Origin of the sequence: Pseudomonas khorasanensis, from assembly GCF_014268505.2 — a bacterium.
In the GTDB taxonomy this organism is placed as follows: domain Bacteria; phylum Pseudomonadota; class Gammaproteobacteria; order Pseudomonadales; family Pseudomonadaceae; genus Aquipseudomonas; species Aquipseudomonas khorasanensis.
Genome location: NZ_JABWQP020000009.1, coordinates 115,044 through 170,990 on the forward strand (window position 1 = coordinate 115,044; position 55,947 = coordinate 170,990).

Below are 55,947 nucleotides of genomic sequence, written 5' to 3' on the forward strand. Positions count from 1 at the left end.
GTGTCGCCTTCACGTTGCGACAGGTTGATCCGCGCGCCGAAGCGGTTGTCTTCACCGAAACGCTGGCCGATGTCGAAGTGCTGACCGACGCGGCCCTCACTGTTGATGTCTGTGGTGAAGCGGCGCAGCGGCACATCGCCGGCGCGCTTGGGCTGCAGGTTGACGCCGCCGCCGATGCCGGAACCGGTTGGCGTCACGCCGTTGATAAAGGCGTTCGGGCCCTTGAACACTTCCACGCGCTCAAGCGCATCGGTGGAAATGATCTGCCGTGGCAGCACGCCGTACAGGCCGTTATAGGAAATGTCATCGCCGTTCAACGGCAGACCGCGAATCATGAAGACCTGCGCCTGGTTGGAGAAGCCTGACGCCTGACGCACCGAAGCGTCGTTGAGCAGCACATCGGCGACATTTTCGGCCTGCTGATCCTGAATCAGCTGCTCGGTGTAGGACGCGGCGCTGAACGGTACGTCCATCATGTCCTGATTGCCCAGTACGCCCAATTGGCCGCCGCGTGCAACCTGACCGCCGGCATAAACCGGGGGCAGGGCGTTCGGTGCCGGCGCCTGGGCGTTGATGTTGACGTCGTCGAGTACCAACTCTTTGCCGTTTTCTTCAGCAGCGTGAGCGGTGACGGTCAGGGAGCACAGCAGGGCAAGCAAAGTCGGGCGAAAAGGGGCGCCGAGTCGAGCTGAAGCGGGCATGTCGGTTACCTGGAGGCGAGCGGCCAATGAAAAAATAAAGAACGGCGCGCAACTCCTTGCGCCAATGCGACTCCAGGCGCGAATGATAGGTTTTCGCAGTAACGCTTTGCAATCGGTTTGTCATTTCCGGATCCACGCCGTTGCAGGCGCTACCGAAGGCTGTGAACGTTTGATTTTTTCTTTAAAAACAAGATCAAAAGATCGCAGCCTGCGGCAGCTCCGACAGGGATTGTGTAAGGTGGCCTCGGGTTCACGGATTGGAAAAAAGTGCATGCACACCTCAAGATTACTCATCGCCCTGGGCGCAATGCTGGTACTTGCCGGCTGCGCCAGCCAGCGCAGCAACGAGCCGGCACCGCGCCCGCCGGCTGAAGTGAAGGCTGAAATCGTTCGCCTGCTGCCAGCAAAAACGCCTGATCGGCAAGGCTGGGCCACGGATATCTATGCCGCGTTCGCCGCGCAGGGCATCAACACGACCACGCAAAACTTGTGCTCGGTGTTGGCTGTTGCAGAGCAGGAGTCGACCTTTCAGGCTGACCCGACGGTACCCGGTCTGGGCAAAATCGCGCGCGACGAAATCAACCGTCGTGCCGCCAAGGTGCACATCCCCAACTTGTTGGTCAGCGGCGCGTTGCAGGTGCGCTCGCCCAACGGCAAGACCTACAGCGAACGCTTGAATTCGGCGCGCAGTGAAAAAGAGCTGAGCGCGATTTTCGACGATTTCATCGGCATGGTGCCGATGGGCCGCACGCTGTTCGGCGGCTTCAACCCGGTGCACACCGGCGGGCCGATGCAGGTCAGCATCGAGTTCGCCGAAGACCACGCCAGCGATTACCCTTACCCGGTGGACGGCACGATTCGCCGCGAAGTCTTCAGCCGTCGCGGCGGCATGTACTTCGGCATCGCCCATTTGCTGGGCTACCCGGTGAATTATCGCGAGCCGCTGTATCGCTTCGCCGATTTCAATGCCGGTTGGTACGCCAGTCGCAATGCCGCATTCCAGAACGCGGTCAGCCGTGCTTCCGGCATACCGCTGACGCTGGACGGCGATCTGATTCGCTACGATTCGATCATGCCCGGCAGCACTGAACTGGCGGTGCGCACCCTCGGCAAATCGCTGGGCATGCGCAACCCGACTATTCGCGACCAACTGGAGAAGGGCAAAACTCTGGCGTTCGAAGAGACCGAACTCTATCAACGGGTATTCGAATTGGCTGAGAAAGCCGAAGGCAAGTCACTGCCGCGCGCGGTGTTGCCGGGGATCGTGTTGCAAAGCCCGAAAATCACCCGAAAACTGACGACAGCCTGGTTCGCCAAACGTGTGGACGAGCGCTACAAGCGCTGCATGGCCAAGGCTGGATAATTAAAAGGACATAAAAAACCCGGCTGAGGGAGCCGGGTTTCTCTGAGTTGTTGCACTTGCAGTCATGCATCAGGCAACGCGACGTTCGATCAGACGATCCGAACCACCTTCGGCAACGCGACGTTCGATCAGACGATCCGAACCACCTTCGGCAACGCGACGTTCGATCAGACGATCCGAACCACCTTCGGCAACGCGGCGTTCGATCAGACGATCCGAGCCACCTTCGGCAACGCGGCGTTCGATCAGACGATCCGAGCCACCTTCGGCAACGCGGCGTTCGATCAGACGATCCGAGCCACCTTCGGCCACGCGGCGTTCGATCAGACGATCCGAGCCACCTTCAGCAACGCGACGTTCGATCAGACGATCCGAACCACCTTCGGCGACGCGACGTTCGATCAGACGATCCGAGCCACCTTCAGCCAGACGGCTTTCGATCAGTTTGTCCGAGCCGCCTTCGGCGATCAGAGTGTGCGCCGGGGTAGCGGCAAAAGCGTTTACTGCGAAAACCGAGAAGGCGATACCGAGAAGAGTCTGGCGTTTCATGATGGTGTGCTCCGGGGTGTTGTTGGTTGGTATGGAACCGATCTTACGCCCGGATTTTTTTATGAGAACTTCATTGCCGTGATGGTGAACATCGACGCCGATGATGGTTGGCCAATGGCAAAAGATCGCCCGAACGCGGCGCGAGCCTTCGGGCGATCTTTTGATCTTTTCAAAGGAAAACGTCAGAGCACCTTCACCGCACGGCCGATGGCCTGGATCGGCCCGGTCGGTTTGCCGATCGGCGAGCCATTGGCGCCTTCCAGCGTCAGTTCGAACAGCTGATTGGGTTGCAGCGGCGGCAGCTTGTCCAGCGGCACCGACAAGGCCTGGCCCGGCTTGACCAGCCCCAGCGAAACCGGCCCTTGCCAGCCGTCGGCCTTGGTCCAGAATTCCAGCGCCTTGTCGGCCGGCACCTCGACCACACCCAGCGGAATCAACTGGATCTCATGCGAATTGCTCGCCTGTATCACCCAGCCCGGCGCCTTGTCCTGCGGTGCGACCAGCACCACCAGATAACTCGGTTTCGGCGTGGTCTGGGTCATCAGGATTGTGCCCAGTATCAACGTCGCGGCCAGGCCGGCAGCACTCAAACCGCGCCAGAGCGGCAGCCGGTTCCACCATGAAGTCAGCGGCTCTTTGACCGCCAGTCGTTCGAGGCTGCGCTCGATGCGTGGCCATAGCTGCGCCGACGGTTGCTGTGACGCGGCCAGGTCTGTCAATTCCAGCAGACGCCGTTCCCAGGCATCCACTGCAGCACGCAGCTCAGGGTCATGCGGCAAGCGGCGCTGCACCTCGATGCGCTGCTCGAAGGGCAGCGTGCCGAGCACATATTCGCCGGCCAGGTCATCCTGTTCCTGCGCTGATTCACTGGTCATCCCATGCACTCCCGCAAGGCGTTGAGGCTGCGCTTGATCCACGCTTTGACCGTGCCCAGCGGCGTGTCGAGGCGGGCGGAAATCTGCGCATGGCTGTAACCGTCGACATACGCGTGGAGGATGCAGGTGCGCCGCTGTGGTTCCAGCTGTTCCAGACAGCGATGGATGCGCGCGGAATGGGCATCGAAGGCCTCATCAGGCGCCGCAGCTTCATGTTCCTCGTTGAACGGCAACTCCCGACTCTGATTGCGCAGCACATTCAGGGCTAAATGCCGGGTCACGGTGAACATCCAGCCCCGGGCCGAGCCGCGCGCCGGGTCGAACCCGGCGGCGCCCTTCCAGATCTTGATAAAGGCTTCATGGACAATGTCCTCCGCGAGCGCCGTGTCATGCACCAGGCGCTTGGCCACGCCGAGCAGGCGCGGGCCTTCCTGCACATACAAATCGCGCAGTGCTGCCTGCTCGCCCCGGGCACAGGCGGCGAGGCGGGCTTCGTAATCGAACGTGGGATCGGATAAAGGCATGCCGTGCAATCTAGCTCACATTCCACAAACATCCAGACGCATAGTTTCCCTGTGGGAGCGAGCCTGCTCGCGAAGGCGCATGGTCAGTCAACGCATTCCTGTCTGACTTGGCGAATTCGCGAGCAGGCTCGCTCCTACAGGGGATTTGAGCTGCGATCGAGACTCAACTTGCCGCCCAGAAAATATAATCCGCCTGGTATTTCACCATTTCCTGCTTGCCCTTGTTCGCCGCCGTGCATTCGCTGGCCGGGGCCACGCCGCCCTTGAGCGCGACGCGCTGAATGTAGCTGACACCCGTCATCGCGCCTTTGCCCTCGGCAGGATTGGCTTTGACCAGTTGATAGGGCAGATTACCCGCGCTCGACGGTGCCACGGCCAATTGCGTGCCGGTGACTTTCGAACCGTCCTTGGCCTGCCAGGTGGCGGGCGGGCCGAAATAGGTGCCCACTTGCTTGCCGCTGCGATCATTGAGCACCGCTTTGGGGCCGACAAAAGTCCACTCGGTCTGCCCGGCGGCGTTGGGCTTGTCGCGGCATTCGTAGGTGATCTCACCGACGCCTGTGGTTTCCAGCGCGATTTTGTGCCCGTCCGGCACCTTGATCGCGTCGGGATAACTGCTTTGGGCAAACGAGGTCGAGGTGAAGGCGAGCAAACCGGTGAGGCCAATCAGCTGGGTGATGTTCATCCGATGATTCTCCGAAAGGGTAGAGCGCTGACAGCACCAGAGTGGGCTGTTACTGGGACTACCCGTGGCGGAGTGAATTGGATGCAGTGCCGGAAAAATAAATTCTCAGTCACCACGGATCAAACCTGTGGGAGCGAGCAGGCTCGCTCCGGCAAGGCTTTACGTCTGAGGCTTTTACACCCGGCCCTGAGCCATCTACCCTGTTGCAAAGGCCTAATCGGGGGGAACGGACATGTACCAGCTCTACGGGCACAAGAATTCTGGCGCAGCCGCCGTCGAAGCGGCGCTGGAGTTGTGTCAAATCGCCTACCGCTTCATCGACACCGAAGCCAGCGCGGAAGCTGCCGAGGCGCTGGCCAAGCTCAATCCGCTGAAACAGATCCCGACCTTGCAACTGCCCGATGGCGGCGCGATGACCGAAAGTGCGGCGATCCTGATTCATCTGGGTCTGACGTTCCCCAAGTCCGGTCTGCTGCCGACCGAGGCGGCAGATCGCGATCAGGCGATTCGCGGCCTGGCGTACATCGTCAGTAATTGCTACGCGGCGATCGGCATCATCGATTATCCCGAGCGCTGGCTGATCACGCCTGACGAGAGCGCACGGCAGAACCTGATCGCCGGCACGCGCCAGCGACTGCATTTCAGCTGGGAGGTGTTTGCCGACCAGTTTTCCGGCGAGTTGTACCTGGATGACGAAACGCCTGGCGCACTGGACGTACTGGCGGCGGTGGTGAGCCGCTGGGCCGGCAGCCGCGAGCACTTGCGCCAGACGCGCCCGGGTTTTTATGCGTGGCTGCAAAGGATTGACCGGCACCCGGTTTTGGCGCCGGTGTTTGAGCGGCATTGGCCGTCTCAAGGCTGACAAACTATCCCGTGTGGGAGCGAGCCTGCTCGCGAAAGCGGTGGGTCAGTTGAAACATCTCTGGCTGACACACCGCTTTCGCGAGCAGGCTCGCTCCCACAGGATTATTCCCCGCGAATGTACTGCTCCAGCTGTTTGATCAGCTCCGCCTGTTCGGCAATCGCTTCTTTCACCAGGTCACCGATTGACAACAAACCGATCAATTGGCCGTCCTCGACCACGGGCAGGTGGCGCAGGCGCTTGTCCGACATGATGCCCAGACACGTGTCGACGGTCTGTTTGGTATCAACGGTGATCACGTCCTTGACCATGATGTCACGCACCGGCGTGCCCACTGACGAGCGGCCGTGCAGCACCAGTTTGCGGGCGTAATCGCGCTCGCTGATGATGCCGACCACTTTGTCGTCTTCCACCACCAGCAAGGCGCCGACGTTTTTCTCGGCCATCTTCATCAGCGCTTCGAGCACCATGTGATCGGGTTTGATCTGGTGCACTTCCTGATTTTTTGCATCTTTGAGCTTGAGCAGTTGGGCGACGGTCTTCATGGCGGTTACTCAGGTGTTGTCGTTGTTATCCAAGCATCGTAGACGCAGCCGCGCAGGGCAAGGTGTCAAAGCGGCGGATAGCGTGCAAAAAACGCCATTTAGATGTTTTTTTTCACCTGATGCTTCCTCGGTACGCATCCACGTCTTGAAACAGAAGGGCGCGATGGCGTTTCTGGGGCTTCGATACACTCAGCATCCGAATTTCATGGATGAAAACTCTCGATGCCTCGCTTGAATTTGAGCAACAGAAATATCTTGCCCTCGCTGCCGGAACCTCTGGCTCGCAATACCACGTTCAGTTTCATTGCGGGCAATGTTCCAGACTGGCTATTGAACAGCTCCGCACCGCACAGAGGCGCTTTAAAACAGGCGACAGTGCCAGATCAGCCTTGGTTTCACCTTGCATCGACAACGCAACGCGAGGAGATGAAAAGCACACTTGCAGCGAGTTGGACTGCCCGGCTGGCAGTGGACAGGGTCTTTGGCCGGCTGACCGAGGTCGAAGCGTTTGCCCATGAATTACTCACCGCAGCGCTGAAAAATCGCTATGACCTCACCGTAGACGTTCGCTCGACCTGTCTGAGGTTATACCGCTCGGTGGGGCTGACAGGTGGCTTTGAGGTGCGAACGCTGTCCCTGCTGGAAAGCTGTCTGCACAATTTCGAACTGAAGGAAACCCGCCCAGAGTATTACGACCCGACGAGCGAATTCATTACCAGCCCTTCGGCTTCGGGACAGTTCGACGTCGTGCCGATCAAGGGCAAGATGTCCGTCGCGGCTTTTACCGCGTTGTGCAGGGAGCTGAACGCAGGTGCTGCTTATCAGGAATACCTCGAAGCGTTTTTCGACCTGGCCAATCCCGTTGCCAGAGCCGTACTCGAAATGAAGGTAGAGGCTAACGAGAAGGCTACCCTGCGTCTGTACAGTGGTCTGGCATTGATCAAAGGCGATATTGATCATGGCGCTCATCGCGTGCTGCAGGATTGGGCTGCTGGCGATCGACCGTTGATCTGGAACAGGCGAGCAGTCCACTGTCATACGTTGACCATGATGGGGGTCGAGCTGGCAGGGATTGTACTGGTCTGCGCCGATATCGAGGGCAGTTCGACGGTTGTTCCGGTCATTGCCTATATTCCCCATGATCCCGAGCATCCGCTGAACAAGTATGCGTCCTCAACACAATTCGTCGTCGAGCTGACAAGACAACTGCGCTCACCTGAGTACCAGCGTTTCTTCAGTCGGTTCGTGCCGTATCGGCACCGAGGCCGGTTCTTCTTTCAGCTCAATAATCGGCTTTCGAAACTGCAATGGCACGCGCCCGCACCTTTTCAGCAACTGCCCGCCTGGCGCCCCGAGCCAGTGCCAAAGCCTGATCTGCAGATTGGGTATGCGCGAATCCAGGGTGACTTGTGGGTTCACTCCTTTCAGCAGCGCTTGAACACTTTATTCGCCGACGCGCGAGCCCGGGCAGTGCCCACCGACGATGAAGATGCCAAATCCCGCTGGGCTCGCTGGGACAGCTTCCTCAAAGTCGCACTGACGGTGCTGGAGGTGGGTGCATTTGTCGCGGCGCCATTCGTGCCCGGTCTGGGTGAATTGATGCTTGCGTATACCGCCTACCAATTATTGGATGAGACGTTCGAAGGGATTATCGAGTGGGCTCAAGGCATGCGTACTGAGGCGTTCGAGCATTTGCTTGGCGTGGTCGAAAGTCTGATCCAACTGGGCACGCTCGTTGTGGGAGGTCAACTGGTGGGGTCGATCATGTCGCCCAAGGCGTCACCGTTGATTGGGCGTATGAAGATTGTCGACATGGCGGACGGTCGCTCGCGGTTATGGGATTCGGATCTGCGGCGCTATTCACAATCGTTGAACCTGGGTAAATCGGCCGGGCCTGACTCGCTGGGCATTTATCGACAGGCGGATCAGCAAGTATTACCGCTGGAGGGCGCAACCTTCGTCATCCGCCCGGAGCCCGGATCGGATAACTACCGCATCCAGCATCCGCAGCGCAGCGATGCCTATGCTCCCCGCCTGCGTCACAACGGTGCCGGTGCATGGGTGCATGAAGCCGAACAACCTCAAGCCTGGCAGGGGAGTCGACTGATGCGACGTCTCGGCCATCAGGTCGACGGTTTCTCTGAGCAGTCGCTGGAACAGATCCGCGTCGTCAGCGGTGAGAGTGAATCGGCATTGCGCAGGCTGCACGTTACACAGCAACAGCCGTCCGCCATGCTAACGGCAACCATTGAACGTTTTAGTGCTGATCAGACGCGAGCATCAGTCGCTGAAGCGTCCAAAGAGCAAAGGACGTCGTTGGACGCTGGCCGCGTTAAATCGCAGGAGGTGCCAGTTGCCGCGCCTTCGGCCGAAAGCGTGTTGTTGCGCAACGAGTTCCCTCACTTGCCGGAGAAGCTTGTGAGGGATGTCCTGGTCAATGTCTTGCCAGAAGAAAAGCGGCTCGCCAGCGTACAAGGGCAATTGTCCATGCGCTTGAAACAGGCTGGGCGTGAAGCGATGCGCGAATGGCGCATTACCCGGGCCTGGGAGGGCCTGTACTTGCCGGCCAGTGCCACCCTCGACAGCTATCGATTGGCATTGCACAGCCTGGAAAGGTTACCGGGCTGGTCGCCCGAAGTCTTGATCGAAATTCGCAACCAGTCGTTCGACGGCCTGCTGATCGACAGCATTGGACCGACGTCGGCACCCATTCGTAAAGTACTGTTGCGCACGGTGCAGAACGAGTTCCAGCCCTATGATGCGCAAGGCAATAGCTTGCAAGGTACGGGAGATTTTTATAACGCTGTTTTGCAGGCATTACCGGATGCCGAGCGCGACAGTCTGGGTCTTGGCATCGGTGAAGGTCAGCGCCTGCGCAGCAACCTTCAACAATCAACAATAACCCGTGCGCAGCTGCGCGAGCTGCTGGACGACTCACCGGTTCGACACACCGTCCAAAAAGTCGAAAACCCAGGCTATGCATTGATCAATGAACGGCTGCTGGGGGCGGGCGACGAGCCTAGTCTGGAGGACCGGTTCAAAAGCCTGTATCCGCAGGCCACCCCGGACGATTTCAGGGGATTTGTGCGGGCATCCGGAACGCCTGCTGACGCTTTACGGCTGATCCGGGAGCGAGAGTTGGCGTTCAGAAATCTGCAGAAGACCCTTGATGACTGGGTGGCAATCGAGCGTGGTGAGTTATCGCCACGGGATCAGCGCTATCACAAGGGGCGTTTTGCCAAAATGCTCAAGCAATGCTGGCAAGCGTCAGAGTCGCCACAGGCGAACGGTTACACACTGAATCTGGATTTTCATTGGTCCAGTGATTTTCTCGAGCATTTGCCCTCACTGGGCGTTGAGTTTCCCCACGTCAGCAAGTTGCAGTTTCGTCATGCTGAACTGCGCTCGGATATCACCAACTTCCTCAGTCACTTCCCTGAATTGAAGGCACTGGACCTGAGCGAAAACGAGCTGATCGCTTTGCCGCGTCTGCACGGCAACCTGCGTGCGCTGGAAACGCTGGATCTGGGCAGCAATCAACTGACGCTGACTGCCGAAAGTGTGGCTGAACTCGCCGGTTTGACCCATTTACAGACATTGCGGCTGGGCACCAATCCGGCGTTGACGCATGCGCCCGATATCAGCGCAATGGCAGAGCTTCAGGTGCTGGATTTGCATGACACCGGGATCACTGAATGGCCGGCGGGTCTGTTCTCTCTGCCTCGGCCCCGGGCTTTCGAGCTCGATCTGCAAGGCAATTTGATCGAGCAGGTCCTTGAAGTAATGGCCGGTTCGGAGCAGGCGCGGTTGATTGCCCGAACCCGTTTGAGTCGCGATCGTCTCTCCGATGAGGGTCGCGAACTATTTCATGCCTATATGCGCTCGGTGGGTTACGACCCCGCTCGTAGCTATCCGCCAAAGGGCGAGCAGACCAGTGTGCATTGGCTCGAGGGCGTCACGGGCGAGCCGCGTCAGCGCAAGCAAACCCTGTGGGATGAATTGGAGCACGAGCCTGATTCCCAGGGTTTTTTTGAAGTGCTGGAAAAAGTCGCCGAATCGGCAGACTACATTGCAGAGGAAGCGCGTCCGGCGCTGACCGAGCGGGTGTGGCGAATGCTGGATGCCGCGACAATGAACACGCCATTGCGTGAAGAGTTGTTCCGCATGGCCAGTAATCCTGAGTCCTGCGCGGACGCCGGGGCACAGATTTTCAATGAAATGGGGATCAAGGTTCTGATTCATGAAGCTTGGCTGGCCGGCAGCGCCGAGCAGGTCGAGTTCAGTCTGGTGCGATTGGCGAAGGGCAAATCTCGCCTGGACATGGTCAATGACATTGCCCGCGCCAACATCCAGACCCGCCTGGAGGCCGGTGAAACTTTTATTGCACTCGATGAGGACGGCGAACTTACGGGCAGCATTGATGAAGTGGAAGTCTATCTGGCATTTCAGACCGGGCTGGCCGATAGGCTGGAGTTGCCGTGGCAGTCGCGCGGCATGTTGTTTCGCGGCATCGCTGGAGTCAGTGAGGTGAAGATCGACGAAGCTTATCAAACGGTATTGTCACTCGAGGCGGGTGAGGGGGTGGTCAATCGGATGATCGAACAGAAATTCTGGCGCAAGTACCTGAAGGGTAGGTATACGCAGGAGGTTGAACGGAATTCGAGAGAGTACAGCGCAAAGGCAGCTGAACTGTTTGATATGCATTTGGCAGGCAGTATCTCAGGAAAAGAGTATGGGGTTGAACTGGTCAGGTTAGCCGAAGAACGCAAAGCACTGCTGAAAACATTGACGCAAGGTCTGTTGACGAAGGAATAGGTGTTTAGCTAAAAAAGCCGGCCTGTTGTTTGGAGCAGGCCGGCTTTAAATCCTCTATTTGAATGTTCTCTCAATAGCGCTATGAATCAGGTGTTCTTTCCAATTGGCGTAAGTGAGTACGGTGGAAACATCCGGCTCCGATATTACGTTGAACGGTTTAACGGTGTTTTCGTGTGTGGCAACCAATAGTCCGTTGCAGTTGTAGCAAGCTGGAAACTCCTTCACGTAGTCAACGTTCTGTAGTTGGTGGGTTATGATTGATATCTGTGACGGGTCGACTGGAATACCCAATGATGCCTGGAGAACCATTGCAAGGTCGCCTATTTGTACTTCCGCATGAGCACCCGGCTCACCGGCACTCACTGGGAACAAGTATCCGCTTGCTTTTTCGTGAGCGGCCTGACGATCTTTGGATTCTTGGCGGCGCTGTGTGAAATTAGTTTCCTGACGCAAGTCTTTTAGATTTGAAGGTTCAGGCCGTTGGCCACGGCTATTAATGTTGTAAATCTTCACGGCTACTGTTTCATCAGTAAGTCGGGATTTATAACGACTATCCAATTGTGTTTCGTATTTTTTGGAATCAGTAATTTCGTAGACCCCGAAATCAGAGGGGCCGGCGATACTATGATTGATGTCTCTGATCACGCGGATGCCATGATCTGTTGAGGTAAGCTCTTTTCCGCGAGATGGGATGTTGATAGTACCCTCGATAATAATTTCGCCGCCTTCGGATGTGGGGAAAGAGGCTGCCGATATGGCAATGGCGGTTTTATTCTTGTAGCTTTTTGCAAATCTGGCATCAGGGTTCTCCTTTATGTAGGCCGCATGCTTGGCGACTTTTATATTCCCAAGTGCCTTTCCTGCCTCGTGCTTGGATTGAACACTTGCTTTGGATATGCCCGCCAGTTCTTTAGTCAGGCCCAGTTCGTCAACAAAACTCACCGGGTTATTCCCCACCATCGAATACAGGTTCCACCCATCCAGCGCACCCGCCGGATCGGTGCTGAGCCAGCGCTGCAGCCATGGGGCGTAATAACGTCGCCCGTAATAATAAAGTCCAGTGTCATCCAGTTCCTTGCCCGAATAACGAATGGTCTTGTAGCTGACTTCAAGCTCCGAATTCGCGGCCAGTGAGGCTGTGCCGCCGAACGGATAATAGTGCTCATGGCTGATCACCCTGGCGCTCTGGTCGAGTTCGATCAGGCTGGAACTCTGACTGTCTACAAGGCAATAACGCAGTTGATCGTTGACGATTCCTTCCGGGCGGCCAGTTCGCCAGTGCAGGCAGCGGATATTGCCTATCGTCGTCGGCAACGTGATGACATGTAGCTGCTCACCTGTATCGCGTGTGCGTATCTCCAGCCCTGGCAGGTAACGCACTTGCTGAAAATGAGTCGTGGTGGATCCTTGAGTTTCGTGATGTTTGTAAACACGGGCACCACCGCTGTAGCGGTAGGTTTCCTGATCGGGAATCGCCGCTTCGCGCTCGATTAGCGTGACTGAGGTCAATTCATCCAGAACATTCCACTGCAGACCTTGGCCCGGCAGCAAGGCTTGCAGGTTGCCATGCGCATCGAAGTGGGTGGAGAAGTCCGGCGGCTCGTCACCTTCGCTCCAACGCACCCCACGGTTGCTGTTCGGGTCAATGAACGTGCGTTGTGTGTAGCCGCCTATTGCTCGGGCATGCACCAGTTCGATCAGGTTGTTTGCGATGTCGTATTGGTAGGTCTGCGTGTAATTGAGAAGGTTATGGGGATCGCTTGGTAATGGACGGCCCGGCATATTACTCGGCGGCGGCGCGTCATGACCGGTTGCGCGGGTCAAACGGTACAGCGAGTCATAGCTGAAGTCGCGCTTGCCATCGATGAACTGATTAGCAAAAAAAACTGATTTGAACGCGTGGTCCACGATACTCACGACGTTTCCGAAATTGTCGTAAACGTACTGTAGATGTTGGCGCAGTGCCTGGCCCGGTACGCCGGCTTTGATTTTATCCAGGCGACCGCTGGCGGGATCGTAGATCCAGTTGCAGACCACACCATTGCGCAGCGTTTGTTCGATTTTCTGGCCTTCGGCGTTGTAGCAGGCTTGTGTAAGGATGTCCTTTTGCGCTTCGTCGCCGTTGATTTTCAGGGCTATCCGCTGGAGTTGTCCGGCGACGTTGTAGCTTGAGAATTGCTCATGCAGGGCAGCGTCTTTTTGACTCAGTGCGTTGCTGTTGGCCCCATAGCGCCATTGTGTGGTGTAGCTGTTGCCATCGAACAGCGTGCGGGTTTCCTCAAAGGGAAGACCACCAAGGCTGAACGAGGCATAGTCCAGTGAGCCCGAAGCTTCGACTTTGCGCAGTACCTTTCCACGCAGGTTGTTTCCGGGATCTGCATCGCCTTGGCCGTAGGTCAGGGCTTCCAGAGCGGTGTTGTCGTTTAACTTGATACTCAACACGCGCAAAAGCCGGTCGTAGTAGTTGCTCCAGCGATTGCCTCGGGCATCCCATCGCCTGACAACCTCCCCAGCCAAACCTGGCAGACTCAGACGCCAACCGGAATCAACACTGTCGGTGTGGAGTGCCTGCCCGGCCAGTCCGTGGATGGTCGTCAGATTGGGTTTGGGTGCAGTCCCGAAAAGACGTGGATCCCAATGCTCTATCGGCCTGCCAGCGACATCGTAACGTTGCCGGGTGATCAACGACTGTACGGTCGCCCCTGGTACGCTTCGCAAATAGGCAATCTGACGAACGGGAAGGCCGCGGCCGTCATTCACGCTGACTGAGGGGGTTCGCCAATGTACGGAGATATCCATCCCATTTCCTTCGGAACCAAGCGGCGCAAGGAGGTATAGGAAAACCTAACAACACTTGCAACGGATGTAACCTGTCAACTCTGACAGGTGTCACGCTTTTGCCGAGCGCGCTGCGTGCGCCACCCAATTGTCGAATGCCGCGTAGAATGCCCGACAGTTTCAATTTTCGAGGTCGCAGTGGTGGATTTACAGCAAGGCTTCGTCCTGACCCGGCATTGGCGCGATACGCCGGCCGGCACCGAAGTCGAGTTCTGGCTGGCGACGGACGCCGGGCCGCGTCGGGTGCGTCTGGCGCATCAGCCATCCGTGGCGTTTATCCCGGCCGAACAGCGGGAAGCGGCCGAACGTCTGTTGCGTGACGAAAAGAATGTCGAACTGCGCCCGTTGGCTTTGCTGGATTTCGAGCATCGCCCGGTGCTCGGTCTCTATTGCCAGCAGCACGGCCAGTTGATGCGCCTGGAAACTGCGCTCAACCGCGCCGGCGTCGATGTTTTTGAAGCCGACGTGCGTCCGCCGGAACGCTACCTGATGGAGCGTTTCATCACCGCGCCTGTGTTGTTCAGCGGGACGCCGGATGCCGAGGGCGTGTTGCTCAACGCCCATCTGAAACCCGACCCCGGTTACCGGCCGACACTGCGTCTGGTCTCGCTCGACATCGAAACCACCGAAAACGGCGAACTGTATTCGATTGCGCTGGAAGGCTGCGGCGAACGTCAGGTGTACATGCTCGGCGCCGCGAACGGCGATGCCAGCATTGTCGATTTCGACCTGGAGTACTGCGATTCGCGCACGGTCATCCTGAAAAAATTCAACGACTGGTTCGCCCGCCATGACCCGGACGCGATCATTGGCTGGAACGTCGTGCAGTTCGATCTGCGCATCCTTCACGAACACGCCCGGCGCCTTGGCGTGCCGTTGAAAATCGGTCGCGGCGGAGAGGAAATGCAGTGGCGCGAACACGGCAGCCGCAATCACTATTTCGCTTCGGCAGCGGGGCGGTTGATCATCGATGGCATCGAGTCTTTGCGCTCGGCGACCTGGAGTTTTCCCTCGTTCAGTCTGGAAAACGTCGCGCGGACGCTGCTCGGCGAAGGCAAGGCCATCGACAATCCGTACCAGCGCATGGACGAGATCAACCGCATGTTCGCCGAAGACAAACCGGCGCTGGCCAAATACAACCTCAAGGACTGCGAGCTGGTCACGCGGATTTTCGCCAAGACCGAGCTGCTGACCTTCTTGCTCGAGCGCGCCAGCGTCACCGGCCTGCCGGCCGACCGCAGCGGCGGTTCAGTCGCCGCGTTCACGCACTTGTACATGCCGCTGATGCACCGCCAGGGCTTTGTTGCGCCCAACTTGGGCACCAACCCACCGCAGGCAAGCCCCGGCGGGTTCGTCATGGATTCGCGACCGGGTTTATACGAGTCGGTTCTGGTGCTCGATTATAAAAGCCTTTACCCGTCGATCATTCGCACCTTCCTGATTGATCCGGTGGGCTTGATCGAAGGCCTGCTGCATCCGGATGACGCCGACTCCGTGCCGGGCTTCCGGGGCGCGCGTTTTTCGCGGACCCGGCATTGTTTGCCCTCTATTGTGTCGCGCGTGGCCGAAGGTCGCGAGACCGCCAAGCGCGAGCACAACGCGCCGCTGTCCCAGGCGCTGAAAATCATCATGAACGCCTTCTACGGCGTGCTCGGTTCCAGCGGTTGCCGTTTCTTCGATACGCGACTGGCCTCGTCGATCACCCTGCGTGGTCATGAAATCATGCTGCGCACCCGCCAGTTGATCGAAGAACAGGGCCACGCGGTGATCTACGGCGACACCGACTCAACCTTCGTCTGGCTGCGCCGGCTGCACGATCAGGAGGAGGCGGCGCAGATCGGCCACGCGCTGGTCAAGCACGTCAATGATTGGTGGCGCGAACATGTCCGCGAGGAATTCGGGCTGGAAAGCGCGCTGGAATTACAGTTCGAAATTCACTACAAACGCTTTCTGATGCCGACGATTCGCGGTGCGGAAGAGGGCAGCAAGAAGCGCTACGCCGGCCTCGTCACCCGCGCCGATGGCCGCGAAGAAATGGTCTACAAAGGCCTTGAAACCGTGCGCACCGACTGGTCACTGCTGGCCCGGCAGTTCCAGCAGGAGCTGTACGAACGGATTTTCCAGCGCCAGCCTTATCAGGATTACGTGCGCGACTACGTGCGCAAGACCCTCGCCGGGGAGTTCGACGATCGACTGGTCTACCGCAAACGTCTGCGCCGCACCCTCGACGACTACGAACGCAACGTGCCGCCGCATGTGCGCGCGGCGCGGCTGGCCGATGACTACAACGCACAACACGGTCGGCCCCGGCAATATCAGAACGGCGGCTGGATCAGCTACGTCATCACGCTGGCCGGCCCCGAGCCAATGGAAGTACGCCGCGCCGCGATCGATTACGACCATTACATCACCCGCCAACTGCAGCCGGTGGCGGATGCGATTCTGCCGTTTGTCGACGACGATTTTTCAACCCTGATCGGTGGGCAACTGGGCCTGTTTTGAGTCGAGCAGTTGCAGCGTCCACTCATCGGGAATGCTGTGGAAATAGTGCTCCAGCGCCTGGTTGAAGAGGCTGTCTTCGGCGCTGAACTGGGCGAACAAGGTCATTGAAGAATGGAATTTGAGGTCGTCGGGGTGGCCGAAAATCTCGGCGATCGAGCGCTGTGGCACGTTCAGCACCCACTGCGTGCAGGTGCGTAGACGCGCACCGAGCACACCGTGCGCCAGATACGCCTCGGCTTCCTCGGCCGAGCCAATGGCAAAGCGCCGGGCCATTTCGCTGCCGCCCAACCCGGCGAACTGAGGAAAGACAAACCACATCCAGTGGCTGCGCTTGCGGCCCGCGACGAGTTCACGCTGGACCCGTTCGAACACCGGGTCCTGAGCCTCGACGAAGCGTTGCAGGTTGAACGGGTCGTGCAAATCTGTGCTTCTCATTGCGAAGCCCTCGCAGTCGACAGCTCAGACCATGGCCAGCCGCTGCTTGCGTTGAGGCGCTTGAAATACCTGGTCCAGCGCCGCCAGATCCCCGGCGTCCAGTTGCAGCTGTGCGGCTTGAGCATTGAGTTGCACATGCTCCGGGCGCACAGCCTTGGGAATTGCAATCACACCATCATTTCGCAGAATCCACGCCAGGGAAATCTGTGCCGGGGTGGCGTTGTGACGGGTGGCGATCTCTTTCAGAACCGGCTCTGCCAGCATCGCGCCGCCCTGGCCGATCGGGCAGTAAGCCATGAGTGGCATGCGGTGCTGTTGGCACCACGGCAGCAGATCGAATTCGATGCCGCGCTCTTCGAGGTTGTACAGAACCTGGTTGGTGGCACAGGCGGGGGAGGCCAGTTCTTCAAGGTCATCGACATCGAAGTTCGACACGCCCCACCGGCCGATCTTGCCGTCCTCGCGCAAGCGCTCGAAGGCTTCGACCGTTTCCTCCAGCGGGTGCTGACCGCGCCAGTGCAACAGATACAGATCGATGTAATCGGTGTCGAGCCGGCGCAGGCTGCGCTCGCAGGCTTGCGGGATACCTTTGTGGCTGGCGTTGTGCGGGTAGACCTTGCTGACCAGAAACACCTTGTCGCGCTGACCGGCGATGGCTTCGCCGACCACGGTCTCGGCGCCGCCCTCGGCGTACATTTCGGCGGTGTCGATCAACGTCATGCCCAGCTCGATGCCCGTGCGCAGCGCGGCCACTTCCCGGTTGTGCGCCGAGCGATCCTCGCCCATGTTCCAGGTGCCCTGACCGATGACTGGAACCTGCACGCCGGCCAACTCAAGGGTACGCATTCAAACCTCCTGGCTGAAAGAGTCGATGTCTTTAATGGGCAGCAGGATAGTCAAAGGGTTCCCGGATGAAGAATGTCGGCTTGCTGAAGAACCTGTGGCGAGGGAGCAAGCTCCCTCGCCACAGGGGGCCGCGATGGCGGGTTATTTTGCGGTGAACTTCAGGATCACGCTGTGGGCATAGGTCTGCCCTGGATCAAGACGTGTGCTCGGGAAGTTCGGCTGGTTCGGCGAGTCCGGGTAGTGCTGGGTTTCGAGGGTAAACGCGCCCCAGTGCGGATAGACCTTGCCACCCTTGCCCTTGACCGTGCCGTCGAGGAAGTTGCTGGTGTAGAACTGCACGCCCGGCTCGGTGGTAAAGAGCTGGAGCGTGCGCCCCGATTGCGGGTCGCTGACTTCAGTGGCGATTTCGCTGATATCGCCTTTGGTGTTCAGCGCCCAGTTGAAGTCGAACCCGCCCTGTTTCGGCTCGGCGAATTTCAGCTGCGGATGGTCAGCCTTGATATGCGTGCCGATCGCGGTCGGTTTGGTGAAATCCATCGGCGTGCCCGCCACGGGCGCCAGCTCTCCGGTCGGGATCAGCTTGGCCGTCACCGGCGTGTAATGGCTGGCGTTCAGCGTGGCGACCTGCTTGAGAATGTCACCATTGCCGGCGCCGGCAAGGTTGAAGTAGCTGTGGTTGGTCAGGTTGAGCACGGTGGGTTTGTCAGTGCTGGCCTTGTAGTCGATGCGCAGTTCGTTGTTGTCGGTCAGGCGATAGGTCACTTCGGTGGTCAGATTGCCGGGAAAGCCCATTTCTCCGTCAGCCGACAAATAAGTCAGGGTCACGCCGACCGAATCCTTGTCCCTGGTTTCCTGCGCTTTCCAGACCTTCTTGTCGAAGCCCTGAGTGCCGCCATGCAGAGAATTGGTCTTGTCATTCTGTGGCACTTGATAGCGCTTGCCGTCGAGTTTAAAGGCACCGTCGGCGAGGCGATTGCCGAAGCGGCCAATGGTCGCGCCAAAGTAGGCGGTGCCTTTCTGGTAGCCCTGCACATCATCGAAACCCAGCACCACGTCGTCGAACTTGCCGTGCTTGTCGGCAACTTTCAGCGCTTGCAGGGTCGCGCCGTAAGTGATGACGGTGGCTTGCATGCCGTGGCTGTTGCGCAGGATGTATTGCTCGACGGGCGTGCCGTCATTGGTTTTGCCGAAGGCTTTGTGTTCAGCGGACAGGCCCGCCGCGTTGGCGCAAAGGGTCGTGATCATGAGGGACAGTCCGAGGCCGGAGAGCATGTGACGTGATTGAAGCATGTTGACCTTCCTTTTTGTTGTTGTTCTCAGAATTCGTAATTAGTCAGGCTATTGAATATCTCGCAGGAGATTTATAGCGGATTTACCTGTCAACGCAAATATAAAGTCCGACTAATTGCTGTCTGGCAAAGAGCCGAAGGTCGGTTAATCGCCCCGACACTGCACTTTTTCGCAATCGGTGGCTCTATCCATGGCCAGGATGCGGTGACTCCCGCCGCACAGGAACGTGCCTGTCCGAGAATTCATGCCGAGTGTTGTTGCCCTGATTACCGCCGCTTTCCGCCGCCCCTGTCTGCTGCTGGCCTTCCTGTCCTCATTTTTGTTAAACGGCTGCAGCCACCAGAACGGCAATGGTTTCATCAATCAAATGCGTGAAGGGCAGCCGCAGGAATTCCTGCAGACCAGTGTTGACCGCATGGCGACCCTGGCCATGCGCGACAACCTCGACAGCCTTTATCGGCTGATGGGCAAGCTCTACCTGCGCAACCCGGAAGAGCTGCGCAAATCCGGTTTCCTCAACATCAACACTGCGGTGAAACAGGTGCGCCTGGCCGTCGAGCAACAGCAGCCGTTGCCGGTGCTGGGCGGGCGCAAGGATCTGGCGGCGCTGAGCTATGCCATGAGCCCGGAATTCCTCGGTGACCGTGTCGGCGCCTTCATCTATGCGATCGGCAGCATGCTGGTCACGGCACATGGCAACCGCACCGAGTTCTACATGACCGATGCGATCAACCCGACCTTCGTGCACAACGCCGCGCGCAACATCGAAAAGGCCATGTGGATTCTGTCGCAACGACAGAACAAGGAAGGCCAGCCGCTGTTGTTCTCCAACGAGATTTCCGAAGAGGGCACCAACCTGAGCTTCGCCACCGAGTTCAGCAAAGTCGTTGCGCGCCTGGATTTGCTCACGCAGATGCTGGACGAGCGCTATCGAAGGATCGGCTTGAACTATGCGCAGAGCCTTCTGTTTTTGAATTTTTTGCCGGTGCAATAAAAACCGTCGATCGCATGCGCGAGCTAATATTTGTATACAATCCGCAGCCTCGATTGATCCAAATGGAGCTGCACCTGTCATGACCGATCCTGCAAGCGCCGATTACAGCCGCGTTGATCACACCGCTCGCGCCGACAGGCTGCCCTATGCCGCGTTGCTCGCGTTCGCCATGACCGGCTTCATCGCCATCCTCACCGAAACCTTGCCCGCCGGGCTTTTACCGCAAATCGGCGCCGGCCTGAACGTCAGCGAAGTGTTCGCCGGGCAACTGGTGACCCTGTATGCGCTGGGCTCGATTGTTGCGGCGATCCCGCTGACCGTGGCCACCCGTCGCTGGCCACGGCGACGGGTGTTGCTGATGACGGTGGGCGGTTTTTTGCTGTTCAACACCGTCACCACGTTTTCCAGTCATTACGGTCTGACGCTGGCTTCGCGATTTCTCGCCGGGATGGCGGCGGGGTTGTCGTGGGGGATCATGGCCGGTTACGCACGGGGCATCGTCCCGGTGCATCAGCAGGGGCGGGCGCTGGCGATCGCCATGCTTGGCACGCCGGTGGCACTGTCGCTGGGCACGCCGGCGGGAACATGGCTGGGCAATCTGATCGGCTGGCGTGCCTCGTTCGGCATCATGTCGGCGCTGGCGCTGGTATTGGCTGCATGGATTGTCATTGCGGTACCGGATCGTCCGGGGCAAACCGGTACCGAGCGTTTGCCGCTGCTGCAATCGTTGCGCTTGCCGGGTGTGCGCCCAGTGCTGTTCGTGGTGCTGACGTGGATGCTCGGGCACAACATTCTTTACACCTACATCGCACCGTTTCTGATGCAGGCCGGTCTGGCTGAGCGGGTGGATCTGGTGCTGCTGGTGTTTGGCCTGTGTTCGCTGGCTGGGATCTGGATCATCGGCCTGCTGGTGGATCGCTGGTTGCGCTGGCTGACGCTGATCAGTCTGGGTGTGTTCGCGCTCACCGCGCTGGTTCTCGCGCTCGCTGCGCCTTCGCCCATGCTGATTTATGTCTGCATGGCCGTGTGGGGTTTGTCATTCGGCGGCTCGGCCACCTTGCTGCTGACCTCGGCGGCGGATTCGGCTGGTGAGCACGTCGATGTCGTCCAGGCGATGTTGACCACGTCGTGGAACGTGGCGATTGCTGGCGGTGGCTTGTTTGGCGGCTTGCTGCTGGACCGGGCGGGGGCGATGTCGTTTCCATGGGCGCTGCTGATTCTTTCCCTCATTGCACTGGCCACGGTGTGGATCAACAAAAACCACAGCTTCAAACCGGGACGGCGGGTGCATTGATTTTTAAAGATATGGCATAACGATAGACCGCATCGATATATGTGGTTATAAGAAAAATCGCTATGCTGCGGGCCAGATTTTCCTGTCGTTTTTCTGGACGGTTTAATGGAATTGGCAAATTTCGGCCTGGTGATTGCCGGGCTGGTGGTGGGGTTTATCGTTGGCATGACCGGTGTCGGTGGCGGGTCGTTGATGACACCGATCCTGCTGTGGTTCGGCATCAACCCTGCAACGGCAGTGGGCACAGACCTGTTGTACGCGGCCATCACCAAATCCAGCGGCGTCCTCGTTCATAAAAAGAACAAGAACATCGATTGGGCCATCACCGGTTGGCTGACCCTTGGCAGCGTGCCAGCGGTGGCCATGACCCTGTGGTTCCTCAGCACCCTGCACACCGCACCCGATGCGATGAACGCCATCATCAAACAGGCGCTGGGCTTTGTGCTGTTCGCCACGGCGCTGGCGATTTTCTTCAAGAAGCGCTTGCTCGAATTCGCCCACAAGCGCGCGGGCGGCAACTACAACCCGAGCGGGCCACGCCTCAATGTCATGACCGTAATCACCGGTCTGATTCTCGGCACCATGGTCGCCCTGACCTCGATCGGCGCAGGCGCACTGGGCACCGTCGCCTTGTTCATTCTGTACCCGCTGTTGCCAACCCGCCGTCTGGTCGGCACCGAAATCGCCCACGCCGTACCACTCACGCTGGTCGCAGGCCTTGGGCACGCGAGCATGGGCAATATGGACTGGGGTGTATTGGGCTTTTTGCTGGTCGGCTCGTTGCCAGGCATCTGGCTCGGCAGCCACCTGACCGGGCGCATCTCCGATGAAGTGCTGCGCCCGTGCCTGGCAACGATGCTGGTGTTGATCGGTTACAAGCTGGCGTTCTGAGTCAGTTGCGAATGACGTATTTCATCACCACCACTGGGAGCTCTTCGTACATCAGCTCCTCGACCACTTGCCAACCCAGTCGCGCATACAGCGACTGCGAAGTGTCGGTATAGAGATATAGCTCAGGTACGCCCAGCTTTTGTGCTTCTTCAACCACGCGCATAACCAGTTGCGAAGCGATCCCGCGTCCACGCTCCTCAGCCTTGACATAAACGCCCGCCAGCCACGGCGTCAGGTTCGGCCGTAGCTTCAGATCGCTTTCGATGAGCAGGGCACCGCCCAGCAGACGTGAACCGTCAAGTGCTACCACCACGCTCGGAATCGCACCTTTGCCGCAGGACTCACGCATGTGCTCGATGCGATCCTCGACAGTTTGCCCAGGGCGAAATTCGCCCCATTCCTTGAAGTTCAGGGTAGCCAGTTCTTCGATAAATTCGGGGTGATCGCACAGGTAGTCAATGTACATGTGAGTGAACTCCAATTCGTTGGCAGAGCGGCTACCCTAATGCGCTCATAACCGGTAATCAAATCTGCGCAGCGATCGCTCCAGCATGTTGCGCAAAGTTCTCCCTGACCTAAGCTTCTGACAGGGCAATGCCTTTTCGCCACATGCCCCCGGAACAATCGCCACGATGCGCAATCAGTAGTGCGTGGATATTAAAAGGAGATGCGCATGCTCATCAGGTCCCTGACCCTGACATTCTTGCTGGCGGTGGCCGGCCCCGTGTTCGCCGCCGACAGCGACTCACCTTTGGCCGGGGACATCGGTCGCGCCCGCCCGCTGATCGTGATCGCGCAAAGCACCGTCGATCCGGTGTGGGTGAGCCTGAAAAAATCACTGGAGGATCCGGCCAACAAGAAAGGCGTCGCCGACCGCAACATCAAGGTCTACACCATTCTCAGCATGTCGGGCCAACTCGACGGCAAGGACATGGGCCAGCAGGACACCATGGCGTTGCTGCGTTCGCTGAAGCTGGGCGCAGGGGCGTATCCGAAAGTGTTTTTGGTGGGCAAGGACGGCGAAACCAAACTGTCCGCATCGGGTGACGAAGCCAAGGCAATGGACCTTGCAAAAATCTTCGAAACCATCGACGCCATGCCGATGGCCGAAAAAGAAGCCGCCGCTGCCGCCGCCGCGCAAACACCCGCCGCCACCGAGCCGGAACCGGCCAAAGGCGCGAAGGGGACCAAGCCGAGCAAACCAGCGAAACCGGGCAAGCCGCCGCAAATGCCGGATGATTGATTGGCCGTTATCAATGCCATGCAAATGAAAGGGGCGAGAAGATTGATCTTCTCGCCCCTTTTTGTTGGCTACCGAGATGCAAAAATCGCAGCTTTCAACAATTCCTGTATCGAGTGAAAAACCGATCCCGCAGGCGCTGCATGACACTGCAATCTTTTGCTTTCAATCCGCCAAGGCACTCAGGATCGTATGCGCAATCTTGACCCGCTCAGCATTCGGGTAGTTCTTGTTGGCGAGAATCACGATACCCACGTCCCGCGACGGCACGAACGCCACGTACGCGCCAAAGCCGCGCGTGGAGCCGGTTTTGTTGAACAGCACGTTGGCCGGTTCAGGTTGCGGCGGGGTCAGCCAGTCGACTTTAAGCGGTTCCATGGCCATGGGTGTCGAGTTGCCGTTCTGCAGCTTTGCCAGACTGATCGGGTAGTCGTAGCGCTCCCAGCCCAGGCCCTGCGTCATGTCGCCGACGCGGTAGTAGCCGGTGTGGGTGTTGGCGATGGCTTTTTGCAGGTCGGGCGCAAGGCCGGCCGGTTTCAGTTGGGCCTGGACGTAACGCAGCAGGTCGGCGGCGCTGGTTTTGATGCCGTAGGCTTCGGCGTCGAGTGCGCCAGGGCTGACGCGCACCGGTTGGTCGGCGCTGTCGTAGCCTTGGGCGTAGAGCTTTGATTGCGCTTGCGGCACGGAGAGAAAAGTGTGCTGCAAGCCGAGTTTCGGCAGCAGGGTTTGCGTCATCGCCTGATCGAAGGGCTGGCCGAGGCTTTTCGCCGTCAGGTAGCCGAACAAACCCAGGCTCGGGTTGGAGTACAGACGATGGCTGCCGGCCGGAAACTGCGGTTTCCACTGCTGGTAATAGGCGAGCATCTTGTCGGAAGAATCCGCTTGAGCGGGGAATTGCAGCGGCAGTCCACCGGCGCTGTAGGTGCCCAGTTGCAGCACGCTAATGTCGTCGAATGCGCTGCCTTTGAGTTCCGGCCAAAGCTCGCTGGCCTTGCTCGACAGGTCGAGTCGGCCTGTAGCTTGCGCTAAACCTGCGAGGGTGGCGGTGAAGGTTTTGCTCACAGAGCCGACTTCGAAAAGGGTGTTTTCGCTGACCTTTTGCCCGGTATCTTTGGCGGCGATTCCGTAGTTAAAGTAATGCGCCTGGCCGTTCAGGGTGAGCGCCACTGTCAGGCCCTGGATGTTGTTTTGTTGAATGGCCGGGGTCACGGCTTGCGTAACTAGGGCCTGCAATTGCGCCTCCGTGGGGGTGGCGGCATGGCAGGCAGCGCTGCTGAAGAATACCGCGAAAGCGCTGTAGGAAAAGACCTTGCTCGGCTTGAAGGAACACATGATTGAATCACTCTCCATGAGTGTCGATTGTTGTATCCCGCTACACTGCGGGTGATTTTTCATCGGTCGGCTGATCAGCGCGGCTAATTTAGGCACGCCGGCCTCATTCGACAAACGATGAAATCTCGCACGAGCCATTAGAAAATTTTGGGACAGCGCATGATTCGACCGCAACTGCCGCTCAACGCTCTGCGTGCTTTCGAGGCGTCGGCGCGTCATCTGAGCTTCACTCGCGCTGCCGTGGAGTTGTGCGTGACGCAAGCTGCCGTGAGCCATCAGGTCAAAAGCCTCGAAGCGCAACTTAACCTCACGCTGTTCAAACGTCTGCCCCGTGGGCTGTTGCTGACCAGTGAAGGGGAGACGTTGCTGCCGGTGCTCAGTACTTCATTCGATCACATTGCGCAGGTGCTCGAACGCCTGGCCGGGGGGCAGTATCGCGAAACGTTGACCGTCGGCGCGGTGGGCACGTTTGCCGTGGGTTGGCTGTTGCCGAGGCTGGCGGACTTTCGGGCGAAACATCCGCTGGTAGATTTACGCCTCTCGACCCATAACAACCGGGTGGATGTGGCGGCAGAAGGGCTGGATTACGCGATTCGCTTTGGCGCCGGGGCGTGGCATGGCATCGAGGCGACACGCTTGCTCGAAGCGCCGCTGTCGGTGTTGTGCGTGCCCGAAATTGCTCGGCAACTGCGCTCACCGGGCGATCTGCTGCAGCAGACGTTGTTGCGTTCGTATCGCATCGATGAATGGCCGGAATGGTTTCGCGCCGCAGGCTTGGCGACGCAGGCAGCACCGCCGCAGAGCATCGTTTTTGATTCGTCGCTGGCGATGATGGAAGTGGCGTTGCAGGGCGGCGGGGTAGCGCTGGCACCGCCGCTGATGTTCGCCCGGCAACTGGCGGCGGATGCGATCCGGCAGCCATTTGCAATTGAAATCACCACCGGCAGTTACTGGCTGACACGATTGCAGTCGCGCCCGGAATCAGCGGCGATGAAAGCATTCAAGGAGTGGCTGGTGGAAATCTCTGGCTGACCCCCCTGTGGGAGCGAGCCTGCTCGCGAAAGCGGTGTGTCAGCAACAGCAATATCAACTGACCTGACGCCTTCGCGAGCAGGCTCGCTCCCACAGTTGAAGTCAGCAGGCTACTGACTCAACGCACCAGACACGGGCGCTTGTTATCGAATTTCCACCCTGGAATCAGGAACTGCATCGCCACGCTGTCGTCCCGCGCCCCCAGGCCCATGCCTTTGTAGAGTTCGTGGGCCTTGGCCACCTGATCCATGTCGATCTCCACACCCAGTCCCGGTTTCTTCGGCACCTGCACGCAGCCGTCGACGATTTGCAGCGGCGCCTTGGTCAGGCGCTGGCCGTCCTGCCAGATCCAGTGGGTGTCGATGGCGGTGATGTCGCCCGGTGCGGCGGCGGCGACATGGGTAAACATGGCCAGGGAAATATCGAAATGGTTGTTGGAGTGCGAGCCCCAGGTCAGGCCCCATTCATGGCACATTTGCGCGACGCGCACTGAGCCCTGCAGGGTCCAGAAATGCGGGTCGGCCAGCGGAATGTCCACCGACTGCAACTGTATCGCGTGGCCCATTTCGCGCCAGTCGGTGGCGATCATGTTGGTGGCGGTTTTCAGTCCGGTGGCGCGGCGGAATTCAGCCATGACTTCGCGACCGGAATAACCATTTTCCGCACCGCACGGGTCTTCGGCATAAGCGAGAACGTGGTGCTGATCGCGGCACAGGCGGATCGCCTCTTTCAATGACCAGGCGCCGTTCGGATCCAGGGTGATCCGCGCGTCCGGGAAGCGCTCGGCCAGTGCGGTCACCGCCTCGATTTCGGCATCACCGCTGAGCACGCCGCCCTTGAGTTTGAAGTCCTTGAAACCGTACTTGGCGTGAGCCGCCTCGGCCAGACGGACAACCGCTTCGGCGGTCATGGCTTTTTCATGACGCACGCGGAACCAGTCGTTGTCGGCATCCGGTTCACTGCGATAAGCGAGGTCGGTTTCACGCTGATCGCCGACGTAGAACAGATAGCCCAGCATCTTCACTTCATCGCGTTGCTGACCTTCCCCGAGCAGCGCCGCCACCGGCACGTCGAGGTGTTGGCCGAGCAAGTCAAGCAGGGCGGCTTCAAGGCCGGCGACTGCATGGATGGTGATGCGCAAGTCGAAGGTTTGCAGGCCACGGCCACCGGCATCGCGGTCGGCGAAGGTCTGGCGAACCTGATTGAGAATCTTCTGATACGTGCCGATCGGGCTGCCGATGACGAGATTGCGCGCGTCTTCCAGGGTCTGGCGAATGCGCTCGCCACCGGGCACTTCGCCCACACCGGTGTGGCCGGCGTTGTCCTTGAGGATGACGATGTTGCGGGTGAAAAACGGCCCGTGGGCGCCGCTCAGGTTGAGCAGCATGCCGTCGTGGCCAGCCACCGGAATGACTTGCATCTCGGTGATGATCGGGGCTTTGGCGGTATCGTGAGCAGTCATTTTTGTTTTCCTTATCAAGACGAAGTCAGGCGTGTTTCGGCGCGGCGTCGGCCGTCGCGATTTCAGTCGCGGGTTTGGGCGTGGTGCGTGCGGCGAAGACGATGATTGCGGCGATGATCGACGTGGCGGCCAGGCCATACAGGCCGCCCTGAATCGAGCCGGTGTGTTCTTCGAGCAGACCGAACGTGGTGGGCGCGACGAAACCGCCGAGGTTGCCGACCGAGTTGATCAGCGCAATCACTGCCGCCGCGATGCGCGCATCCAGGTACGCCTGGGGAATCGGCCAGAACAGCGACGAGGCGGATTTGAAACCCAGCGCCGCAAAACAGATGGCGACAAAGGCGAAGATCGGCCCGCCGGTGGTGGACATGAACATCCCCGCCGCCGCGATCAACAGGGCCGTGGCGACCCACGCTTGTTGATGCTTCCACTTTGCCGACAGTGAGGCGAAAGCGTACATGCCAACGATCGACAGCAACCACGGAATGGAATTGAACAGGCCGACCTGCACGTCGCTGAGTTCGCCCATCTTCTTGATGATGCTCGGCAGCCAGAAGGTCGCAGCGTAGATCGTCAGCTGGATAAAGAAGTAGATCAGGCAGAACAGAATGATCTGCCGGTCCTTGAGCAGTTTTCCCAGCGAAGGGCGAATCGGTGAGGCTGCCTCGCGCGCCTTTTGTTCGTCGTCGATGGCCGTTACCAGCGCATCCTGCTCAGCGCGGGTCAGCCATTTCGCGTCGTGGGGTTTGGCGTCGAGCCAGAACCAGACGAAGACGCACAGACACACCGAGAACATCCCCTCGATGAAGTACATCCACTGCCAGCCGTGCATGCCCAGTCCGTTGATCTGCAGGAGCAGGCCGGACAGCGGGCCGGAGATCAGCGAGGCTATCGCCGAGCCGCTGAGAAAAATGGCAATCGCTTTACCGCGTTCCACCCCGGGCAGCCAGCGGGTGAAGTAATAAATTACCCCGGGAAAGAACCCGGCCTCGGCGACACCGAGCAGGAAACGCAGAATGTAGAAGTGGGTTTCGTTTTGGATGAACGCCATGCAGGCGGCAACCACGCCCCAGGTGAACATGATGCGGGTCAGCCAGATGCGCGCGCCGACTTTCTGCAGGAGCATGTTGGAAGGGACTTCGAACAATGCGTAACCAATAAAAAACAGGCCTGCGCCGAAGCCGTAAGCGGCGGCACCGATGCCCAGATCGGTTTCCATGTGGGTGCGGACGAAACCGATGTTCACCCGGTCAATGTAGTTGACGATGAACATGATCACGAAGAGCGGCAGGACGTGGCGTTTCACTTTCGAGATGGCGGACGTCAGCGTTGGATCAACGCCTTCGTTCATCCCGGAAACGGAGGTTTTCACTTGTTTTTCTCCCACTGATTATTTTTATGCGGGTAGCGTCGGGTGCTGCGTTGTTGATAGACATCATACAACTCAATTTTTTTGTCCTACAAGAGGGCGAGGCGATTAAAATCTTCTGAGTGAATCGGTTTTTATTCTTGTTCTTTGGATTCTCCCCGTATTTACTGCCTTTGCTCGCCGGCAAAGCGGAAGGTGGTTTGCAGATGCGATGCCCTTTAATCATTCGAGGGCCATAGCATTTGGAAAGGCGCTTCTCGTTATTTGAGTGTTGTCATACAAGCTGAAATGCTGACCTGTCATCCAAATCGATCCCGTCGAGCACCCGCGCAGTGCTACGATCTGCAAGCCCCGAACACCGGAATTGACCATGCAAGAAGACCTCGACGCTCCGGCGCGCAAACGCACGCACAATCTCGCTCATGACCTGGTGGAGAAACTCACCCAGAGCATCCTGCTGGGCCAGTTGTCGCCGGGCGACAAGCTGCCGTCGGAAAATTCCATCGTTATGGAATATGGCGTCAGCCGCACAGTGGTGCGCGAGGCGATTTCGAAATTGCAGGCTTCCGGGCTGGTCGAAACGCGCCACGGCATCGGCACGTTTGTCATTGAGCGTTCGACGGAGCAGGGCCTGCGGTTGAATGTCGATACGGCGCTGGGCGTGCGCGGCATTCTGGAATTGCGCATGGGCCTTGAGACGCAAGCGGCGGCGCTGGCGGCGCTGCGGCGCACCGAGCAGCAAGTGCAGCAGATGCGTCAGGCCCTGGATGACTATCAACGCCTGCTGGCCAATAACGACAGTTGCGTGGAAGCGGATCGGCGTTTTCATCTGCTGATCGCCGAAGCCACCGGCAACGTGTGTTTCAGCGAAATCATGCAGCATCTTGGGACGGCGATGATCCCGCGCACCCGGGTCAATGCCGCTGAACGCGGCGCGGCGGATTTGAGCAAGCTCGGGGAGTTGGCGAATCTGGAGCACGAAGCGATTTTGAATGCGATCAAGCGTCAGGACCCCGATGCCGCCCGCGCCGCGATGTGGCTGCACCTGACCAACAGCCGCGATCGCTTTATCGCGCAGGAGTGAGCGCCGCTGGTCTGTTGCATCGCACGCGGCCATCCCTCGGGGTTCCAAATCATACGCCCCGGACGTTCCGGGCCTTTTCCCGTGGGGTGCAGCATGGCTGACGATTCGCTGTTTCCGGGCGGCATTGCGCCCACCGAGCAGACCCACCCGCTGCCGGGCGCCCATAATCCTCAACTGGGCGGCCACGAAGCGCCGCCGGGCATGGACCCGGGACGTGATCCTTTAAGTGATGCCGATCGAGACGACGATTGGGTGGATTCGACGGCTGACGAGGATATCCCGCCAGCGGACGAGCCAACGCCATTGTCGGATGATTTGCGCTGACATCTGGTTTTGTGTCGAATTTACCGGCCTCTTCGCGAGCAGGCTCGCTCCCACACTGAATGTCTGTACCCCACAGAACCCTGTGGGAGCGAGCCTGCTCGCGAACGCGGCCTGGGCATCACGACAAAATCTCCAGCGAGGCGTGGTTTTGTTGATCCGGATCTATGCTCCATAAATAAACACGGCACTCGAGCGCATGGCGGCTGACTAAGTGGGGCGGGCGTGCGTGACGCTTGACTGACATGGATCGGCTATGAACGAAAAGAGTCTTCAATTCAAATCCCTGACAGTGCTGCTGGTGCTGGTCACGGTGGCCTTCATCTGGATTCTGCTGCCGTTCTACGGCGCGGTATTCTGGGCTGTCATCCTGGGCATTCTGTTTGCCCCGGTGCAGCGCAGGTTACAGATGAAATTCGGCTGGCAACGCAATCTGACGTCGCTGTGCACGTTGAGCCTGTGCCTGGTGATCGCCATTCTGCCGGTGATCATCGTCAGCATTTTGCTGGTACAGGAGGGGGCGGCGGTTTACAAAAACATCGAGAGCGGAGAGCTGGACATTGCGGCGTATCTGGCGCAGTTCAAACACAGCCTGCCGCCGTACTTTCAAAACTTGCTTGATCGCTTCGGCATGGGCGAACTCGACAGCCTGCGCGAGAAGATCGTCAAATCGGCGATGCAGGGCAGCCAGGTGCTGGCGACTCAGGCGTTCAGTTTCGGCCAGGGTACGTTCGAGTTCGTGGTGAGCTTTTTCATCATGCTCTATCTGCTGTTTTTCTTTTTGCGTGACGGCCCCGATCTGGCGCGCAAGATGCGCACCGCCGTGCCGCTGGAGGAAAACCACAAGCGCCGTCTGCAGCTGAAGTTCAATCGCGTGGTGCGCGCGACGGTAAAAGGCAACGTGCTGGTGGCCGTGACACAGGGCGCGCTGGGCGGGGCGATTTTCTGGTTCCTCGACATTCCCAGCGCGCTGCTGTGGGCGGTGTTGATGGCGTTTCTTTCGCTGCTGCCAGCCGTGGGCGCGGGCATTGTCTGGGCGCCGGTGGCGGCGTATTTCCTGCTCAGCGGAATGATCTGGCAGGGCGTGGTGCTGGGCTTGTTCGGAGTCTTTGTGATCGGTCTGGTGGATAATGTGCTGCGGCCGATTCTGGTGGGCAAAGACACCAAAATGCCGGACTACATGATCCTGATCTCGACCCTCGGCGGGCTGGCGGTATTCGGTCTCAACGGCTTTGTGATCGGGCCGCTGATTGCCGCGTTGTTCCTGTCGAGCTGGGCGTTGTTCGACGAAACCAAACCCAAGGTACAACTGCCTTAGGCGTGTAAGGCGGTGCTGACCACTTGCTGCGACAGGGCCTGCGCTGCCGGCAACGAGGTCAGCGGGCCGCTGATCGGCTCGCCGTCGCGCATCAGGTACCAGCAGGCGAGCAGTCCCGACGCGCGAAGCGAAGCGGGAACCGCGCTGCCGATGACCGACATGATTTGTACCTGAGCCATGGGAAAACCTCCATCAAACTGATGGGGCTACCTTAGGGATTCGCTGGCGCAACGGACAATCAACGCTTTCGATAGTGGTCATTGATGTCAATGAGGTCTGGCGTCATTCGACCACTTGATCGAGCATGTGCATGACTTCGCGTTCATTGAGCAGGCCCTTGTGCACCAGGTTCTCGGCCAGCAGCGAAAGCATCTTCGCGCAGCGATGGCCTTCCAGGTGCTTGAGCTCGGTCAGCGCGCTGTACACCTTGCTTGAGGTGCACAAGCCGACGATGCGGTGCGGGTTTTGTGTAGGCATACAGTCGTCCTTGTTGTTATCAACTTGTTGTTTACGGACGGATTCAGATTGCAGTTCCGTCATGACAAAGCAGTGACCGTTTGATGAAAAATCCGCCAACGGTCGATTCCATCATGCCGACTTTAGCTGCTCAAACTGTCCTCACAGCGACCTTGGCGCGATTTTTTCAGACCTTCACCGACGAGCGGTCATAAAAAAGCCCCGCTCTTTAAAGCAGGGCTTTGTGTTTCGCCTACCAGCGTGGGCCGCCGTAATAGCCATGCGGGCCGCCATAGTAACCGTGTGGCCGGCCGTAATAACCGCGGGGCGGGCCGTAATAAACGGGGGCGGGCTGGATGTACACCGGTTGCTGCACATACACCGGCGCCGGTTGGTAATAGACCGGTGGTGGCGGTTGCTGGACGTAAACCGGCTGCGGCTGCACATAGACCGGCTGTTGCTGCACGTACACCGGCCGGTCCTGATTGATCAATGCCGAGCCGATGATGGCCGAGCCGACGATCGCGCCAAACACTGCAGGGCCTTGCCAGCCGTGGCCACCACCCGCTTCAGCCTGGCCGGTGACCGCGAGCGCGCCAATCAACAAAGCCATGATGGGAAGTTTACGAATCATGATAAGTCCTCGGTTCTTCGACCCGGCGGCAGGGCCTGCACCAGGCCCACAGTTGTCGCGGGGATACAGCTAAGACAGCGAAATCGAGAAATTCAGCACGGCCGTCGGGTAAATTTTGTGTAAGGTCTGTACCGGCTTCTTTACCGTGCTGCGCAGCGCCTTGAACAAGCCTCAATGATGATCCAGAACCCGATGGGCCGGCCAATCCCGCCCATCCGAAAGTGCGTTTGAAGGAGAAGTTTCATGCAGATGAACCCGAACAAAGACACCCAACTGTGCATGTCCCTGTCCGGGCGCCCGGGGAACTTCGGTCTGCGTTTTCACAACCATTTGTATGAACAACTGGGCCTGAACTTCTATTACAAGGCGTTCAGCAGCAAGGACCTTACTGGTGCCGTCAGCGGCATTCGCGCGTTGGGTATTCGCGGCTGCGGCGTGTCAATGCCGTTCAAGGAAGCCTGCATCGCGCTGGTCGACGAACTGGATGCCTCGGCTGCCGCAATCCAGTCGATCAACACCATCGTCAACACCAACGGCCATCTGAAGGCCTATAACACCGATTACATCGCGGTCGCGCAGTTGCTGGAAAGCCACGCGGTGCCCAAGGATTCGACCTTCGCCCTGCGCGGCAGCGGCGGCATGGCCAAAGCAGTGGCCAGCGCCTTGCGTGACGGCGGCTACAAGAACGGTTTGATCGTCGCGCGCAATGAAAGGGCCGGGCGCGCCCTGGCGGATTCGCTGGGCTATCGCTGGCAGGCCGAACTGGGCGATGAGCGCCCGCAGATGCTGATCAACGTGACGCCAGTGGGCATGGACGGCGGGCCGGAAGCGGGGCAACTGGCGTTCGAGCCGCAAATCATCAAAGCGGCGGAGACTGTGTTCGACGTGGTCGCGATTCCTTCGGAAACGCCGCTGATCGTGCAAGCGCGCGCCGAGGGCAAACGAGTGATTACCGGGCTGGAAGTGATCGCGATCCAGGCGCTGGAGCAGTTTGTGCTGTACACCGGCGTGCGGCCGAATGAGCAGCAGTTCGCGGCGGCGGTTGCTTTCGCGCGCAGCTGATTTTTGTGGTGGCTGGGCGGGCCCCATCGCTGGCAAGCCAGCTCCCACAGGGGGGAGTGATGCAAAGATTGCAGTCGACCGCGGATTTGTGGGAGCTGGCTTGCCAGCGATGAATTCAACTCCATTTATCTGGTTGTCTATTCTTCAAGACCAGCAAGCACAGACTTGCCTACTACAAAAAAACATAACCGAGGCCACCCATGCATCCGCCCATCCTCAATCTCAACGAGGTCGAACTCGACCCCCTGCCCGAAGCCCTTGCCCCCGAAGGCGATACCGCCACGCGCTACCAGCAACGATTCGCCCGGATCGGCCAGCAACTGGGCGCGCAAAAACTCGGCTATCGCCTGTACGCCTTGCCGCCAGGCATGCGCGGCAGCCCGTTTCACAGTCATCGGGTCAATGAGGAAATGTTTTTTGTCGTGGCCGGGGAGGGCGAGGTGCGCCTGGGGGCGGAGCGATTTGCGATTCGCCAGGGTGATGTGATTGCCTGCCCTCCGGGCGGGCCGGAAAAGGCTCATCAAATCATCAATACCAGCGCCGCCGAATTGCGCTACTTGGCGATCAGCACCCAGCAGCAGCCGGACATCTGCGAGTACCCGGACTCGAACAAGTATGCGGTGATGGATAATTTTCAGATCGATGCTGACGGTAATGCGTCGGGCTTCGTCGCCGTGGCGCGGCAGGCGGACGGGGTGGATTATTGGGATGGGGAATAGAGCGGACAGCTAAAGATGGCGCAGACTCTGTGGGAGCGAGCCTGCTCGCGAAGGCGGCGGGTCATCGAATTATTGTGCTGACTGACACTACGCTTTCGCTAGCAGGCTCGCTCCCACATGTATCTATGGGTGATTATTCGAGCCGTGCCAGGCGCTCTTCCAGCGCTGCAATCCGCGCTTCCAGCTCTTCGATCCGTTCCACTGAAACACCACTGCCCGAACGTTCGCCAGGATTGTGCCGTGCCGCCATGATCGCTTCGATGTCCGCCGGGTCTCCCAATGCGTGGGTGTAACGGTCTTCCCGCTGCCCGGCCTGACGCGCAATCAGTGTCGCCAAGCCACGAGCGATCAACCGCTCAAGCTGATGCACCACCTGCTCGGCATCTTCGAACTCGTGCATGCGGCCGCTGCGAGTCAGCAACTCGTTGACGGTTTGCGGGCCGCGCAGAAACATCAATCCGCTGAGAATCACCTGCGCCGGCACCAGTTCCAGCGCCTTGTCGACCTTGTGCTCCCAGCGGTCGGCGCGGCTGCCCATGACGAGTTTGGTGAAGCCACGACCTTCCAGCGCTCGCAGGCTCTGCCCGACCTGACCTGGATTGAGGTTCATCACCGGTTCGCGACTGGTTTTCTGATTGCAGGCCAGCACCAGCGCATTGAGGGTCAGCGGGTAGGATTCCGGGCTGGTGGCCTGTTTTTCGATCAGGGCACCCAGAATGCGAATTTCCGTGGCGTTCAGCCGCGGTTGTTCGCTGGTGAATTCTTGTTCGGTGGTCATCGCGCGTTCCCTCTGCAGTCGAAGCCGCCTAGCCTAATCCTTGCCAAACAAAAGGCAAGCCGTGTGGTCATCAAGCATGGCTATAATCGCCACCACGTTTTACCCAGCCATCACACGAGACTGCCATGACCATTTCCCTGTACGCCGCATCCGTCCCGGTTTTTCAACAAATGCTCAACGCCCTGAGCGATGTGCTGAAAAAGGCTGAAGCCCACGCCACCGAGAAAAACATCGACCCGAACGCGTTCCTGCAAGCGCGTTTGTACCCGGACATGTTCCCGCTGGTGCGTCAGGTACAGATCGCCGTGGACTTCGCCAAAGGCGTGTCTGCGCGTCTGGCCGAAGTTGAACTGCCGAAGTACGACGACACTGAAACCTCCTTCGCCGAGCTGCAAGCGCTGATCGCCAAGGTTCTTGCCTTCATCGGCGAGATCAAGCCAGAGCAGATCGACGGCAAGGAAGGCATCGAAATCGTCACCCGCCCAGGCACGCCGAAAGAGAAGCGCTTCAGCGGTCAGTCGTACCTGCTGACTTACGGTTTGCCGCAGTTCTTCTTCCACGTCACTACCACGTATGCGCTGCTGCGTCATAACGGTGTTGAAGTGGGCAAGCGCGATTACATGGGCGCGTTTTAATACACCCTCATACGAAAAAGCCCGCCAAGGTTTACGCCTTGGCGGGCTTTTTGTTTTTCTGTGGGAGCGAGCCTGCTCGCGAATGCGGCGTATCAGGCGATATCAATGTTGAATGTCTCGCCCCCTTTCGCGAGCAGGCTCGCTCCCACAGGGTAAGGCGGTTATGCGGCGCGTTGGGCTTTTTCTTCTTCGCCCAGGCAAGCCGCTGCGGTAAACAGCACGTCAGTCGAGGAGTTCAGCGCGGTCTCCGCCGAATCCTGCAGCACACCGATAATGAAGCCCACCGCCACGACCTGCATCGCGATCTCGCTCGGGATGCCAAACAGGCTGCACGCCAGCGGAATCAACAACAGCGAACCGCCGGCCACACCCGACGCCCCACAGGCGCAGATCGCCGCGACGACGCTGAGCAGGATCGCGGTCGGAATGTCCACGGTGATACCCAGCGTGTGCACGGCCGCGAGGGTCAGCACGGTGATGGTAATCGCCGCACCGGCCATGTTGATGGTCGCCCCCAGCGGGATCGATACCGAGTAGGTGTCTTCATGCAGGCCCAGGCGTTTGCTCAATTCCAGGTTGACCGGAATGTTGGCCGCCGAGCTGCGGGTGAAGAACGCGGTGATACCGCTTTCGCGCAGGCACATCAGGGTCAGCGGGTACGGGTTGCGGCGCAGTTTCCAGAACACGATCAGCGGGTTCATCACCAGCGCGACAAACAGCATGCAGCCCAGCAGCACGGCCAGCAGGTGCGCGTAGCCGAGCAGAGCGCCGAAACCGGACGTGGCCAGCGTCGAAGCCACCAGCCCGAAAATACCCAGCGGCGCAAAGCGAATCACCACGCGCACGATAACGGTCACACCGTTGGACAGATCGCCCAGCACTTCACGGGTGGTGTCGCCGGCATGGCGAATCGCGATGCCCATGCCGATCGCCCAGGCCAGAATGCCGATGAAGTTGGCGTTCATCAGCGCGCTGACCGGATTGTCGACGACGCTCAGCAACAGGCTTTGCAACACCTCAGTGATACCGCCGGGCGCGGTGACTGCAACGTTTTCGGTCGACAGCACCAGATTCGACGGAAAACTCATGCTGGCAACCACGGCCACCACCGCTGCGGCGAACGTGCCCAGCAGGTACAGGAATAGAATCGGTCGAATGTGGGTTTCCTGACCGTGCTTGTGGTTGGCAATCGAGGCCATCACCAGTACGAACACCAGAATCGGCGCCACGGCTTTCAGTGCCGATACGAACACTTTGCCGATGAACGCAGTGGACTTCGCCAGTTCCGGCGCAATCAGGGCCAGGGCGATACCGGCGATCAGGCCGATGACGATCTGGCTGACCAGACTCAGGCGTTTAAGGCGTTGCAATAACGAAGAGGATGGAGCGGTCATAGCGGCATCTCTGTTTTTTATAGGGTGCGAAGCGTCGTGGGCAGTCACGAATCGCCTGTCGAAGTGACATCAACGGCGGTAAACCGATCGTCGAACAGCTCTGGGTTTTTCAGGGCGCGGACTTTATCACAGCGTAGGCCCTAACCTTCAGGCCTGTGACGATCTGCCACCCGATCTGCGCTGCAGATCGACAGCTTTGTGCAAGTCAGCCCCGACACAGTCTGTTAACATTCGCCATCCTCATTTTCTAGTTCTGCCAGCGGGCCTTCGGGTCAACGCTGGTGTCGTTGTTTTGCTGGAGTTGCGCATGCTGTTGCCTATTCTTCTGTTGTCCGCCGCCGGGTTCACGGTGCTGACCACGGAATTCGTCATTGTCGGCCTGTTGCCGGCGATCGCCCGAGACCTGGAAGTCACCATCCCGCAAGCCGGGTTACTGGTGACTTTATTCGCCTTTACCGTGGCGCTGTTCGGGCCTTTCCTGACCGCATATTTTGCCCGTTTCGAACGGCGCAAACTGTTTATCACCATCCTGATAATGTTCGGCTTGGCCAACACCGTCGCGGCGCTGGCGCCGAATATCTGGGTGATGGCCATTGCACGGCTGATCCCGGCGCTGGGCTTGCCGGTGTTCTGGGCTCTGGCCAGCGAGACCGCAGTGGACATCGTCGGCCCGGATTTCGCCGGTCGTGCAATCGCCAAGATCGGCTTCGGTATCGTCTGCGCCACGGTGTTTGGCATCCCGGTCGGCACGCTGATTTCCGATGCATTCGGCTGGCGCAGCGCTTTTGGCATTCTGGCGCTGGTTGCCTTCGCCAAAGCCTTGCTGCTGTTTGTTTATCTGCCGAAGACCAGCCTGCACCAGCATCAGGTCAGCTTCCGCTCGCAATTCAAGATCCTGCGCAGCCCGCTGATGATCGGCCATATTGTGCTGTCGATTCTGGTGTTCAGCGGCATGTTCACCGCTTACACCTATCTGGCCGACATCCTTGAACGCCTCGCCGGTTTCAACGGCACCGTAGTCGGTTGGTGCCTGATGGCGTTCGGTGCGGTCGGGCTGATTGGTAACTCGCTGGGCGGTCGTGCGGTGGATCGGCACCCGCTCGGGGCGTCGGTGCTGTTTTGTGCCTTCATGATTGCCGGCATGGTCTCGCTGGTGCCGAACATCCATTCGCCTGTGGGGCTGGCGGTCGCGATGGGCATCTGGGGCGTGACCCAGGCGGCGTTGTTCCTGGTCAGCCACGTACGCCTGATGAAAGCGGCGCCCGAAGCTCCAGCCTTTGCCGCCTCGTTGAATATCGCCGGGGCCAATCTGGGGATCGGCCTGGGCGCCATGGTCGGTGGCCGGGTCATCGATACTGCGGGTCTGGGCTTTCTCGGGTTTGCTGCCGCGGGATTCATTCTGCTCTCAGTGTTCCTCGCCATGGTGCTGATGACGCTCAAGCCGCGTGAGGTCTGCGGCGAGGCGTCATAACCCGGTGAACAACTCGCGTCGGGCACCTTCGGTAATCGCAACGATGCCAGGGTGCTTGACCTTGCGCTCGACCGAAATGGCATAGAACGACTCGCTCACCGCGTCGGTCTGCCCGATCAGCTCGACGCCGTACTGACGCTTCACTTCCTCGGCAATCACGCTCGGACCGATAAAGATTCCGCTGCCGGATTGGCCGAAGGCCTGCATCAACGCACTGTCGTCGAACTCACCCACTATCTGCGGTTGAATCTGCTGCTCGGCGAACCAGCGCTGCAAGCGGCTGCGCACCACGGTTTCCGCGCCGGGAATCAGCAGCGGCGCGCCGTGAAGGCTGCGCGGGAAGTCCTGCCCATATCGCGCTGCCAGTTCGGCGGTGGCAAAAAAACTGATGCCGCATTCGCCGAGCTTCTGGCTATAACCTTTAATGTCCAGGTGCGAAGGCATCGGGCTATCGGAAATCACCAGATCCAGGCGCTGGATGGCCAGATCAGCCAATAAACGTTCGAGTTTGTCTTCGCGGCAGGTGATGCGCAGCGGTTCGTGCAGCTCCATGGTGGGCGCAATCAGGCGATAGACGATGGATTTGGGCACAACATCGGCCACGCCGACACGAAACAGAATCTGCTGCTCGTTGGGCTGCGCGCGCAGCATCAACTCCAGTTCGCCGCCCAACTGAAACATTTGCTCGGCGTAGGGCAGGGCCTGGCGCCCGGCTTCAGTGAGCTCGAGCTGCCGGCCAACCCTGCGGAACAGTTCGACGCCGTAGGTTTGTTCGAGCAGGGAAATCTGCCCGCTGATGGTCTGTGGCGTCAGGTTCAGTTGCTCACAGGCGCGCACGATGCTGCCGGTCTTGGCCACGACCCAGAAATAATGCAATTGCCGGTAATTGAGCATAGCGGTCATCACTTCGTTAAAACCGAAGTATAGCCGCTAAAAATACGAATTTTCCTGAAGTGTTCATCTCCCTAGAATGCCCAGCCATCGACGGCCGGTCTGTGCGCCTGTCTATTTATTCGAAGGAAGACTGATGAAATACACATTCCCAGCGTTAATGTTTGCGTCTTTACTGGTTCTGGCCGGTTGCGATCAGGCTGAAAAAAGTGCACAGCAATTGATGGGCGCTGCCGCCGAAACCGCCAAACAAGCGATCGACGACACCCACAAAGCCGCCGAACAAGCGCTCAGCGATGCGACCGGCGGCTTGATTCAGAAAAAAGAAACACCGGAAAAAGAAACGGAAGAATCCGAATCTTCCACCAAGACCATCTAAACCGTCTTACACAGAGTCAGGACTGACCCATGGAATATCTGTTAGAACTCGCCGCCAGCCCGACCGCCTGGGTTGCTTTGGCCACATTGGTGGTGATGGAAATCGTGCTCGGCATCGATAACTTGATCTTTATCTCGATCCTGACCAACAAGTTGCCCGAACAGCATCGCCAAAAGGCGCGCCGTATCGGTATCGGCATGGCCCTGATCCTGCGTCTGGCCCTGCTGAGCACCATCGCCTTCATCGTGCAGTTGACCGAGCCTGTGATCGAAATCCTCGGCCAGGCGTTCTCCTGGAAGGACATGATCCTGATCGCCGGTGGTCTGTTCCTGGTCTGGAAAGCCACGACTGAAATCCATCACAGCATGGACCCGGCGCCGGAAGATCCAAAGAATGCTACATCGACCGTGACCCTGGGCTTTGCGGCGGCGATCGGCCAGATCCTGATGCTCGACATGGTGTTCTCGATCGACAGCATCATCACCGCCGTTGGCATGACCGAGCATTTGCCGATCATGATCATTGCGGTAGTGGCGTCGGTACTGGTTATGTTGCTTGCGGCTGATCCGCTGGCCAAGTTCATCAACGACAACCCGACCGTGGTCATGCTGGCGCTGGGCTTCCTGATCATGATCGGCATGACGCTGATCGCCGAAGGCTTCGGTGCCCACGTACCGAAAGGTTATGTGTATGCGGCCATGGCGTTCTCGGCCGGTATCGAGGTGCTGAACATGATGTCTCGGCGAGCGAAGCAGAAGAAAGTTGCTCAGCAGGCGTAAACGCTGACAACACAAAAACCGCCTGGGCTTTTTGAGCTCGGGCGGTTTTTTTTGATCTTCGATTTGCTGAATCAGTCAGAGCGCTGCGAACGCTCGCATGAGGGAAAGGGCTTTTGATCTTTAGTGTGCAGCGGCATGCCGCACGCCAGGCTTTTCCGTTTTCTCTGCCGGCGTCGTCTGCACCGGATGATGATGATGGCGCCGCGAAATCCGCAACACGCCCCACAACATGGCAGTCGCCACGGCCAGCCAGCCGGCAATCAACATTACGATGGTCATGGTCAGGCTCATTGGTGCCTCCTCTTCGCCCTGCGTCGGGCGCCCGCTTTCGCAATTCGCTCTATTCCAGTGACAGTCTAGCCAATGGGGTGTTTCAAGCTATTGACCAAAGGTCGGCTGCGACCAATCAGTTTGCTCTATGCAATCGCCAGGTCTGCCGTTTAAGGCTATACCGCTGGCGGGTGCGGCTCTATGATCGCTGCGTTGCCGGAACACGATGACCGGTGTCTGAAGAGAGTAGCGATGGTGCAGGTATTTTCTCGAGTGCGTGGAGCACTGCTGGCCGCCGCTTGCGTAACGGCATTGGCCGGATGCGCAGGCAGCGTGGCGCCCGAAGTCAAACGGTTGCCGGAGCGGGTTGAGCTCAGCGGCACCTTTTACCGTGGTGAAGCCCATCAAAGTGGGCCGCAGGTATTGGCCAGCCTGTTGTCGCAACAAGGCATCGTGACCACCCCGGGCCTGCTGGAAAAACCGCTGCGCTTGCCGGGTGCAGAAGACAAGCTGCAGCAAAACATGCAAAACCTCGCCCGCGAATACGGCTTGGTGGTTTATCCGCTCGACAGCAGGTTGCCAGCCTTGCTGGCTCAGGTAGCGGCAGGCTATCCGGTGATGGTGCGGTTCAGCGAAGGTTCGGCGTTCTGGGCCGAGCCGCGTTACGCGATCCTGTCCGGCTACGACCGCAATAAACAGAAGGTGCTGCTGCGCGCCGGTATGAACCGTCGCCAGTTGATGGACTTCGGCGCCTTCGAATCGGCATTCGAGAAGTCCGGCGGCTGGGCGATTCTGATCCAGAAACCGTCGCAGATCCCGGCGGCGGTCGACCGTTCACGTTGGCTGAAAGCCGCCGATGAACTGGCGCAGGCCGGCGAGGAAAACGCAGCGGCGCAAGCGAGAAAGGCGCTGGCGGCCCATTAATCCTCCGTTCGTCATCTGCCGGGCACGACTGCGCCCGGCAGGCCTCCGAAGTAAGAGCCCGCGACCTGCGGGTGACACAAGGAGGCAACATGGCAGATTCCCCAACCCAGAAAGGCCCACATTCATCCGAGCACTCTTCTGGCGATGATCTGGGATTCGACCCGGATTCGCCGGATGTCGACGATCCACAGGTCGATCCCGTCGGCCCTGCGAAAGCGCCGCTGGATGTCGAGCCCGGTGAAGACCCGAAGAAGCCGGCCAAGCCTTACGATCCGCTAGGCGATCTGAAACCTTGATGCGAGGTGCGTATGAGTACCGACTCAAGCTTCGATGACCAGAAACCCGACAGCGTGCCGACCACGCCGGAACCGGAGGTTGATCCCGTGTTTGATCCGGACAGCCCGCTGCGCGATCCGCTGGCCCGTCCCAACGTGTTGACGCCGGACGTTTCGCCGGAGCCGAGCGCCGGCGATGGCATCCCCGACGACGACAGAATGCCGCTGCCCAACGACTGACGTGCAGACGAAAAAAAGCCCCGAAGATTCGGGGCTTTCTCATTGCGGCGGTATTACTTCGCGGCTTCGACCACGCCGCTCTGGCGACTCTTGAGGTTCTTGTCGGCTTTGTATTGCTGGGCCACCGCAGGAACACTGGCGCTGCGCCCGGTTTCCACCCAGCTGCGGATACGGCTGGCATCGGCAAAATGGGTGTATTTGCCAAACGCATCAAGGATCACCAGTGCAACCGGACGGTTGCCCATCTTCGTCACCAGCACCAGGCAATGGCCGGCCGGGTTGGTGAAACCGGTCTTGGTGATCTTGATGTCCCAGTCGGCTTTATTGACCAAGTGATCGGTATTGCGAAAGCCCAGGGTGTAGTTGGGCTTGCGGAAAGCAACGGTCTTTTCCTTGGTGGTGGTCAATTCGACAAGGAGTGGGTGCTTGTGCGCGGCGACCAAAAGTTTGCTCAGGTCGCGGGCGGTGGAAACGTTGCGCTCCGAGAGGCCGGTCGGCTCGACAAAGTGCGTGCTGTTCATGCCCAGCGCCTTGGCCTTGGCATTCATCGCCGCGATAAATGCTGCATAACCGCCCGGATAATGGTGCGCGAGGCTCGCGGCGGCGCGGTTTTCCGAGGACATCAAGGCGATCAGCAGCATCTCGCGGCGCGGCAGTTCACTCTTGAGTTTGACCCGAGAGAACACGCCCTTCATTTCCGGAGTGTTCCTGATATCGACATTGATCCATTCGTCCATGTTCTGCCGGGCTTCAACCACCACCAGGCCAGTCATCAGTTTGCTGACGGAAGCGATCGGCACAACGACGTCAGGGTTGCTGGAATAAATGACTTTGTTGGTCTGCATGTCCATGAGCAGGGCGCTGCCCGAGGCGATCTTCAAGGTCGAAGCATCACGTGGGACAGCGGTGGTTTCCGCAGCGTTGATTGATGGCGTGACGAATGTGCCTGTGACAGCAAAAAACAGGCTCAGAATCGAGAGACGAATTTTCACGCGGGCGAACTCATAAAGGTTGGAATTCCGTTAGTTTGTAACGGGTTATTTCTTCAAAGCGTCGCATTCTAGGAGTATGGCTGAAGATCTGTCGATGGTTGTTTGAAGGACCTGAAAATCTCGTGAAAAGGCCTGTAAAAAGAGGGGTTTCCGGCGAACGGTTGAAGTTTTTTCACAGGCATGAAAAACCCCGCACAAGGCGGGGTTTAGATAACGCGGAAAAAACCGGTCAGACGTGCAGGGTTTCTGCAGCGTAGAGGGTGTTTTCCAGCAGGCAGGCGCGAGTCATCGGGCCGACGCCGCCCGGCACCGGAGTGATCCAGCCGGCGCGGGGCAGGGCGGTTTCGTAAACGACGTCACCGACCAATTTGCCGTCGTCCTGACGGTTGATGCCGACGTCGATCACAATCGCGCCTTCCTTGATCCACTCACCCTTGACCAGGCCTGGCTTGCCCGCAGCGACGACGACCAGATCGGCACGGCCGACATGACCGGCCAGATCCTTGGTGAAACGGTGCGTCACGGTGACGGTGCAGCCGGCCAGCAACAGTTCCATCGCCATCGGACGGCCGACGATGTTGGACGCGCCGACCACTACGGCGTCCATCCCGTAAAGATCAGCACCGGTGCTTTCCAGCAGGGTCATGATGCCTTTCGGGGTGCATGGACGCAGCAGTGGAATGCGCTGGGCCAGACGGCCGACGTTGTACGGATGGAAGCCGTCGACGTCTTTGTCAGGGCGGATGCGTTCCAGCAGTTTCGACGCATCGAGGTGTTCCGGCAGCGGCAGTTGCAGGAGAACGCCGTCGATCGCCGGGTCATCGTTGAGACGGTCGATCAGATCGGTCAGCGCGTCTTGCGTGGTTTCGGAAGGCAGGTCGTAGGCTTGAGAGAGGAAGCCAACCTCTTCACAGTCTTTACGCTTGTGCGAGACATAAACCTGAGAGGCAGGATCGCTACCGACCAGGATCACCGCGAGGCCGGGAGTGCGCAGGCCTTGCTGGCGACGCTCGGCAACCCGTTGGGCGATCTGCTGGCGCAGGCTGGCGGCGATCGATTTGCCGTCGATTAGTTGTGCAGTCATTGCGCGTGATTAACCATCGAGAGGGGAAAAAATGAGAACGCATTCTCGCATGTCGAGCGGTGAGGGCAAAGGCGCTTGGTCAGCAAATTCCGCTAACTCCTTTAATTAAATGAATTTTTTTCAAAAAGGATTTGACGACCTTTGGAGCCCTCTATACTATTCGTCGCACTTGTCGGGCACAGCCTAGCACTGGTTAAGAAGGTGAAGCGGAATCAAGGTTCTGCAACACTGGAAAGCACTTAGTTTGTAGTCCTTTAAGAGTACAGATTAACAAGGCGCCCGTAGCTCAGCTGGATAGAGCATCCGCCTTCTAAGCGGATGGTCGCAGGTTCGAGTCCTGCCGGGTGCGCCATTCAGGCAGCTTTGGCACAAGTAGCGCGATATGGTGGGCGTAGCTCAGTTGGTAGAGCACGGGATTGTGACTCCCGTTGTCGTGGGTTCGATCCCCATCGTCCACCCCATATTTCGAAAGGCGCCAGATTTAACAGTCTGGCGCCTTTGCTTTAAAAGCATCATCTGCGGATGTGGTGGAATTGGTAGACACACTGGATTTAGGTTCCAGCGCCGCGAGGCGTAAGAGTTCGAGTCTCTTCATCCGCACCAAATAAAGCTTCATTCGTGCCACGGCCCGATGAAGTTTCAACAAAGAAGTTTGTTTGGCTTTTTTGTTACGCAATATGGTGGGCGTAGCTCAGTTGGTAGAGCACGGGATTGTGACTCCCGTTGTCGTGGGTTCGATCCCCATCGTCCACCCCATATTTCGAAAGGCGCCAGATTTAACAGTCTGGCGCCTTTTTTGTTTTTAGCGGTTTTGAACCCGGTATTAACCGGTTTCTGGTCGTGGGGCAGGGCGGTTCGTCGCATTTTCGGGTGTTGATCAGGCTGCGCTGCTTGTCATTCCTGTTTGATGGAAATGGCCATTCTGGGCGCGTTTGTACTTCCCTTCTATATATAGAAGCGTTGAAGTGCAGCTCTGAAGCGATCGGTTGTATTCGCCTGTGGAGCGCACCGCATTCGTGCGGCGGTCCCAATAAAATGCCTGCTGTTTTTTTACCCGTTTTCAGTAGGGTGACTTCTTGAGTTTGACCCACTAGAATGCATGCCCTTGATTCTGGGGTCGGAAACGGCCGGCTAACGTCTGTGCAACGAGGAATATCCATGCAAGTTTCTGTTGAAAATACTACTGCTCTCGAGCGCCGCATGAGCGTCACCGTGCCGGCTGAGCGCATCGAGACTCAGGTCAACAAGCGTCTGCAGCAGACTGCCCAAAAGGCCAAGATTGCTGGCTTCCGTCCAGGCAAAGTGCCAATGAGCGAAATCAAGCGCCGTTTCGGTGCTGATGCTCGTCAGGAAGCTGTTGGTGATGTTATCCAGTCGTCCTTCTACGAGGCGGTTGTCGAGCAGAAGCTGAACCCGGCGGGTTCGCCTTCGATCGAGCCAAAATCCCTCGAAGCAGGCAAGGACCTGGAATACGTTGCCGTATTCGAAGTGTTCCCTGAATTCACCGTCGCCGGTTTCGAAGGCATCACTGTTGAGCGCCTGAGCGCTGACGTCGCTGACGCTGATCTGGACAAGATGCTCGACATCCTGCGCAAGCAGAACACCCGTTTCGAAGTGGCTGATCGTGCCGCCAAGAACGAAGATCAACTGAACATCGATTTCGTTGGCAAGGTTGACGGCGAAGTGTTCGCTGGCGGCTCCGCCAAGGGTACTCAGCTGGTACTGGGTTCCGGCCGCATGATTCCGGGCTTCGAAGACGGTCTGGTTGGCGCCAAGGCCGGCGAAGAGCGCGTTCTGAACCTGACCTTCCCAGAGGACTATCAGAACCTGGACCTGGCTGGCAAAACCGCCGAGTTCACCGTGATCGTCAACACCGTGTCCGAGCCTAAGCTGCCTGAGCTGAACGAAGAGTTCTTCGCTCAATTCGGCATCAAGGAAAGCGGCATCGACGGTTTCCGCACCGAAGTTCGCAAGAACATGGAGCGTGAACTGCGTCAGGCGATCAAATCCAAGGTCAAGAACCAGGTAATGGATGGTCTGCTGGCCACCAACCCGATCGAAGTGCCAAAGGCTCTGCTGTCCAACGAAGTTGACCGTCTGCGCGTGCAGGCTGTTCAGCAGTTCGGCGGCAACATCAAGCCAGACCAACTGCCGGCCGAGCTGTTCGAAGAGCAAGCCAAGCGCCGTGTAGTGCTGGGCCTGATCGTTGCTGAAGTGGTCAAGCAATTCGATCTGAAGCCTGACGAAGCTCGCGTTCGCGAAATGATTCAGGAAATGGCTTCCGCTTATCAGGAGCCAGAGCAGGTCGTGTCGTGGTACTACAAAAACGAGCAGCAGCTGAACGAAGTGCGTTCGGTTGTGCTGGAAGAACAAGTTGTGGATACTGTTCTGCAGAAAGCTAGTGTGACCGACAAATCGGTCTCCTACGAAGAAGCAGTCAAGCCGGTAGAAGCTCCAGCAGCCGACTGATTGATTTTGCGTTAGAAGTGCACACCATAAGCCAGCTCTCGAGCTGGCTTATGCGTATTCAAGACATAACTATTTGGGAGCGACTGCAGAGCATGTTCCGTAATTCTTATATTCAGCAGAACTCTGATATCCAGGCCGCAGGCGGCCTGGTCCCGATGGTTGTAGAGCAGTCCGCTCGTGGCGAACGCGCCTACGACATCTACTCGCGCCTGCTCAAGGAGCGAGTGATCTTTCTGGTCGGCCCGGTAGAGGACTACATGGCCAACCTGATCTGTGCGCAACTGCTGTTCCTTGAAGCGGAAAACCCGGACAAGGACATCCATCTGTACATCAACTCGCCGGGCGGTTCGGTGACAGCAGGCATGTCGATCTACGACACCATGCAGTTCATCAAGCCGAACGTGTCGACTACCTGCATCGGTCAGGCGTGCAGCATGGGCGCATTCCTGCTCACCGCAGGTGCACCGGGCAAGCGTTTCTGCCTGCCGAACTCGCGCGTGATGATTCACCAGCCACTGGGCGGCTTCCAGGGCCAGGCGTCGGACATTGAAATCCACGCCAAGGAAATCCTCTTCATTCGCGAGCGTCTGAACACGCTGATGGCCAAGCACAGCGGCCGTACTCTGGAAGAAATCGAGCGCGATACCAATCGCGACAACTTCATGAGTGCCGAAGCTGCGAAGGAATACGGCCTGATCGACGAAGTGATCAACCAGCGTCCAGCTTAAAATTAAGCAGCGCAAAACAGGCCTGATCGGCGAGTCCGATCAGCAGCGGGCTTGAAAAAGCCCGCAATAGCCTTCATCTTGTGTTGCAAGCCTATCGGATTTGGATCGAACGAATGACTGACACCCGCAACGGCGAGGACAACGGCAAGCTGCTCTATTGCTCCTTCTGTGGCAAAAGCCAGCATGAAGTGCGCAAATTGATTGCCGGCCCCTCGGTCTTTATCTGCGACGAGTGCGTCGACCTGTGCAATGACATCATCCGCGAGGAGGTGCAGGAAGCCCAGGCCGAAAGCAGCGCGCATAAATTGCCTTCGCCTAAAGAAATCAGCGGCATCCTTGACCAGTACGTCATCGGTCAGGAGCGCGCGAAAAAGGTTTTGGCCGTAGCGGTGTACAACCACTACAAGCGCCTTAACCAACGTGACAAAAAGGCTGACGACGTCGAACTCGGCAAGAGCAACATCCTGCTGATCGGCCCGACAGGCTCCGGTAAAACCCTGCTGGCCGAAACATTGGCCCGCTTGCTTAACGTTCCGTTCACCATTGCCGACGCAACCACCCTCACCGAGGCCGGTTACGTGGGTGAAGACGTCGAGAACATCATTCAGAAGCTGCTGCAAAAGTGCGATTACGACGTAGAGAAAGCCCAGATGGGTATTGTCTACATCGACGAAATCGACAAGATTTCCCGCAAGTCCGATAACCCGTCGATCACCCGGGATGTTTCCGGTGAAGGCGTGCAGCAGGCCTTGCTCAAGTTGATCGAAGGCACGGTCGCTTCGGTACCGCCGCAAGGTGGCCGCAAGCATCCGCAGCAGGAGTTCCTGCAGGTCGACACTCGTAACATCCTGTTCATCTGCGGCGGTGCGTTCTCCGGTCTGGAAAAGGTCATTCAGAATCGTTCCACCAAAGGCGGCATCGGCTTCAATGCCGAAGTGCGGAGCAAGGAAGAGGGCAAGAAAGTCGGTGAATCCCTGCGTGAAGTCGAACCTGACGATCTGGTCAAGTTCGGTCTGATCCCGGAATTCGTCGGTCGTCTGCCGGTCCTCGCGACGCTGGACGAGCTCGACGAGGCTGCGCTGATGCAGATCCTCACCGAGCCGAAAAACGCCCTGACAAAGCAGTATGCCAAGCTGTTCGAGATGGAAGGCGTAGATCTGGAATTCCGCTCCGACGCGCTGAAATCGGTCGCCAAGCGTGCACTGGAACGTAAAACCGGTGCTCGCGGCCTGCGTTCGATTCTCGAAGGCGTGTTGCTCGACACGATGTACGAAATCCCCTCGCAGTCCGAGGTGAGCAAAGTCGTCATCGATGAAAGCGTCATCGAGGGCAAGTCCAAGCCACTGTATATCTACGAAAACAGTGAGCCTGCGGCCAAGGCAGCGCCGGACGCGTAAGTGTCCACCGCGCTGCAACAAGGAAGAGGCCTTCGGGCCTCTTTTTTTTATGTCGTTTTTTACATCCGCTTTGCGCTTGTTTTTTTTCAAGGCAGCCCCCATCTTGGTTTCAAGCTTAATTCCATCTGATTACGGCCATATGGCCGCCGTAGAGGCGAAATCATGAAGACAACCATCGAATTGCCTCTCCTGCCATTGCGTGATGTCGTGGTTTATCCGCACATGGTTATCCCGCTGTTCGTGGGGCGCGAGAAATCCATCGAAGCCCTCGAGGCCGCGATGACGGGCGACAAGCAGATTCTGCTGCTGGCCCAGAGAAACCCGGCTGACGATGATCCGGGTGAAGAGGCTCTCTATCGCGTAGGTACCATCGCCACGGTTCTGCAGCTGCTGAAGCTGCCTGACGGCACCGTCAAGGTTCTGGTCGAAGGCGAGCAGCGCGGTACAGTGGAGCGCTTCAGCGAAGTCGACGGCCACTGCCGTGCCGAAGTCTCGCTCATCGAAGAAGTCGATGCGGCCGAGCGCGAATCTGAAGTCTTCGTGCGCACGCTGCTGTCGCAGTTCGAACAATACGTCCAGCTGGGCAAGAAGGTCCCGGCTGAAGTCCTGTCATCGCTCAACAGCATTGATGAGCCGGGACGCCTGGTCGACACCATGGCCGCGCACATGGCGCTGAAAATCGAGCAGAAGCAGGAAATTCTCGAAATCATTGATCTGTCGGCGCGTGTCGAGCACGTTCTCGCGTTGCTGGATGCCGAGATCGATCTGCTGCAGGTTGAAAAGCGCATTCGCGGCCGCGTCAAGAAGCAAATGGAGCGCAGCCAGCGCGAGTACTACCTGAATGAGCAGATGAAGGCCATTCAGAAGGAGCTCGGCGACGGCGATGAAGGTCATAACGAGATCGAAGAGCTGAAGAAGCGCATCGATGCTGCCGGCCTGCCAAAAGACGCTCTGGCCAAGGCCACTGCGGAGCTGAACAAGCTCAAGCAAATGTCGCCAATGTCGGCTGAGGCCACCGTGGTGCGCTCCTACATCGACTGGCTGGTACAAGTGCCGTGGAAGGCGCAGAGCAAAGTGCGCCTCGACCTGGCCCGTGCAGAAGACATTCTCGACGCCGATCACTACGGCCTCGAAGAGGTCAAGGAACGCATCCTTGAATACCTCGCTGTGCAAAAACGCGTGAAAAAGATTCGTGGCCCGGTGTTGTGCCTGGTCGGCCCGCCAGGTGTCGGTAAAACCTCGCTGGCGGAGTCGATTGCTCATGCCACCAATCGTAAATTCGTTCGTATGGCCTTGGGTGGCGTACGTGATGAAGCTGAGATTCGTGGCCACCGTCGGACTTACATTGGTTCGATGCCGGGAAGATTGATTCAAAAGATGACAAAGGTGGGCGTGCGTAACCCGCTGTTCCTGCTCGATGAAATCGACAAAATGGGCAGCGACATGCGTGGCGATCCAGCGTCGGCGTTGCTGGAAGTGCTCGATCCGGAGCAAAACCACAACTTCAACGATCACTATCTGGAAGTCGATTACGACCTGTCCGATGTGATGTTCCTGTGCACCTCCAACTCGATGAACATCCCGCCAGCGTTGCTGGACCGGATGGAAGTCATCCGTCTGCCGGGCTACACCGAAGACGAGAAGATCAACATCGCTGTTAAATACCTGTCGCCAAAACAGATCGCTGCGAACGGTCTGAAGAAGGGCGAGCTGGAGTTCGACGCGGAAGCGATCCGCGACATCATCCGTTACTACACCCGTGAAGCGGGCGTGCGTGGCCTTGAGCGACAGATCGCAAAAGTCTGCCGCAAGGCCGTCAAAGAGCATGCGATGGAAAAACGCTTCTCGGTGAAAGTGACAGCAGAGCTGCTCGAGCATTTCCTGGGTGTGCGCAAATTCCGCTACGGCCTGGCCGAGCAGCAGGATCAGGTTGGTCAGGTGACAGGCCTTGCGTGGACTCAGGTTGGTGGCGAGTTGCTCACCATTGAAGCCGCAGTGATTCCGGGCAAAGGTCAATTGATCAAGACCGGTTCGCTGGGCGATGTGATGGTCGAATCGATCACTGCCGCACAGACCGTCGTACGCAGCCGGGCGAAGAGCCTGGGCATTCCGCTGGACTTCCACGAGAAGCGCGACACCCACATTCACATGCCGGAAGGCGCGACGCCCAAAGACGGTCCTAGCGCTGGGGTGGGCATGTGCACGGCGCTGGTGTCGGCATTGACCGGTATTCCGGTGCGCGCCGATGTTGCCATGACCGGCGAAATCACCCTGCGTGGCCAGGTACTGGCGATCGGTGGTCTGAAAGAAAAACTGCTGGCGGCTCATCGTGGCGGAATCAAGATTGTGATTATTCCGGAAGAGAATGTCCGCGATCTGAAGGAGATTCCTGACAATATCAAGCAGGATCTGCAGATCAAACCGGTTAAATGGATTGACGAGGTCCTGCAAATTGCGCTGCAATACGCGCCGGAGCCCTTGCCGGATGTGGCTCCGGAGATAGTTGCCAAGGACGAAAAACGCGAGTCTGATGCTAAGGAAAGAATTAGCACGCATTAATACGTTTTAGCCTGGGGGGCTTTCCTTGACAGCATTTTAGAGCCCTTGTTATAAAGCGGCTCTTAAGTGTCTGTAGGCCATTCAGCACTCGTTTTTGCTTTCACCAAAAAACTTAGAAACATCTCAAAATAGATATAAGGGGACTTAGAGTGAACAAGTCGGAACTGATTGATGCTATCGCTGCATCCGCTGATATCCCGAAAGCTGCTGCTGGCCGTGCGCTGGACGCTGTAATCGAATCCGTCACTGGCGCTCTGAAGGCTGGCGACTCTGTTGTTCTGGTTGGTTTCGGTACTTTCTCCGTGACTGATCGTCCGGCGCGTACCGGTCGTAACCCTCAGACCGGCAAGACTCTGGAAATCCCGGCTGCCAAGAAGCCAGGTTTCAAAGCCGGTAAAGCGCTGAAAGAAGCTGTTAACTAAGTTTCCACGTTTTTACCCATCCGGGTCGGGGTCAAGCCTGACTTGGCAGCGGAGCGGTAGAGCAGGTCGCTGAAACAGGCGCCTGTAACGCCGGGATCGAGGGTTCGAGCCCTGTCCGCTCCGCCAGTTACGAGAAGGCGCATCCTCGGATGCGCCTTTCTTCTATCCGGATTCTACCCACGCTCCACGGTTGCCTAAATTGAAGTTCAACCGTTTCTGGGGGACGCATGCTGCAGAATATCAGGGACAATTCACAAGGCTGGATTGCCAAGACCATCATCGGGGTCATCGTTGCACTGATGGCTCTGACCGGTTTCGACGCCATTTTCCAGGCCACGACTCACAAGAATGAGGCGGCCAAGGTCAATGGTGAAGAAATCAGCCAGAACGAGCTGAGCCAGGCCGTTGACATGCAACGCCGTCAGCTGATGCAACAATTGGGCAAGGACTTCGATGCTTCCTTGCTCGATGAAAAAATGCTGCGCGAATCGGCGCTCAAGGGCCTGATCGATCGCAAGCTGTTGCTGCAAGGCGCCGAGCAGTCGAAATTCTCATTCTCGGAAGCCGCGCTGGATCAGGTGATCCTGCAGACGCCTGAATTCCAGGTGGACGGCAAGTTCAGCTCCGAGCGTTTCGACCAGGTAATCCGTCAACTGGGTTACAGCCGCATGCAGTTCCGCCAGATGCTGGCTCAGGAAATGCTGATCGGCCAACTGCGCGCCGGTGTGGCGGGCAGCGGTTTCGTCACCGACACAGAAGTGCTGGCATTCGCCCGTCTGGAAAAACAGACCCGCGACTTCGCCACCCTGAACGTCAAGGCCGATCCGGCTGCGGTCAAGCTGAGCGACGACGAGGTCAAGGCTTACTACGATGAACACGCCAAGGAGTTCATGACCCCGGACCAGGTGATCATTGATTACGTCGAGCTGAAAAAGTCTTCGTTCTTCGATCAGGTCGCGGTCAAGGATGAAGATCTGGAGGCGGCGTATCAGAAAGAGATTGCCAACCTGTCGGAACAGCGCCGTGCCGCGCACATTCTAATTGAGGTGAATGACAAGACCACCGAAGCGCAGGCCAAGGCGAAGATCGACGAAGTCCAGGCGCGTCTGGCCAAGGGCGAGAAATTCGAAGCGCTGGCGAAGGAGTTCTCGCAGGATCCGGGTTCGGCCAACAACGGCGGTGACCTCGGTTATGCCGGTCCTGGCGTGTATGACCCAGCCTTCGAGAAAGCGTTGTACGCCTTGTCGAAAGACCAGGTGTCCGAGCCGATTCGTACCGACTTCGGTTACCACTTGATCAAGCTGCTGGGCGTGGAAGCGCCTGAAGTGCCAACCCTGGCCAGCCTGAAGGACAAGTTGACCCGCGAGCTGAAAGCCGCCCAGGTCGAGCAGCGTTTCGTTGAAGCGACCAAGCAACTGGAAGACTCCGCGTTCGAAGCTTCTGACCTGGCTCAGCCAGCAGCGGATCTCAAACTGACCGTGCACACCTCCAAGCCTTTCGGTCGCGAGGGTGGTGAAGGTGTTGCGGCCAACCGTGCCGTGGTCACAGCTGCATTCAGTCCGGAAGTGATTGATGAGGGTGCCAATAGCACCGCCATCGAGCTGGACCCCGAGACCGTGATCGTGTTGCGTGCCAAAGAGCATCTGAAGCCTGCGCAATTGCCGCTGGAAAGCGTGAACGCTGCCATTCGCACTCAGCTGACCAAAGAGCACGCAAGTGCCGAGGCCAAGACCCGCGCCGAGAAGCTGATCGCTGACCTGCGTGACGGCAAGGCACCGCTGGACAAGGCAGTTGACGGACAGAGCTGGAAAACCACCGAAGCGGCCACCCGTGGTCAGGAAGGTGTTGAACCGGCCGTGCTGCAGGCGCTGTTCCGCATGCCGAAACCGGCTGCCAAGGACAAGCCGACGTTTGCAAGCGTCACGCTGCCGGACGGTAGTCTGATGATTGTGCGTCTGAACGGCGTCAATGAAGCGGCTGCGCCGACGGACGAGGAGAAGGCGCAATATCGTCGTTTCCTGGCTTCCCGTGAGGGGCAGCAGGATTTCGCGGCTTATCGCAAGCAGTTGGAAGCTCAGGCTGAGATCGAACGGTTTTGATCGCTGATTGAGTTTGTTGGAGAAGCCCCGGCCTGGTTGGTCGGGGCTTTTTCGTTTTTGGGCTTGGCGGCCTTAGGGCCGACCAGCATCGACTGCGCTGTGTCAGCGGCCTGTGGTGCGGATTTTGCCGGTGCGTCTGGTCAGTACGTCTATCGAAGCGGTGCAGCATGCGGTGCTGGCCGGGATGGGGGTCGCCTGTTTGCCGGACTTCATGGTTCAGGGCGCCGTCCGGCAAGGTCGCTTGCGCCGGATACTCGACGAGCATATGGAGCACGCCGGGCAGTTTTGGGTATTGTGGCCCTCCAGCCGACAGGCTACGGCTAAATTGCGCGCGCTGGTCGATCATTTGTCGTTGAGGCTTTTTCCTTCCGGACATGACCGGTAAAGTTGTAACTGATTCTTGACACTAATCCATGCGCCATGGGGCTGCGATCTGTTGCACAATACGCCCCGGACTGTTTTCCCTCAGGATGTTCAATGTTGATTTTCACCCCCATGCGTGTTGTCGGGCTGGCGCTGTTATTGACTGCGGTAGCCGGTTGTTCGAAGGACAAGCCGATCTATGAGCATGAGAACTTCGATGATTCGGGCACGTTTTCGCGCAATTATCCGGTAAGCGACACGGCCAGCTGCGAAGCGGCCCGCCGCGCGCTGCTCAGCCAGGGCTACATCATTACCAGCAGCGACCCGAAACTGGTCAGCGGTCACAAGAGTTTCCAGCAGACCGGCGAGACGCACCTCGAGATCAGCTTCAACGTGGTCTGCGCCGAAGACGGCAGTGCCGGGCATCACGCGACGGTGTTCGCCAACGCCCTGCAGGACCGTTATGCGTTGAAGAAGACCAACAACTCGGCCAGCCTCGGGGTTGGCGTGTTGGGTTCGGTGTCGATGCCGATCGGCTCTTCTGACGATTCGATGGTCAAGGTCGCCAGCGAGACGGTGATCGCGCAGAAGTTCTACGAGCGTTTCTTCACCCTGGTCGAGCAGTTCCTGCCAGCCGATGCGAAGAAGGCTGCGCATATCGAAGAAAAACCGAAAACCGATCTCGGGGTGCCCGAGCCGAAAGCGGCGCCAGCGGTTGTGCCCGCACCGCTGGCACCAGCACCTGCGGCGGAACCGGCTGCAACGCCTGCGCCGGCGGCGGAGCCTGCACCGGCCCCTGCCGAAGCTGCGCCGGTGAGCTCGGAGCCGGTGGTGCCGCCGCCAGAGTCGGCGCCGATCACGCCTGCGCCAGCGCCGGTTGAAGAACCTGCTCCGGCCAGCGAAATCATCACACCGCCGACCAATCCGGATATTCCACCACCGTCCGAGCCGATTCCGGCGATGCCTGCGTCGGGCCAATAAAGACTTCAGCGAAACCCAGTGGGAGCGAGCCTGCGCGCGAAAGCGGTATATCAGTCGACAGTTGTGTCGACTGAGACGCCGTCTTCGCGAGCAGGCTCGCTCCCACTGTGGTTTCTGAGCTGGGTAAAGATCTGGTTACATTCCCCCCGAGCCTGTCGCCGCGATAAATCCCAAACCATCTGCTACGTTTTATCCATGAAGGCCGCGTTTCACTTTTCCTTCACACGGGCACTTTATGCTCGGGGCACAGGTCGATTGATCAGGCCGTTTTCATAGCGAGTAGTGGGGGATTAATACGATGGATGAGTATCAGGAAGAACTGCTCGAATACCAGGCCTACGAACTGGACCAGCCAGAACCGGCGGACGACGCAACCGAGCTGTGAGCTTCAAGCGTTTGGCTGTGCTTTGCGTTCGCTTGCCGGTTACGCTCCGGAGCGATAACCGCGACGAAATTCACCCGGCGTCTGGCTGCTCCAGCGTTTGAATGCGCGCTGGAAGGCTTCGGCTGAGGCAAAGCCCAGCAGATAGGCGATTTCACCGAACGCCAGTTCGGTGTCGCGGATGTAGGTCATCGCCAGGTCACGGCGGGTGTCATTGAGGATCGCGCGAAACTGGGTGCCTTCCTCGGCGAGTTTGCGCCGCAAGGTCCAGGTCGGCAGTTTCAAGCGTGCCGCGACTTCTTCAAGGTCAGGCTCCCGGCCGCCATTGAGCAAGGGCCCCAGCAGTTGGGTGATGCGTTCGCGCAGGCTGCGGGTGCGGGTTAGCTGCTCCAGCTCC

Annotated in this window: 53 protein-coding genes and 4 tRNA genes (2 of these 57 running past the window's edge); 33 read left to right on the forward strand and 24 right to left on the reverse strand. The window is 58.5% G+C overall.

Annotated features, from left to right (window positions below; all coding sequences use genetic code 11):
* Nucleotides 1-701: the start of a TonB-dependent receptor gene (locus HU727_RS18520; protein WP_186533468.1), read on the reverse strand. 1,504 nt of this gene lie to the left of the window's left edge; 701 of the gene's 2,205 nt are visible here — the first part of the coding sequence; it begins with the start codon at nt 699-701; its stop codon lies off the left edge, out of view.
* A gap of 271 nt (nt 702-972) precedes the next feature.
* On the opposite strand from HU727_RS18520, the gene HU727_RS18525 reads away from it, so the two are divergent.
* Nucleotides 973-2,064, forward strand: a complete 1,092-nt coding sequence (locus tag HU727_RS18525) for a DUF1615 domain-containing protein (protein WP_186533467.1) — start codon at nt 973-975, stop codon at nt 2,062-2,064.
* Nucleotides 2,065-2,133: 69 nt separating this feature from the next.
* Here the strand turns inward: HU727_RS18525 and HU727_RS18530 are convergent, their stop codons facing one another.
* The 4 genes from HU727_RS18530 to HU727_RS18545 form a co-directional block, all read right to left on the reverse strand.
* The gene (locus HU727_RS18530; RefSeq protein WP_186533466.1) at nt 2,134-2,613 is read right to left on the reverse strand and encodes a phage infection protein; all 480 of its coding nucleotides are present in this window, start codon (nt 2,611-2,613) and stop codon (nt 2,134-2,136) included.
* A gap of 182 nt (nt 2,614-2,795) precedes the next feature.
* On the reverse strand, nt 2,796-3,488 hold the full coding sequence (locus tag HU727_RS18535; protein ID WP_186533465.1) for an anti-sigma factor: 693 nt from the start codon (nt 3,486-3,488) through the stop codon (nt 2,796-2,798).
* A complete protein-coding gene (locus HU727_RS18540; protein WP_186533464.1) occupies nt 3,485-4,012 on the reverse strand; it encodes a sigma-70 family RNA polymerase sigma factor in 528 nt (175 codons plus the stop codon). Before HU727_RS18540 ends, HU727_RS18535 begins: the two co-directional genes overlap by 4 nt.
* Before the next feature lie 163 nt (nt 4,013-4,175).
* Nucleotides 4,176-4,697 carry a DUF3455 domain-containing protein gene (locus tag HU727_RS18545; RefSeq protein WP_186533463.1) on the reverse strand — a complete coding sequence of 174 codons (522 nt, stop codon included), beginning with the start codon at nt 4,695-4,697 and terminating at the stop codon, nt 4,176-4,178.
* Between the two features lie 232 nt (nt 4,698-4,929).
* On the opposite strand from HU727_RS18545, the gene HU727_RS18550 reads away from it, so the two are divergent.
* A complete protein-coding gene (locus HU727_RS18550) occupies nt 4,930-5,559 on the forward strand; it encodes a glutathione S-transferase N-terminal domain-containing protein (RefSeq protein WP_186533462.1) in 630 nt (209 codons plus the stop codon).
* 104 nt (nt 5,560-5,663) lie between these two features.
* On the opposite strand, the gene HU727_RS18555 is transcribed toward HU727_RS18550, so the two are convergent.
* Nucleotides 5,664-6,104, reverse strand: coding sequence for a CBS domain-containing protein (locus HU727_RS18555; protein ID WP_186533461.1), 441 nt, complete (start codon nt 6,102-6,104; stop codon nt 5,664-5,666).
* Nucleotides 6,105-6,326: 222 nt separating this feature from the next.
* Here HU727_RS18555 and HU727_RS18560 point away from each other — a divergent pair, with 222 nt between their 5' ends.
* Nucleotides 6,327-10,919 carry an NEL-type E3 ubiquitin ligase domain-containing protein gene (locus HU727_RS18560; protein ID WP_186533460.1) on the forward strand — a complete coding sequence of 1,531 codons (4,593 nt, stop codon included), beginning with the start codon at nt 6,327-6,329 and terminating at the stop codon, nt 10,917-10,919.
* A gap of 54 nt (nt 10,920-10,973) precedes the next feature.
* Here HU727_RS18560 and HU727_RS18565 read toward each other — a convergent pair whose 3' ends face one another.
* A complete protein-coding gene (locus tag HU727_RS18565) occupies nt 10,974-13,718 on the reverse strand; it encodes an RHS repeat domain-containing protein (RefSeq protein WP_186533459.1) in 2,745 nt (914 codons plus the stop codon).
* Nucleotides 13,719-13,898: 180 nt separating this feature from the next.
* Here HU727_RS18565 and HU727_RS18570 point away from each other — a divergent pair, with 180 nt between their 5' ends.
* On the forward strand, nt 13,899-16,259 hold the full coding sequence (locus tag HU727_RS18570) for a DNA polymerase II (protein WP_186533458.1): 2,361 nt from the start codon (nt 13,899-13,901) through the stop codon (nt 16,257-16,259).
* Here HU727_RS18570 and HU727_RS18575 read toward each other — a convergent pair.
* The 3 genes from HU727_RS18575 to HU727_RS18585 form a co-directional block, all read right to left on the reverse strand.
* Complete coding sequence (locus HU727_RS18575) at nt 16,224-16,694, reverse strand: DUF1810 domain-containing protein (protein WP_186533457.1); 471 nt, start codon at nt 16,692-16,694, stop codon at nt 16,224-16,226. The two genes, HU727_RS18570 and HU727_RS18575, sit on opposite strands and share 36 nt — an antisense overlap.
* A 24-nt stretch (nt 16,695-16,718) precedes the next feature.
* Nucleotides 16,719-17,540, reverse strand: a complete 822-nt coding sequence (locus HU727_RS18580; protein WP_186533456.1) for an aldo/keto reductase — start codon at nt 17,538-17,540, stop codon at nt 16,719-16,721.
* A 141-nt stretch (nt 17,541-17,681) separates the two neighbouring features.
* The gene (locus HU727_RS18585; RefSeq protein ID WP_186533455.1) at nt 17,682-18,830 is read right to left on the reverse strand and encodes an aldose epimerase family protein; all 1,149 of its coding nucleotides are present in this window, start codon (nt 18,828-18,830) and stop codon (nt 17,682-17,684) included.
* Nucleotides 18,831-19,074: 244 nt separating this feature from the next.
* On the opposite strand from HU727_RS18585, the gene HU727_RS18590 reads away from it, so the two are divergent.
* From HU727_RS18590 to HU727_RS18600, 3 genes are all read left to right on the forward strand, one after another.
* Nucleotides 19,075-19,824, forward strand: a complete 750-nt coding sequence (locus HU727_RS18590; RefSeq protein WP_186533454.1) for a hypothetical protein — start codon at nt 19,075-19,077, stop codon at nt 19,822-19,824.
* Between the two features lie 79 nt (nt 19,825-19,903).
* Entirely contained in the window at nt 19,904-21,118 is a 1,215-nt protein-coding gene (locus HU727_RS18595) for an MFS transporter (protein ID WP_186533453.1), read from the forward strand.
* 105 nt (nt 21,119-21,223) lie between these two features.
* Nucleotides 21,224-22,009 (forward strand): sulfite exporter TauE/SafE family protein, encoded by a 786-nt coding sequence (locus HU727_RS18600; RefSeq protein WP_186533452.1) that lies wholly within the window; start codon nt 21,224-21,226, stop codon nt 22,007-22,009.
* A 1-nt stretch (nt 22,010) separates the two neighbouring features.
* Here HU727_RS18600 and HU727_RS18605 read toward each other — a convergent pair whose 3' ends face one another.
* Complete coding sequence (locus tag HU727_RS18605) at nt 22,011-22,475, reverse strand: GNAT family N-acetyltransferase (RefSeq protein WP_186533451.1); 465 nt, start codon at nt 22,473-22,475, stop codon at nt 22,011-22,013.
* Nucleotides 22,476-22,682: 207 nt separating this feature from the next.
* Between HU727_RS18605 and HU727_RS18610 the strand changes: the two genes are divergently transcribed.
* The gene (locus HU727_RS18610; protein ID WP_186533450.1) at nt 22,683-23,252 is read left to right on the forward strand and encodes a DUF4174 domain-containing protein; all 570 of its coding nucleotides are present in this window, start codon (nt 22,683-22,685) and stop codon (nt 23,250-23,252) included.
* A 162-nt stretch (nt 23,253-23,414) separates the two neighbouring features.
* Here the strand turns inward: HU727_RS18610 and ampC are convergent, their stop codons facing one another.
* Nucleotides 23,415-24,581, reverse strand: coding sequence for a class C beta-lactamase (gene ampC / locus HU727_RS18615; protein WP_186533449.1), 1,167 nt, complete (start codon nt 24,579-24,581; stop codon nt 23,415-23,417).
* Between the two features lie 159 nt (nt 24,582-24,740).
* Between ampC and HU727_RS18620 the strand changes: the two genes are divergently transcribed.
* Nucleotides 24,741-25,613, forward strand: a complete 873-nt coding sequence (locus tag HU727_RS18620) for a LysR family transcriptional regulator (protein WP_186533448.1) — start codon at nt 24,741-24,743, stop codon at nt 25,611-25,613.
* A gap of 118 nt (nt 25,614-25,731) precedes the next feature.
* Here HU727_RS18620 and gudD read toward each other — a convergent pair whose 3' ends face one another.
* Together gudD and HU727_RS18630 are read right to left on the reverse strand one after the other, a co-directional pair.
* Nucleotides 25,732-27,075, reverse strand: coding sequence for a glucarate dehydratase (gene gudD, locus HU727_RS18625; RefSeq protein ID WP_186533447.1), 1,344 nt, complete (start codon nt 27,073-27,075; stop codon nt 25,732-25,734).
* A 25-nt stretch (nt 27,076-27,100) separates the two neighbouring features.
* A complete protein-coding gene (locus tag HU727_RS18630) occupies nt 27,101-28,447 on the reverse strand; it encodes an MFS transporter (RefSeq protein WP_186533446.1) in 1,347 nt (448 codons plus the stop codon).
* 367 nt (nt 28,448-28,814) lie between these two features.
* Here HU727_RS18630 and HU727_RS18635 point away from each other — a divergent pair, with 367 nt between their 5' ends.
* From HU727_RS18635 to HU727_RS18645, 3 genes are all read left to right on the forward strand, one after another.
* Entirely contained in the window at nt 28,815-29,528 is a 714-nt protein-coding gene (locus HU727_RS18635) for a FadR/GntR family transcriptional regulator (RefSeq protein ID WP_186533445.1), read from the forward strand.
* A gap of 93 nt (nt 29,529-29,621) precedes the next feature.
* The gene (locus tag HU727_RS18640; protein WP_186533444.1) at nt 29,622-29,852 is read left to right on the forward strand and encodes a hypothetical protein; all 231 of its coding nucleotides are present in this window, start codon (nt 29,622-29,624) and stop codon (nt 29,850-29,852) included.
* Nucleotides 29,853-30,105: 253 nt separating this feature from the next.
* Entirely contained in the window at nt 30,106-31,167 is a 1,062-nt protein-coding gene (locus HU727_RS18645; RefSeq protein ID WP_186533443.1) for an AI-2E family transporter, read from the forward strand.
* Here the strand turns inward: HU727_RS18645 and HU727_RS18650 are convergent.
* The 3 genes from HU727_RS18650 to HU727_RS18660 form a co-directional block, all read right to left on the reverse strand.
* Nucleotides 31,164-31,346: a hypothetical protein gene (locus HU727_RS18650; RefSeq protein WP_186533442.1), complete on the reverse strand. Its 183-nt coding sequence runs from the start codon at nt 31,344-31,346 to the stop codon at nt 31,164-31,166. The two genes, HU727_RS18645 and HU727_RS18650, sit on opposite strands and share 4 nt — an antisense overlap.
* 103 nt (nt 31,347-31,449) lie before the next feature.
* Nucleotides 31,450-31,644 (reverse strand): hypothetical protein, encoded by a 195-nt coding sequence (locus HU727_RS18655; protein WP_186533441.1) that lies wholly within the window; start codon nt 31,642-31,644, stop codon nt 31,450-31,452.
* A gap of 232 nt (nt 31,645-31,876) precedes the next feature.
* Nucleotides 31,877-32,257 carry a hypothetical protein gene (locus tag HU727_RS18660; protein ID WP_186533440.1) on the reverse strand — a complete coding sequence of 127 codons (381 nt, stop codon included), beginning with the start codon at nt 32,255-32,257 and terminating at the stop codon, nt 31,877-31,879.
* A gap of 243 nt (nt 32,258-32,500) precedes the next feature.
* Here HU727_RS18660 and HU727_RS18665 point away from each other — a divergent pair, with 243 nt between their 5' ends.
* Together HU727_RS18665 and HU727_RS18670 are read left to right on the forward strand one after the other, a co-directional pair.
* On the forward strand, nt 32,501-33,319 hold the full coding sequence (locus HU727_RS18665) for a shikimate 5-dehydrogenase (RefSeq protein ID WP_186533439.1): 819 nt from the start codon (nt 32,501-32,503) through the stop codon (nt 33,317-33,319).
* 200 nt (nt 33,320-33,519) lie between these two features.
* Nucleotides 33,520-34,038, forward strand: a complete 519-nt coding sequence (locus HU727_RS18670) for a cupin domain-containing protein (protein WP_186533438.1) — start codon at nt 33,520-33,522, stop codon at nt 34,036-34,038.
* A gap of 133 nt (nt 34,039-34,171) precedes the next feature.
* Here the strand turns inward: HU727_RS18670 and HU727_RS18675 are convergent, their stop codons facing one another.
* Nucleotides 34,172-34,816 carry a YceH family protein gene (locus HU727_RS18675; RefSeq protein ID WP_186533437.1) on the reverse strand — a complete coding sequence of 215 codons (645 nt, stop codon included), beginning with the start codon at nt 34,814-34,816 and terminating at the stop codon, nt 34,172-34,174.
* A gap of 125 nt (nt 34,817-34,941) precedes the next feature.
* On the opposite strand from HU727_RS18675, the gene HU727_RS18680 reads away from it, so the two are divergent.
* Nucleotides 34,942-35,451 carry a DUF1993 domain-containing protein gene (locus HU727_RS18680; protein ID WP_186533436.1) on the forward strand — a complete coding sequence of 170 codons (510 nt, stop codon included), beginning with the start codon at nt 34,942-34,944 and terminating at the stop codon, nt 35,449-35,451.
* A 161-nt stretch (nt 35,452-35,612) separates the two neighbouring features.
* On the opposite strand, the gene sstT is transcribed toward HU727_RS18680, so the two are convergent.
* Nucleotides 35,613-36,845: a serine/threonine transporter SstT gene (sstT, locus tag HU727_RS18685; RefSeq protein ID WP_186533435.1), complete on the reverse strand. Its 1,233-nt coding sequence runs from the start codon at nt 36,843-36,845 to the stop codon at nt 35,613-35,615.
* A gap of 307 nt (nt 36,846-37,152) precedes the next feature.
* Here sstT and HU727_RS18690 point away from each other — a divergent pair, with 307 nt between their 5' ends.
* Complete coding sequence (locus HU727_RS18690; protein WP_186533434.1) at nt 37,153-38,316, forward strand: MFS transporter; 1,164 nt, start codon at nt 37,153-37,155, stop codon at nt 38,314-38,316.
* On the opposite strand, the gene nhaR is transcribed toward HU727_RS18690, so the two are convergent.
* Complete coding sequence (gene nhaR, locus HU727_RS18695) at nt 38,311-39,210, reverse strand: transcriptional activator NhaR (protein WP_186533562.1); 900 nt, start codon at nt 39,208-39,210, stop codon at nt 38,311-38,313. The genes HU727_RS18690 and nhaR overlap by 6 nt on opposite strands.
* Nucleotides 39,211-39,343: 133 nt before the next feature.
* Between nhaR and HU727_RS18700 the strand changes: the two genes are divergently transcribed.
* Both HU727_RS18700 and HU727_RS18705 read left to right on the forward strand, forming a co-directional pair.
* On the forward strand, nt 39,344-39,586 hold the full coding sequence (locus HU727_RS18700; RefSeq protein ID WP_186533433.1) for a hypothetical protein: 243 nt from the start codon (nt 39,344-39,346) through the stop codon (nt 39,584-39,586).
* A gap of 29 nt (nt 39,587-39,615) precedes the next feature.
* Complete coding sequence (locus tag HU727_RS18705; protein WP_186533432.1) at nt 39,616-40,365, forward strand: TerC family protein; 750 nt, start codon at nt 39,616-39,618, stop codon at nt 40,363-40,365.
* A gap of 120 nt (nt 40,366-40,485) precedes the next feature.
* Here HU727_RS18705 and HU727_RS18710 read toward each other — a convergent pair whose 3' ends face one another.
* The gene (locus HU727_RS18710; protein WP_186533431.1) at nt 40,486-40,656 is read right to left on the reverse strand and encodes a hypothetical protein; all 171 of its coding nucleotides are present in this window, start codon (nt 40,654-40,656) and stop codon (nt 40,486-40,488) included.
* A 231-nt stretch (nt 40,657-40,887) separates the two neighbouring features.
* On the opposite strand from HU727_RS18710, the gene HU727_RS18715 reads away from it, so the two are divergent.
* The 3 genes from HU727_RS18715 (at nt 40,888) to HU727_RS18725 (ending at nt 42,074) form a co-directional block, all read left to right on the forward strand.
* Complete coding sequence (locus tag HU727_RS18715) at nt 40,888-41,559, forward strand: C39 family peptidase (protein ID WP_186533561.1); 672 nt, start codon at nt 40,888-40,890, stop codon at nt 41,557-41,559.
* An 89-nt stretch (nt 41,560-41,648) separates the two neighbouring features.
* Nucleotides 41,649-41,855, forward strand: coding sequence for a DUF6021 family protein (locus HU727_RS18720; protein ID WP_186533430.1), 207 nt, complete (start codon nt 41,649-41,651; stop codon nt 41,853-41,855).
* Nucleotides 41,856-41,867: 12 nt separating this feature from the next.
* Entirely contained in the window at nt 41,868-42,074 is a 207-nt protein-coding gene (locus HU727_RS18725; protein ID WP_186533429.1) for a hypothetical protein, read from the forward strand.
* Between the two features lie 53 nt (nt 42,075-42,127).
* Here HU727_RS18725 and pbpG read toward each other — a convergent pair whose 3' ends face one another.
* Together pbpG and folD are read right to left on the reverse strand one after the other, a co-directional pair.
* Nucleotides 42,128-43,066: a D-alanyl-D-alanine endopeptidase gene (gene pbpG, locus HU727_RS18730; protein WP_186533428.1), complete on the reverse strand. Its 939-nt coding sequence runs from the start codon at nt 43,064-43,066 to the stop codon at nt 42,128-42,130.
* A 229-nt stretch (nt 43,067-43,295) separates the two neighbouring features.
* The gene (gene folD / locus HU727_RS18735; protein ID WP_186533427.1) at nt 43,296-44,150 is read right to left on the reverse strand and encodes a bifunctional methylenetetrahydrofolate dehydrogenase/methenyltetrahydrofolate cyclohydrolase FolD; all 855 of its coding nucleotides are present in this window, start codon (nt 44,148-44,150) and stop codon (nt 43,296-43,298) included.
* Nucleotides 44,151-44,425: 275 nt separating this feature from the next.
* On the opposite strand from folD, the gene HU727_RS18740 reads away from it, so the two are divergent.
* The 12 genes from HU727_RS18740 (at nt 44,426) to HU727_RS18795 (ending at nt 55,168) form a co-directional block, all read left to right on the forward strand.
* Nucleotides 44,426-44,502, forward strand: a tRNA-Arg gene (locus tag HU727_RS18740).
* Nucleotides 44,503-44,535: 33 nt separating this feature from the next.
* Nucleotides 44,536-44,611: transfer RNA gene (locus HU727_RS18745), tRNA-His, on the forward strand.
* Nucleotides 44,612-44,668: 57 nt separating this feature from the next.
* A tRNA-Leu gene (locus tag HU727_RS18750) sits at nt 44,669-44,753 on the forward strand.
* A gap of 77 nt (nt 44,754-44,830) precedes the next feature.
* A tRNA-His gene (locus HU727_RS18755) sits at nt 44,831-44,906 on the forward strand.
* Nucleotides 44,907-45,308: 402 nt separating this feature from the next.
* Entirely contained in the window at nt 45,309-46,619 is a 1,311-nt protein-coding gene (gene tig, locus HU727_RS18760) for a trigger factor (RefSeq protein WP_186534247.1), read from the forward strand.
* Between the two features lie 92 nt (nt 46,620-46,711).
* A complete protein-coding gene (clpP, locus tag HU727_RS18765; RefSeq protein ID WP_007951559.1) occupies nt 46,712-47,347 on the forward strand; it encodes an ATP-dependent Clp endopeptidase proteolytic subunit ClpP in 636 nt (211 codons plus the stop codon).
* A 113-nt stretch (nt 47,348-47,460) separates the two neighbouring features.
* A complete protein-coding gene (gene clpX / locus HU727_RS18770) occupies nt 47,461-48,744 on the forward strand; it encodes an ATP-dependent Clp protease ATP-binding subunit ClpX (RefSeq protein WP_007951558.1) in 1,284 nt (427 codons plus the stop codon).
* 162 nt (nt 48,745-48,906) lie between these two features.
* A complete protein-coding gene (gene lon, locus HU727_RS18775; protein WP_186534246.1) occupies nt 48,907-51,303 on the forward strand; it encodes an endopeptidase La in 2,397 nt (798 codons plus the stop codon).
* Nucleotides 51,304-51,452: 149 nt separating this feature from the next.
* Nucleotides 51,453-51,725: an HU family DNA-binding protein gene (locus tag HU727_RS18780; protein ID WP_003183171.1), complete on the forward strand. Its 273-nt coding sequence runs from the start codon at nt 51,453-51,455 to the stop codon at nt 51,723-51,725.
* A gap of 227 nt (nt 51,726-51,952) precedes the next feature.
* On the forward strand, nt 51,953-53,824 hold the full coding sequence (locus tag HU727_RS18785; protein ID WP_186534245.1) for a SurA N-terminal domain-containing protein: 1,872 nt from the start codon (nt 51,953-51,955) through the stop codon (nt 53,822-53,824).
* A gap of 97 nt (nt 53,825-53,921) precedes the next feature.
* Nucleotides 53,922-54,209 carry a LysR substrate-binding domain-containing protein gene (locus HU727_RS18790; protein WP_186534248.1) on the forward strand — a complete coding sequence of 96 codons (288 nt, stop codon included), beginning with the start codon at nt 53,922-53,924 and terminating at the stop codon, nt 54,207-54,209.
* 92 nt (nt 54,210-54,301) lie between these two features.
* Nucleotides 54,302-55,168, forward strand: a complete 867-nt coding sequence (locus HU727_RS18795) for a DUF2242 domain-containing protein (RefSeq protein ID WP_186534244.1) — start codon at nt 54,302-54,304, stop codon at nt 55,166-55,168.
* Nucleotides 55,169-55,592: 424 nt separating this feature from the next.
* Here HU727_RS18795 and HU727_RS18800 read toward each other — a convergent pair whose 3' ends face one another.
* Nucleotides 55,593-55,947 carry the 3' portion of an AraC family transcriptional regulator gene (locus tag HU727_RS18800; protein WP_186534243.1) on the reverse strand. The gene runs 686 nt beyond the window's last position, so 355 of the gene's 1,041 nt are visible here — the last part of the coding sequence; its start codon lies beyond the right edge, outside the window; the stop codon is at nt 55,593-55,595.

What these genes read in the sequence shown, in the direction of transcription:
- HU727_RS18525 (WP_186533467.1), top strand. Translation starts at nt 973, where the DNA reads ATGCACACCTCAAGATTACTCATCGCCCTGGGCGCAATGCTGGTACTT.
- HU727_RS18530 (WP_186533466.1), bottom strand. Translation starts at nt 2,613, where the DNA reads ATGAAACGCCAGACTCTTCTCGGTATCGCCTTCTCGGTTTTCGCAGTA.
- HU727_RS18535 (WP_186533465.1), bottom strand. Translation starts at nt 3,488, where the DNA reads ATGACCAGTGAATCAGCGCAGGAACAGGATGACCTGGCCGGCGAATAT.
- HU727_RS18540 (WP_186533464.1), bottom strand. Translation starts at nt 4,012, where the DNA reads ATGCCTTTATCCGATCCCACGTTCGATTACGAAGCCCGCCTCGCCGCC.
- HU727_RS18545 (WP_186533463.1), bottom strand. Translation starts at nt 4,697, where the DNA reads ATGAACATCACCCAGCTGATTGGCCTCACCGGTTTGCTCGCCTTCACC.
- HU727_RS18550 (WP_186533462.1), top strand. Translation starts at nt 4,930, where the DNA reads ATGTACCAGCTCTACGGGCACAAGAATTCTGGCGCAGCCGCCGTCGAA.
- HU727_RS18555 (WP_186533461.1), bottom strand. Translation starts at nt 6,104, where the DNA reads ATGAAGACCGTCGCCCAACTGCTCAAGCTCAAAGATGCAAAAAATCAG.
- HU727_RS18560 (WP_186533460.1), top strand. Translation starts at nt 6,327, where the DNA reads ATGCCTCGCTTGAATTTGAGCAACAGAAATATCTTGCCCTCGCTGCCG.
- HU727_RS18565 (WP_186533459.1), bottom strand. Translation starts at nt 13,718, where the DNA reads ATGGATATCTCCGTACATTGGCGAACCCCCTCAGTCAGCGTGAATGAC.
- HU727_RS18575 (WP_186533457.1), bottom strand. Translation starts at nt 16,694, where the DNA reads ATGAGAAGCACAGATTTGCACGACCCGTTCAACCTGCAACGCTTCGTC.
- HU727_RS18580 (WP_186533456.1), bottom strand. Translation starts at nt 17,540, where the DNA reads ATGCGTACCCTTGAGTTGGCCGGCGTGCAGGTTCCAGTCATCGGTCAG.
- HU727_RS18585 (WP_186533455.1), bottom strand. Translation starts at nt 18,830, where the DNA reads ATGCTTCAATCACGTCACATGCTCTCCGGCCTCGGACTGTCCCTCATG.
- HU727_RS18590 (WP_186533454.1), top strand. Translation starts at nt 19,075, where the DNA reads ATGCCGAGTGTTGTTGCCCTGATTACCGCCGCTTTCCGCCGCCCCTGT.
- HU727_RS18595 (WP_186533453.1), top strand. Translation starts at nt 19,904, where the DNA reads ATGACCGATCCTGCAAGCGCCGATTACAGCCGCGTTGATCACACCGCT.
- HU727_RS18600 (WP_186533452.1), top strand. Translation starts at nt 21,224, where the DNA reads ATGGAATTGGCAAATTTCGGCCTGGTGATTGCCGGGCTGGTGGTGGGG.
- HU727_RS18605 (WP_186533451.1), bottom strand. Translation starts at nt 22,475, where the DNA reads ATGTACATTGACTACCTGTGCGATCACCCCGAATTTATCGAAGAACTG.
- HU727_RS18610 (WP_186533450.1), top strand. Translation starts at nt 22,683, where the DNA reads ATGCTCATCAGGTCCCTGACCCTGACATTCTTGCTGGCGGTGGCCGGC.
- ampC (WP_186533449.1), bottom strand. Translation starts at nt 24,581, where the DNA reads ATGTGTTCCTTCAAGCCGAGCAAGGTCTTTTCCTACAGCGCTTTCGCG.
- HU727_RS18620 (WP_186533448.1), top strand. Translation starts at nt 24,741, where the DNA reads ATGATTCGACCGCAACTGCCGCTCAACGCTCTGCGTGCTTTCGAGGCG.
- gudD (WP_186533447.1), bottom strand. Translation starts at nt 27,075, where the DNA reads ATGACTGCTCACGATACCGCCAAAGCCCCGATCATCACCGAGATGCAA.
- HU727_RS18635 (WP_186533445.1), top strand. Translation starts at nt 28,815, where the DNA reads ATGCAAGAAGACCTCGACGCTCCGGCGCGCAAACGCACGCACAATCTC.
- HU727_RS18640 (WP_186533444.1), top strand. Translation starts at nt 29,622, where the DNA reads ATGGCTGACGATTCGCTGTTTCCGGGCGGCATTGCGCCCACCGAGCAG.
- HU727_RS18645 (WP_186533443.1), top strand. Translation starts at nt 30,106, where the DNA reads ATGAACGAAAAGAGTCTTCAATTCAAATCCCTGACAGTGCTGCTGGTG.
- HU727_RS18650 (WP_186533442.1), bottom strand. Translation starts at nt 31,346, where the DNA reads ATGGCTCAGGTACAAATCATGTCGGTCATCGGCAGCGCGGTTCCCGCT.
- HU727_RS18655 (WP_186533441.1), bottom strand. Translation starts at nt 31,644, where the DNA reads ATGCCTACACAAAACCCGCACCGCATCGTCGGCTTGTGCACCTCAAGC.
- HU727_RS18660 (WP_186533440.1), bottom strand. Translation starts at nt 32,257, where the DNA reads ATGATTCGTAAACTTCCCATCATGGCTTTGTTGATTGGCGCGCTCGCG.
- HU727_RS18665 (WP_186533439.1), top strand. Translation starts at nt 32,501, where the DNA reads ATGCAGATGAACCCGAACAAAGACACCCAACTGTGCATGTCCCTGTCC.
- HU727_RS18670 (WP_186533438.1), top strand. Translation starts at nt 33,520, where the DNA reads ATGCATCCGCCCATCCTCAATCTCAACGAGGTCGAACTCGACCCCCTG.
- HU727_RS18675 (WP_186533437.1), bottom strand. Translation starts at nt 34,816, where the DNA reads ATGACCACCGAACAAGAATTCACCAGCGAACAACCGCGGCTGAACGCC.
- HU727_RS18680 (WP_186533436.1), top strand. Translation starts at nt 34,942, where the DNA reads ATGACCATTTCCCTGTACGCCGCATCCGTCCCGGTTTTTCAACAAATG.
- sstT (WP_186533435.1), bottom strand. Translation starts at nt 36,845, where the DNA reads ATGACCGCTCCATCCTCTTCGTTATTGCAACGCCTTAAACGCCTGAGT.
- HU727_RS18690 (WP_186533434.1), top strand. Translation starts at nt 37,153, where the DNA reads ATGCTGTTGCCTATTCTTCTGTTGTCCGCCGCCGGGTTCACGGTGCTG.
- nhaR (WP_186533562.1), bottom strand. Translation starts at nt 39,210, where the DNA reads ATGCTCAATTACCGGCAATTGCATTATTTCTGGGTCGTGGCCAAGACC.
- HU727_RS18700 (WP_186533433.1), top strand. Translation starts at nt 39,344, where the DNA reads ATGAAATACACATTCCCAGCGTTAATGTTTGCGTCTTTACTGGTTCTG.
- HU727_RS18705 (WP_186533432.1), top strand. Translation starts at nt 39,616, where the DNA reads ATGGAATATCTGTTAGAACTCGCCGCCAGCCCGACCGCCTGGGTTGCT.
- HU727_RS18710 (WP_186533431.1), bottom strand. Translation starts at nt 40,656, where the DNA reads ATGAGCCTGACCATGACCATCGTAATGTTGATTGCCGGCTGGCTGGCC.
- HU727_RS18715 (WP_186533561.1), top strand. Translation starts at nt 40,888, where the DNA reads ATGGTGCAGGTATTTTCTCGAGTGCGTGGAGCACTGCTGGCCGCCGCT.
- HU727_RS18720 (WP_186533430.1), top strand. Translation starts at nt 41,649, where the DNA reads ATGGCAGATTCCCCAACCCAGAAAGGCCCACATTCATCCGAGCACTCT.
- HU727_RS18725 (WP_186533429.1), top strand. Translation starts at nt 41,868, where the DNA reads ATGAGTACCGACTCAAGCTTCGATGACCAGAAACCCGACAGCGTGCCG.
- folD (WP_186533427.1), bottom strand. Translation starts at nt 44,150, where the DNA reads ATGACTGCACAACTAATCGACGGCAAATCGATCGCCGCCAGCCTGCGC.
- tig (WP_186534247.1), top strand. Translation starts at nt 45,309, where the DNA reads ATGCAAGTTTCTGTTGAAAATACTACTGCTCTCGAGCGCCGCATGAGC.
- clpP (WP_007951559.1), top strand. Translation starts at nt 46,712, where the DNA reads ATGTTCCGTAATTCTTATATTCAGCAGAACTCTGATATCCAGGCCGCA.
- clpX (WP_007951558.1), top strand. Translation starts at nt 47,461, where the DNA reads ATGACTGACACCCGCAACGGCGAGGACAACGGCAAGCTGCTCTATTGC.
- lon (WP_186534246.1), top strand. Translation starts at nt 48,907, where the DNA reads ATGAAGACAACCATCGAATTGCCTCTCCTGCCATTGCGTGATGTCGTG.
- HU727_RS18785 (WP_186534245.1), top strand. Translation starts at nt 51,953, where the DNA reads ATGCTGCAGAATATCAGGGACAATTCACAAGGCTGGATTGCCAAGACC.
- HU727_RS18795 (WP_186534244.1), top strand. Translation starts at nt 54,302, where the DNA reads ATGTTGATTTTCACCCCCATGCGTGTTGTCGGGCTGGCGCTGTTATTG.